Annotated in this window: 62 protein-coding genes and 1 other annotated feature (2 of these 63 running past the window's edge); of the genes, 37 read left to right on the top strand and 25 right to left on the bottom strand. The window is 42.9% G+C overall.

Annotation, left to right across the window (positions count from 1 at the left end; all coding sequences use genetic code 11):
* The 5 genes from BLR82_RS06455 to BLR82_RS06435 all read right to left on the bottom strand — a co-directional run.
* Window positions 1–77, bottom strand: the 5' portion of a protein-coding gene (locus BLR82_RS06455) for a spore germination protein GerPE (RefSeq protein WP_074598122.1). It extends 322 nt beyond the left edge of the window; only the first 77 of its 399 coding nucleotides appear in the window; it begins with the start codon at window positions 75–77; the stop codon falls past the left edge of the window.
* A 2-nt stretch (window positions 78–79) separates the two neighbouring features.
* The gene (locus BLR82_RS06450; RefSeq protein ID WP_074598121.1) at window positions 80–268 is read right to left on the bottom strand and encodes a spore gernimation protein GerPD; all 189 of its coding nucleotides are present in this window, start codon (window positions 266–268) and stop codon (window positions 80–82) included.
* Window positions 265–828: a spore germination protein GerPC gene (gene gerPC, locus BLR82_RS06445; RefSeq protein ID WP_074598120.1), complete on the bottom strand. Its 564-nt coding sequence runs from the start codon at window positions 826–828 to the stop codon at window positions 265–267. Before gerPC ends, BLR82_RS06450 begins: the two co-directional genes overlap by 4 nt.
* A gap of 66 nt (window positions 829–894) precedes the next feature.
* Window positions 895–1,101, bottom strand: coding sequence for a spore germination protein GerPB (locus tag BLR82_RS06440; RefSeq protein ID WP_074598119.1), 207 nt, complete (start codon window positions 1,099–1,101; stop codon window positions 895–897).
* Window positions 1,102–1,113: 12 nt separating this feature from the next.
* The gene (locus BLR82_RS06435; RefSeq protein ID WP_074598118.1) at window positions 1,114–1,332 is read right to left on the bottom strand and encodes a spore germination protein; all 219 of its coding nucleotides are present in this window, start codon (window positions 1,330–1,332) and stop codon (window positions 1,114–1,116) included.
* Between the two features lie 138 nt (window positions 1,333–1,470).
* On the opposite strand from BLR82_RS06435, the gene BLR82_RS06430 reads away from it, so the two are divergent.
* On the top strand, window positions 1,471–2,667 hold the full coding sequence (locus BLR82_RS06430) for a DUF418 domain-containing protein (RefSeq protein WP_074598117.1): 1,197 nt from the start codon (window positions 1,471–1,473) through the stop codon (window positions 2,665–2,667).
* A 278-nt stretch (window positions 2,668–2,945) separates the two neighbouring features.
* Here BLR82_RS06430 and BLR82_RS06425 read toward each other — a convergent pair whose 3' ends face one another.
* On the bottom strand, window positions 2,946–4,142 hold the full coding sequence (locus BLR82_RS06425) for an ornithine--oxo-acid transaminase (protein WP_074598116.1): 1,197 nt from the start codon (window positions 4,140–4,142) through the stop codon (window positions 2,946–2,948).
* 525 nt (window positions 4,143–4,667) lie between these two features.
* Here BLR82_RS06425 and BLR82_RS06420 point away from each other — a divergent pair.
* Together BLR82_RS06420 and asnB are read left to right on the top strand one after the other, a co-directional pair.
* Window positions 4,668–5,042, top strand: a complete 375-nt coding sequence (locus BLR82_RS06420) for a YisL family protein (protein WP_074598115.1) — start codon at window positions 4,668–4,670, stop codon at window positions 5,040–5,042.
* Between the two features lie 236 nt (window positions 5,043–5,278).
* Window positions 5,279–7,126, top strand: a complete 1,848-nt coding sequence (gene asnB / locus BLR82_RS06415; protein ID WP_074598114.1) for an asparagine synthase (glutamine-hydrolyzing) — start codon at window positions 5,279–5,281, stop codon at window positions 7,124–7,126.
* A 59-nt stretch (window positions 7,127–7,185) separates the two neighbouring features.
* Here asnB and BLR82_RS06410 read toward each other — a convergent pair whose 3' ends face one another.
* Window positions 7,186–8,535, bottom strand: coding sequence for an MATE family efflux transporter (locus BLR82_RS06410; protein WP_074598113.1), 1,350 nt, complete (start codon window positions 8,533–8,535; stop codon window positions 7,186–7,188).
* A gap of 235 nt (window positions 8,536–8,770) precedes the next feature.
* Between BLR82_RS06410 and BLR82_RS06405 the strand changes: the two genes are divergently transcribed.
* A complete protein-coding gene (locus BLR82_RS06405) occupies window positions 8,771–10,300 on the top strand; it encodes an alpha-amylase family glycosyl hydrolase (RefSeq protein ID WP_074598112.1) in 1,530 nt (509 codons plus the stop codon).
* Window positions 10,301–10,402: 102 nt separating this feature from the next.
* Here BLR82_RS06405 and BLR82_RS06400 read toward each other — a convergent pair whose 3' ends face one another.
* The gene (locus tag BLR82_RS06400; protein WP_074598111.1) at window positions 10,403–11,257 is read right to left on the bottom strand and encodes an SDR family oxidoreductase; all 855 of its coding nucleotides are present in this window, start codon (window positions 11,255–11,257) and stop codon (window positions 10,403–10,405) included.
* Between the two features lie 476 nt (window positions 11,258–11,733).
* Window positions 11,734–12,594 carry a DegV family protein gene (locus BLR82_RS06395; RefSeq protein WP_074598110.1) on the bottom strand — a complete coding sequence of 287 codons (861 nt, stop codon included), beginning with the start codon at window positions 12,592–12,594 and terminating at the stop codon, window positions 11,734–11,736.
* A 408-nt stretch (window positions 12,595–13,002) separates the two neighbouring features.
* Between BLR82_RS06395 and BLR82_RS06390 the strand changes: the two genes are divergently transcribed.
* Window positions 13,003–13,851 (top strand): YitT family protein, encoded by an 849-nt coding sequence (locus BLR82_RS06390; RefSeq protein ID WP_074598109.1) that lies wholly within the window; start codon window positions 13,003–13,005, stop codon window positions 13,849–13,851.
* A gap of 235 nt (window positions 13,852–14,086) precedes the next feature.
* On the opposite strand, the gene BLR82_RS06385 is transcribed toward BLR82_RS06390, so the two are convergent.
* The 4 genes from BLR82_RS06385 to BLR82_RS06375 all read right to left on the bottom strand — a co-directional run bounded on the left by BLR82_RS06385 (window position 14,087) and on the right by BLR82_RS06375 (window position 16,034).
* Window positions 14,087–14,350: a NifU N-terminal domain-containing protein gene (locus tag BLR82_RS06385; protein ID WP_074598108.1), complete on the bottom strand. Its 264-nt coding sequence runs from the start codon at window positions 14,348–14,350 to the stop codon at window positions 14,087–14,089.
* 298 nt (window positions 14,351–14,648) lie between these two features.
* Window positions 14,649–14,852, bottom strand: a complete 204-nt coding sequence (locus BLR82_RS06380; protein WP_074598107.1) for a DUF3813 family protein — start codon at window positions 14,850–14,852, stop codon at window positions 14,649–14,651.
* A gap of 2 nt (window positions 14,853–14,854) precedes the next feature.
* Window positions 14,855–15,004: a hypothetical protein gene (locus tag BLR82_RS20980; protein WP_175486758.1), complete on the bottom strand. Its 150-nt coding sequence runs from the start codon at window positions 15,002–15,004 to the stop codon at window positions 14,855–14,857.
* A 190-nt stretch (window positions 15,005–15,194) separates the two neighbouring features.
* Window positions 15,195–16,034: a Cof-type HAD-IIB family hydrolase gene (locus tag BLR82_RS06375; RefSeq protein ID WP_074598106.1), complete on the bottom strand. Its 840-nt coding sequence runs from the start codon at window positions 16,032–16,034 to the stop codon at window positions 15,195–15,197.
* Between the two features lie 150 nt (window positions 16,035–16,184).
* Here BLR82_RS06375 and BLR82_RS06370 point away from each other — a divergent pair, with 150 nt between their 5' ends.
* Together BLR82_RS06370 and BLR82_RS06365 are read left to right on the top strand one after the other, a co-directional pair.
* Complete coding sequence (locus BLR82_RS06370) at window positions 16,185–16,949, top strand: prolyl oligopeptidase family serine peptidase (RefSeq protein ID WP_074598105.1); 765 nt, start codon at window positions 16,185–16,187, stop codon at window positions 16,947–16,949.
* Between the two features lie 79 nt (window positions 16,950–17,028).
* The gene (locus tag BLR82_RS06365; RefSeq protein ID WP_074598104.1) at window positions 17,029–17,340 is read left to right on the top strand and encodes a metal-sulfur cluster assembly factor; all 312 of its coding nucleotides are present in this window, start codon (window positions 17,029–17,031) and stop codon (window positions 17,338–17,340) included.
* Window positions 17,341–17,602: 262 nt separating this feature from the next.
* On the opposite strand, the gene BLR82_RS06360 is transcribed toward BLR82_RS06365, so the two are convergent.
* A complete protein-coding gene (locus BLR82_RS06360) occupies window positions 17,603–18,424 on the bottom strand; it encodes an undecaprenyl-diphosphate phosphatase (protein WP_074598103.1) in 822 nt (273 codons plus the stop codon).
* Between the two features lie 126 nt (window positions 18,425–18,550).
* On the opposite strand from BLR82_RS06360, the gene BLR82_RS06355 reads away from it, so the two are divergent.
* Complete coding sequence (locus BLR82_RS06355) at window positions 18,551–18,895, top strand: hypothetical protein (RefSeq protein WP_074598102.1); 345 nt, start codon at window positions 18,551–18,553, stop codon at window positions 18,893–18,895.
* A gap of 75 nt (window positions 18,896–18,970) precedes the next feature.
* Here BLR82_RS06355 and BLR82_RS06350 read toward each other — a convergent pair whose 3' ends face one another.
* Window positions 18,971–19,144 (bottom strand): YjzD family protein, encoded by a 174-nt coding sequence (locus tag BLR82_RS06350; protein WP_074598101.1) that lies wholly within the window; start codon window positions 19,142–19,144, stop codon window positions 18,971–18,973.
* Between the two features lie 138 nt (window positions 19,145–19,282).
* Here BLR82_RS06350 and BLR82_RS06345 point away from each other — a divergent pair, with 138 nt between their 5' ends.
* On the top strand, window positions 19,283–19,924 hold the full coding sequence (locus tag BLR82_RS06345; RefSeq protein ID WP_074598100.1) for a hypothetical protein: 642 nt from the start codon (window positions 19,283–19,285) through the stop codon (window positions 19,922–19,924).
* A gap of 94 nt (window positions 19,925–20,018) precedes the next feature.
* Window positions 20,019–20,987 (top strand): BMP family ABC transporter substrate-binding protein, encoded by a 969-nt coding sequence (locus BLR82_RS06340; RefSeq protein ID WP_074598099.1) that lies wholly within the window; start codon window positions 20,019–20,021, stop codon window positions 20,985–20,987.
* A 130-nt stretch (window positions 20,988–21,117) separates the two neighbouring features.
* On the opposite strand, the gene BLR82_RS06335 is transcribed toward BLR82_RS06340, so the two are convergent.
* On the bottom strand, window positions 21,118–21,357 hold the full coding sequence (locus BLR82_RS06335; protein ID WP_074598098.1) for a hypothetical protein: 240 nt from the start codon (window positions 21,355–21,357) through the stop codon (window positions 21,118–21,120).
* A 172-nt stretch (window positions 21,358–21,529) separates the two neighbouring features.
* On the opposite strand from BLR82_RS06335, the gene BLR82_RS06330 reads away from it, so the two are divergent.
* The 4 genes from BLR82_RS06330 (at window position 21,530) to BLR82_RS06315 (ending at window position 25,132) form a co-directional block, all read left to right on the top strand.
* Window positions 21,530–22,465: a beta-ketoacyl-ACP synthase III gene (locus BLR82_RS06330; protein ID WP_074598097.1), complete on the top strand. Its 936-nt coding sequence runs from the start codon at window positions 21,530–21,532 to the stop codon at window positions 22,463–22,465.
* A 33-nt stretch (window positions 22,466–22,498) separates the two neighbouring features.
* Window positions 22,499–23,743, top strand: coding sequence for a beta-ketoacyl-ACP synthase II (fabF, locus tag BLR82_RS06325; protein ID WP_074598096.1), 1,245 nt, complete (start codon window positions 22,499–22,501; stop codon window positions 23,741–23,743).
* Between the two features lie 207 nt (window positions 23,744–23,950).
* On the top strand, window positions 23,951–24,151 hold the full coding sequence (locus BLR82_RS06320; protein ID WP_074598095.1) for a YuzI family membrane protein: 201 nt from the start codon (window positions 23,951–23,953) through the stop codon (window positions 24,149–24,151).
* 213 nt (window positions 24,152–24,364) lie between these two features.
* Window positions 24,365–25,132, top strand: coding sequence for a YjbA family protein (locus BLR82_RS06315; protein WP_074598094.1), 768 nt, complete (start codon window positions 24,365–24,367; stop codon window positions 25,130–25,132).
* A gap of 129 nt (window positions 25,133–25,261) precedes the next feature.
* On the opposite strand, the gene trpS is transcribed toward BLR82_RS06315, so the two are convergent.
* Window positions 25,262–26,263 carry a tryptophan--tRNA ligase gene (gene trpS, locus BLR82_RS06310; protein ID WP_074598302.1) on the bottom strand — a complete coding sequence of 334 codons (1,002 nt, stop codon included), beginning with the start codon at window positions 26,261–26,263 and terminating at the stop codon, window positions 25,262–25,264.
* An 88-nt stretch (window positions 26,264–26,351) separates the two neighbouring features.
* Window positions 26,352–26,532 (bottom strand) — a binding site (T-box leader).
* 270 nt (window positions 26,533–26,802) lie between these two features.
* Entirely contained in the window at window positions 26,803–27,168 is a 366-nt protein-coding gene (locus BLR82_RS06305; protein ID WP_074598093.1) for a DUF3899 domain-containing protein, read from the bottom strand.
* Between the two features lie 329 nt (window positions 27,169–27,497).
* Here BLR82_RS06305 and BLR82_RS06300 point away from each other — a divergent pair, with 329 nt between their 5' ends.
* The 11 genes from BLR82_RS06300 to pepF all read left to right on the top strand — a co-directional run bounded on the left by BLR82_RS06300 (window position 27,498) and on the right by pepF (window position 41,157).
* The gene (locus BLR82_RS06300) at window positions 27,498–29,210 is read left to right on the top strand and encodes a peptide ABC transporter substrate-binding protein (RefSeq protein WP_074598092.1); all 1,713 of its coding nucleotides are present in this window, start codon (window positions 27,498–27,500) and stop codon (window positions 29,208–29,210) included.
* 156 nt (window positions 29,211–29,366) lie between these two features.
* The gene (gene opp3b, locus BLR82_RS06295) at window positions 29,367–30,296 is read left to right on the top strand and encodes an oligopeptide ABC transporter permease (RefSeq protein ID WP_074598091.1); all 930 of its coding nucleotides are present in this window, start codon (window positions 29,367–29,369) and stop codon (window positions 30,294–30,296) included.
* Window positions 30,296–31,444, top strand: a complete 1,149-nt coding sequence (opp3C, locus tag BLR82_RS06290) for an oligopeptide ABC transporter permease (protein ID WP_074598090.1) — start codon at window positions 30,296–30,298, stop codon at window positions 31,442–31,444. Before opp3b ends, opp3C begins: the two co-directional genes overlap by 1 nt.
* Before the next feature lie 15 nt (window positions 31,445–31,459).
* Window positions 31,460–32,524, top strand: a complete 1,065-nt coding sequence (locus tag BLR82_RS06285) for an ABC transporter ATP-binding protein (RefSeq protein ID WP_074598089.1) — start codon at window positions 31,460–31,462, stop codon at window positions 32,522–32,524.
* Between the two features lie 2 nt (window positions 32,525–32,526).
* Entirely contained in the window at window positions 32,527–33,462 is a 936-nt protein-coding gene (locus BLR82_RS06280; protein WP_074598301.1) for an ABC transporter ATP-binding protein, read from the top strand.
* Between the two features lie 342 nt (window positions 33,463–33,804).
* Window positions 33,805–35,016: a putative glycoside hydrolase gene (locus BLR82_RS06275; protein ID WP_074598088.1), complete on the top strand. Its 1,212-nt coding sequence runs from the start codon at window positions 33,805–33,807 to the stop codon at window positions 35,014–35,016.
* A gap of 173 nt (window positions 35,017–35,189) precedes the next feature.
* The gene (locus BLR82_RS06270) at window positions 35,190–35,783 is read left to right on the top strand and encodes a GNAT family N-acetyltransferase (protein ID WP_074598087.1); all 594 of its coding nucleotides are present in this window, start codon (window positions 35,190–35,192) and stop codon (window positions 35,781–35,783) included.
* A 372-nt stretch (window positions 35,784–36,155) separates the two neighbouring features.
* Window positions 36,156–36,551, top strand: a complete 396-nt coding sequence (gene spxA, locus BLR82_RS06265; RefSeq protein WP_026571105.1) for a transcriptional regulator SpxA — start codon at window positions 36,156–36,158, stop codon at window positions 36,549–36,551.
* A 478-nt stretch (window positions 36,552–37,029) separates the two neighbouring features.
* On the top strand, window positions 37,030–37,728 hold the full coding sequence (gene mecA / locus BLR82_RS06260; protein WP_074598086.1) for an adaptor protein MecA: 699 nt from the start codon (window positions 37,030–37,032) through the stop codon (window positions 37,726–37,728).
* Between the two features lie 298 nt (window positions 37,729–38,026).
* Window positions 38,027–39,226, top strand: a complete 1,200-nt coding sequence (locus tag BLR82_RS06255) for a competence protein CoiA (RefSeq protein WP_074598085.1) — start codon at window positions 38,027–38,029, stop codon at window positions 39,224–39,226.
* 113 nt (window positions 39,227–39,339) lie between these two features.
* Window positions 39,340–41,157 carry an oligoendopeptidase F gene (gene pepF / locus BLR82_RS06250; protein ID WP_074598084.1) on the top strand — a complete coding sequence of 606 codons (1,818 nt, stop codon included), beginning with the start codon at window positions 39,340–39,342 and terminating at the stop codon, window positions 41,155–41,157.
* A gap of 42 nt (window positions 41,158–41,199) precedes the next feature.
* Here the strand turns inward: pepF and BLR82_RS06245 are convergent, their stop codons facing one another.
* The 4 genes from BLR82_RS06245 to BLR82_RS06230 form a co-directional block, all read right to left on the bottom strand.
* On the bottom strand, window positions 41,200–41,397 hold the full coding sequence (locus tag BLR82_RS06245) for a hypothetical protein (RefSeq protein ID WP_074598083.1): 198 nt from the start codon (window positions 41,395–41,397) through the stop codon (window positions 41,200–41,202).
* Window positions 41,398–41,911: 514 nt separating this feature from the next.
* The gene (locus BLR82_RS06240; protein WP_074598082.1) at window positions 41,912–42,808 is read right to left on the bottom strand and encodes a ClpXP adapter SpxH family protein; all 897 of its coding nucleotides are present in this window, start codon (window positions 42,806–42,808) and stop codon (window positions 41,912–41,914) included.
* Window positions 42,805–43,206 carry a globin domain-containing protein gene (locus BLR82_RS06235; protein ID WP_074598081.1) on the bottom strand — a complete coding sequence of 134 codons (402 nt, stop codon included), beginning with the start codon at window positions 43,204–43,206 and terminating at the stop codon, window positions 42,805–42,807. Before BLR82_RS06235 ends, BLR82_RS06240 begins: the two co-directional genes overlap by 4 nt.
* Before the next feature lie 138 nt (window positions 43,207–43,344).
* Complete coding sequence (locus tag BLR82_RS06230) at window positions 43,345–43,923, bottom strand: CYTH domain-containing protein (protein WP_074598080.1); 579 nt, start codon at window positions 43,921–43,923, stop codon at window positions 43,345–43,347.
* A gap of 197 nt (window positions 43,924–44,120) precedes the next feature.
* On the opposite strand from BLR82_RS06230, the gene yjbM reads away from it, so the two are divergent.
* The 3 genes from yjbM to BLR82_RS06215 are packed head-to-tail and all read left to right on the top strand — an operon-like array spanning window position 44,121 to window position 46,464.
* Entirely contained in the window at window positions 44,121–44,741 is a 621-nt protein-coding gene (yjbM, locus tag BLR82_RS06225) for a GTP diphosphokinase (RefSeq protein WP_074598079.1), read from the top strand.
* Window positions 44,742–44,760: 19 nt separating this feature from the next.
* Window positions 44,761–45,561, top strand: coding sequence for an NAD kinase (locus BLR82_RS06220; protein ID WP_074598078.1), 801 nt, complete (start codon window positions 44,761–44,763; stop codon window positions 45,559–45,561).
* A gap of 24 nt (window positions 45,562–45,585) precedes the next feature.
* Window positions 45,586–46,464, top strand: coding sequence for an RluA family pseudouridine synthase (locus BLR82_RS06215; protein ID WP_245693656.1), 879 nt, complete (start codon window positions 45,586–45,588; stop codon window positions 46,462–46,464).
* Between the two features lie 333 nt (window positions 46,465–46,797).
* Here BLR82_RS06215 and prpE read toward each other — a convergent pair whose 3' ends face one another.
* On the bottom strand, window positions 46,798–47,538 hold the full coding sequence (gene prpE, locus BLR82_RS06210) for a bis(5'-nucleosyl)-tetraphosphatase PrpE (RefSeq protein ID WP_074598077.1): 741 nt from the start codon (window positions 47,536–47,538) through the stop codon (window positions 46,798–46,800).
* A gap of 78 nt (window positions 47,539–47,616) precedes the next feature.
* On the bottom strand, window positions 47,617–48,786 hold the full coding sequence (locus BLR82_RS06205; protein ID WP_074598076.1) for an FtsW/RodA/SpoVE family cell cycle protein: 1,170 nt from the start codon (window positions 48,784–48,786) through the stop codon (window positions 47,617–47,619).
* A gap of 408 nt (window positions 48,787–49,194) precedes the next feature.
* Here BLR82_RS06205 and mgtE point away from each other — a divergent pair, with 408 nt between their 5' ends.
* From mgtE to BLR82_RS06180, 5 genes are all read left to right on the top strand, one after another.
* A complete protein-coding gene (mgtE, locus tag BLR82_RS06200) occupies window positions 49,195–50,565 on the top strand; it encodes a magnesium transporter (protein WP_074598075.1) in 1,371 nt (456 codons plus the stop codon).
* 13 nt (window positions 50,566–50,578) lie between these two features.
* Window positions 50,579–52,435: a monovalent cation:proton antiporter family protein gene (locus tag BLR82_RS06195; RefSeq protein WP_074598074.1), complete on the top strand. Its 1,857-nt coding sequence runs from the start codon at window positions 50,579–50,581 to the stop codon at window positions 52,433–52,435.
* Window positions 52,436–52,528: 93 nt separating this feature from the next.
* On the top strand, window positions 52,529–52,927 hold the full coding sequence (locus BLR82_RS06190) for a VOC family protein (protein WP_074598073.1): 399 nt from the start codon (window positions 52,529–52,531) through the stop codon (window positions 52,925–52,927).
* A 119-nt stretch (window positions 52,928–53,046) separates the two neighbouring features.
* Complete coding sequence (gene fabI / locus BLR82_RS06185) at window positions 53,047–53,823, top strand: enoyl-ACP reductase FabI (protein ID WP_074598072.1); 777 nt, start codon at window positions 53,047–53,049, stop codon at window positions 53,821–53,823.
* 718 nt (window positions 53,824–54,541) lie between these two features.
* On the top strand, window positions 54,542–55,105 hold the full coding sequence (locus BLR82_RS06180; protein ID WP_074598299.1) for a CotO family spore coat protein: 564 nt from the start codon (window positions 54,542–54,544) through the stop codon (window positions 55,103–55,105).
* A gap of 62 nt (window positions 55,106–55,167) precedes the next feature.
* Here the strand turns inward: BLR82_RS06180 and BLR82_RS06175 are convergent, their stop codons facing one another.
* Window positions 55,168–55,623 (bottom strand): CotY/CotZ family spore coat protein, encoded by a 456-nt coding sequence (locus BLR82_RS06175; RefSeq protein WP_074598071.1) that lies wholly within the window; start codon window positions 55,621–55,623, stop codon window positions 55,168–55,170.
* A 362-nt stretch (window positions 55,624–55,985) separates the two neighbouring features.
* Here BLR82_RS06175 and BLR82_RS06170 point away from each other — a divergent pair, with 362 nt between their 5' ends.
* From BLR82_RS06170 to BLR82_RS06155, 4 genes are all read left to right on the top strand, one after another.
* Window positions 55,986–56,219, top strand: a complete 234-nt coding sequence (locus BLR82_RS06170; protein WP_074598070.1) for a hypothetical protein — start codon at window positions 55,986–55,988, stop codon at window positions 56,217–56,219.
* 79 nt (window positions 56,220–56,298) lie between these two features.
* Window positions 56,299–56,511, top strand: coding sequence for a hypothetical protein (locus tag BLR82_RS06165; protein WP_074598069.1), 213 nt, complete (start codon window positions 56,299–56,301; stop codon window positions 56,509–56,511).
* 69 nt (window positions 56,512–56,580) lie between these two features.
* Window positions 56,581–56,868: a hypothetical protein gene (locus tag BLR82_RS06160; protein WP_074598068.1), complete on the top strand. Its 288-nt coding sequence runs from the start codon at window positions 56,581–56,583 to the stop codon at window positions 56,866–56,868.
* 80 nt (window positions 56,869–56,948) lie between these two features.
* Window positions 56,949–57,671, top strand: partial view of an MBL fold metallo-hydrolase gene (locus BLR82_RS06155; RefSeq protein WP_074598067.1) — the 5' portion only. It continues 180 nt past the right edge of the window; the window shows 723 of its 903 coding nt (coding positions 1–723); the start codon lies at window positions 56,949–56,951; the stop codon falls past the right edge of the window.

Here is a 57,671-nt window from a genome sequence, read left to right as displayed (position 1 = left end):
TCTCCAATCTCAAACATGGAGCTCCGTGACATAGAATCGACGTAAATCGTATCCACGTAGGAAGATCGTTGCAACATTGCTATCTTTCCTCGATAGAGCGGCTCAACGGAACAAGTGAACCAACGATATAAGATTCTGGCGGTGTGTCAAAAAAGGAACTTAAATTTATTTTCTCATTGTCCCCGACCAGGAGTGTCGAGGAAGAAGAGACAGCGGTAACTTCGATATTACCAACGTGTAAATCCCAGTTGTGTACAGTGAAATTCATTCGGGAAAATCTCCTTTTTGAAAAAATTGATGAAGGGAGTGCTTAATTTCCTGCCAAACATTGTCTCGAATGGACGTAGCGTCAGGAGAATCTCCTTCCCTATTTTCTAAATAGTAAGCTGCCCGATTCGGCAGTTGTTGTTTTATATCCTGAATCAGTATGTCACGTTGTTTAGGTGAAAGCGGGCGTTGATATTGGTTGGATAGTTCTTCTAATAGTTTCGGCGCCTCGGATGTGACAAGACGATCAAGTCCTGCCACAATTTGTTGGCGTGGAGGACCTGAATAAGGTTGAAGACCGGTTGTCTGTTGCTGATTGACTGCAAAATCTTCAATGGAGTCCAAACCTTCAGGATTTATACCAATATTCAACGTTCCATCAAGGCGTTCAATTTTCAATTGATCAAAGTGGTAGTCGATTCTTTCGACATTTGGCTGGTTGTTTTTTTGGTTTTTCTCCAATTCGGCCACCCTTGCTTCCAGTTCTTGCAGTCGTTGATCCTGGTTTTGGATATATTGCTGCAGCTGGTTGATGTATGTTTGCCAGTAGTGTGGATGCATCGCTGGAAAACTCCTTTCTGGGTGAAGACCTAAAATTAAAGTATGCAAAAAAGTGAAAATAGTTCATTAACTTGTAGGTGCGAGCGGGACGAGTGGTTCCTGTTCAGAGAGTGCTTCTGCTTCTTCGGCAAGCTCGGTATACCCACCGGTATTGTATAGCTCTGAACTTGCTCTTATGATGCCCGCACTGCCGATTTGCAGAATCGATGAGTTGGAGACGCTGTTCACTCTCAAAGTATGGATGCAAATAGACTGATGAACGGTCAAATGCACAGTGATTCCCCCTTATGGGCCGACATTCGGCTGATCAAGTACGTCATCATCCTGAAAGTTTGTTACAGAATTTTGCAGTTGAATTTGGATGCCGTTTCCGGTGTTGAATGAGCCGCCGCCTGCAAATGTTTTAGAGGTCGAATACGGATTGATGGCGTAGACGTCCCCAATATTGAATATGCTCGATGAAGATACCGTGTTGACTTTTACCGCTCCAACTACCGCAGGCATAGCACGATTCCTCCTTTCTAATAATTTATGAAAACGGAAAAAAACTGTTCGACTGTCCGGGAATTTTGCATGGTATATTCCGAACGATTCAGATACAATGACACTAGTTAGAAAGCAATCAGACGAAGGGGGAAAACGATGGCGAAGGCAGGTTCTCCACTAAACGAAAATCAGCGGCTCATTTGGATAGATGCCGCGAGGGGGCTGGCCATTCTCGGCATATTCATGGTCAATGCGCCAGCCTTCAATGCTCCGTTTTTTCTATATGGGGGTGCAGGCGATTTCTGGAACAACAAACTGGATCATGCTGTACAGGCCGGAATCGATATTTTCTTTCAGGCCAGTTTTTATACGCTTTTTTCCTTTTTGTTCGGTTTCGGCATGCAGGTGATGTATGACAGGCTACAGGAAAAAAAACGGAATACCGTTCATGTATTGATCCGCAGACTTTTGGTTTTGATTTGCTTTGGTATCGTCCATGCCTTTTTGATTTGGCATGGAGATATCCTGTTGACCTACGGCATTATAGGGTTTTGGCTGTTTTGCTTTTACCGCAGGCAGAATGGAACATTACTAGGATGGAGTTTTGGCCTGCTCTTGATACCGGCCGGGCTTCTGACGATGTTATCCTATGCTGTTAGGAGCTTTATTCCGGATATAACGGCAGGGGACAGTCAGAGAATCTCAGAGGCAATGGCCAACTATGGGGAAGGGACCCTCTTGGACATTTGGCACCAGAATCTCGTAGACTGGTTATACGCCAATGGAGGGATTGCCTACGTGTTTTTGACATTCAGTCTGCTGCCGATGTTTTTGTTAGGGATGTACGCTTCCCGTAAGAAATGGCTGCATGACATTGATCGGTTTCGGCCTGTCCTAATCAGGGTTTGGGTTATCACAGGTATCTTATTTGTGCTGATGAAAGTTGGTCCTTATGCAATCGAAAATCCGTTTTGGTTAAATGAGGCGAAACGGGCAATCGGAGGCAGCGCTTCTGCATTATTTTATATGCTTTCCGTCACTTTGGCATTCCGCACAAAGCACGGGAAAAAGCTATTGGCCCCGCTCGCCTACGTGGGGCGGATGTCACTTTCTAATTACTTAGCACAGTCACTTATATGCTTTTTTCTGTTTTATAGTGCTGGTCTCGGATTATATGGCTCCGTGCGTCCAATCTATTCGGTCGTGCTCGTCCTGGTAATATTCAGTCTGCAAGTTTTCGTGAGCAGATGGTGGTTAAGCCATTTCCGTTTTGGACCTGCTGAATGGCTATGGAGGAGCTTAACCTATGGAGAAAAGCAACAGCTAAGGAAACGAGTTCGATCTATGGATTAGTGATTAGCGGAAAAAGAGAAATGTTGGAACATGATATACTCCAACCTCCTGTTAACCTTGAAGGATGAGAGGAGAGTTGAGTACTTCTTGATGTTTTTGACTGTTGACGGAAAAGGAAAGGACTTGCACATTAACCCGGCAATAGTAAACGGGGATTCTTGCGAGAATCGCACGAACCGCAAAAATAACCCGAGCGAATTCGAATGCTTGGCATTTCGAACATCGCTCGGGTTTTGCTTTGGCCACTACCCTTTTGTATCAGCCGCTACTTTATTAAATTATGATTCTAGTACTTGTTTAATTTGCTCGACCGCCCAGACTAAATCGGATTTCTCGACAGTCAGCGGTGGAGCGAAACGGATGACGTTTTCGTGTGTCTCTTTGCAAAGCAATCCTTTTGCTTTCAGTTGTTCACAATAAGGCCGGGCGGATTCCGTTAGTTCAACACCGATAAACAATCCTCTCCCACGAACCTCTTTGATTGCCGGATTTTTAATCTTTACTAGTTCCCCCATCATGTAATTTCCAAGTTCCAGCGAACGATCCGCCAGTTTTTCCTCTTCCAATACATCAAGGGCTGCGATTGAAACAGCACATGCAAGGGGGTTTCCACCAAACGTGGAACCGTGCGATCCAGGATTAAACACACCGAGAATTTCTTTATTTGCTACCACACAAGAGATTGGAAATACTCCTCCGCCAAGTGCCTTGCCAAGTATCAACACATCAGGGGATACTTGTTCCCAGTCACAGGCAAACATCTTACCGCTTCTGCCCAGGCCAGCCTGGATTTCATCAGCAATGAACAGGACATTGTTTTGTTTGCATATGTCATAAGCCTGTTTTAAATACCCTTCAGGCGGGATGACGATACCGGCTTCCCCTTGGATTGGTTCCATTAGGAAACCTGCCGTGTTTTCGTTAACAGCCTCTTTAAGCGCTTCGATATCACCGTATGGTATCAGTTTGATACCTGGTAGCATTGGACCGAATCCACGCTTGTATTCATCCTCCGAAGATAATGAAACCGCAGTCATTGTTCTGCCGTGGAAGTTACCGGTACAGGCGATGATCTCCGCCTGGCCGTCCTGAATTCCTTTCACCTCATAGCCCCAGCGCCGTACTGCCTTAATGGCGGTTTCTACCGCTTCAGCTCCAGTGTTCATTGGCAATGCCATTTCTTTGTTCGTCAGCTTGCACACTTTTTCGTACCATGGACCTAGTTGGTCGTTGTGAAACGCTCTTGATGTCAGGGTTACGCGATCTGCTTGCTGCTTCAAGGCATCGATAATCCGTGGATGACGGTGTCCCTGATTGACTGCTGAATAAGCACTAAGCATATCCATGTAGCGGTTTCCTTCGGGATCCTCTACCCAGACTCCTTCAGCCTTGGCAACCACAATCGGCAGCGGGTGGTAATTTTTAGCTCCATATTCTTGAGTTTGGTCAATGATTTCCTGACTCGATCGTACCATGGTATCCCTCCGTTTCAATGTTAAGCATACGCTTTCAATTATAACAGTTTTTTCATATATAGGAAGTTCAAAAATGCGGGAAAAATGACACGGTGAACTTCGTCGTTAGCTTGCTGGTCCGTTCCTCACGTATTAAAAGCATACGCTCCGGTACTCCCAACTACGCTGCCTAGAACTTCTTGGTCCTTTTTGTCCTCTTTTTGAACGTTATATAAAAAGAGGAAGTTCAAAAATGCGGGAAAAATAACACGGCGAACTTCGAAGTTAGCTTGCTGGTCCGTTCCTCAGGGAGAAAAGGGAAACCTTCTACTAAAAACGCCCACGTCATGTGGGAACGTAGAAGCCACCACCTCCTGTGGAAGTCCGCTCCGGTACTCCCAACTCTACGCTGCCTAGAATCTTTATGGCCCATTATTGAATGTGAGAAGGTGTTCATAGAAATGTGCGAAAGGATACATTTTTTCAAATGAAATGTTCACGGAAAAATGATATGATAGCATTGATTGAATAAAAAGGAGGTACGTCATGACGACGCATCTACATATCACTTCATGGGTACTAGCGTTTATTTTATTTGGACTTGCTTTAATGTTTTATAAGCAAGGTAAAAACAAACCAGCAAAAATTTTACAGATGATTTTAAGACTCGATTACCTGTTGATCTTGTATTCGGGCGGTGACTTGATTATGTATTACTTCCAGCAAAGTTTTATGCTCGGAGAAGTCATCGTCAAAGGATTGGCAGGAATTTGGGTGATTGCAGCGATGGAAATGATTGCTGGGAAATACAGTAAGGGCAAGCCTGTGATGGGCGTTTGGGTACAGTTTGCTATTGCAGTGCTCATTGTTCTGGTTCTAGGTTTCGGCAGACTTCCATTCGGCCTGCACTTTATGTCTTAAGTTTGTTCTACACCGTATCCGCGGAATATTCTGCGATACGGTGTTTTTTTGTAGGAGGAAGGTTGGAAGAGGAGAGTATGTTGATAAAATTACGTAATAAGGTTCATTTTTGTCATAGAAAACTGCTTTTTAGGAGGATGCTGTTCTTGTGACAAAACAGGCTTGACTTAGACACACCCTGGGCGTTTTTATCATAAGCATATAGAAGGGCTAAAAGAAAGGGTGTGTTTTCGTTTATGTGTGGGATCACAGGCTGGATAGATTTTAAACGCGACTTATCAGGGGAAGTAGCCACTGTTCGTAAAATGGCCGGGACCATCCAACACCGAGGACCAGATGAGTATAACGAGTGGCTTTCCGAGCATGCCGCGTTTGGTCATCAACGATTGATTGTTGTCGACCCCGCAGGTGGAAAGCAGCCAATGGAATGCCTGCGCGGTGAAGAAAAATATGTCATGATTTACAATGGAGAACTTTACAATACAGAGGATCTGCGGCAAGAACTCATACAAAAAGGCTGGGACTTTGCTTCCCATTCTGATACGGAAGTGTTATTGAAGAGTTTTATCCAATGGAGGGAAGCTTGTGTTGAAAAATTAAATGGAATATTTGCGTTTGCCATTTGGGATTCGGAAAAGCAGCAGTTGTTTATGGCGAGAGATCGGCTTGGCGTTAAACCGTTGTTTTTCAAACAGCATGGAGAGGGGCTCTTGTTTTCTTCTGAAATAAAAGCGCTGCTTGCTCATCCTGAAGTAGAACCTGTTTTGGACCGTGAAGGATTAAGTGAAGTGCTTGCGCTTGGTCCATCTCGTACTCCTGGTCATGGAGTTTTTAAGGGAATCCATGAACTTCCTGCTGCCCACATCGGAATTTTTAATCAAGATGGGTTTCAAACGCACCGCTATTGGAATGTAGTCAGCAAACAACATGAAGACGACGTGGAAACCACAGCCCGGACAATCAGGGAATTACTGACTGATGCTGTCGAACGACAGCTGGTTTCAGATGTTTCCCTTGGGACATTTTTATCAGGAGGGGTGGATTCAAGCGCCATAACCGCAATTGCGGCCAATTACTTGCAGGATAATGGGAAAGGCCCCTTGTCGACATTCTCGATAGATTATCAGGACAATGAAAAATATTTCAAGCAAAGCTCTTTTCAACCGAATAGCGACAATGACTTTATTGGAAAGATGAGCAATTTCAGCGGAACCAATCATCATACCTTCATCATGGATAATATGACGTTGGCGGAAATGTTGAAAGAAGCTGTTGAGATGCGTGACTTGCCCGGAATGGCAGATGTCGATTCATCGCTTCTTTGGTTTTGCCGCCAGACGAAACAGGAAGTGACCGTTGCTCTTTCCGGGGAATGTGCGGATGAAATTTTTGGCGGATATCCTTGGTTTTATCGTGAAGACGACTTAGCCCGGGAAGGTTTCCCGTGGATTCGTTCATCTGAAGTGAGACGCTCCTTATTAACAGAAGAATGGAAACAAAAACTAGATTTGCATGGTTACATGCTGAAACGATACCAGGAAACGATTGATGGAACGCCGGAATGCGACGGGGACAGTCCCCTGGAAAAGCAGCGCAGGCAAATGTTTTACCTAAACATGCACTGGTTCATGCCAACACTGCTGGATAGAAAAGACCGGATGAGTATGGGTGCCAGTTTTGAAGCAAGGGTGCCATTTAGCGACCACCGACTTGTTGAATACGTTTGGAATATACCATGGGAAATGAAGACATATAATGGTAGGGAAAAGGGAATTTTAAGAAAGGCATTGGAGGGGCTGCTCCCGAATGAAATTCTTTATCGGAAAAAGAGCCCATATCCCAAAACTCACAATCCTGTTTACACGGGTGCCGTTGTTTCATGGCTGGAAGAAATAAGCAGGGATCCGGATGCCAGGTTGTTTGAATTGTTTGATCGGAAAGAAATTGAAAAGTTGATTCAAACAGAAGGAAAGCAAATAGAGGCACCGTGGTTTGGTCAGCTAATGACAGGGCCACAGCTGTTAGCCCATCTTGGCCAAATTGATCACTGGCTTCGGACATATCAAATCAAGATAGAATATTGACCGGATAGTGTGAGAAAAAGCGTGTCACCATGGGCACGCTTTTTTCTAAACTATTGACTTCATGAATCTGCTTTAATGAAGTTTTCTTTGACCCAAGCCTTGGAACGCCACCTCCGCAGCATCAATAACCCCCGCAGCCATTCATCCGTTATAAAAGCAATCCATACGCCAATTAATCCCAAACCGAGGTATAAACCGAAGAACCAGGCGAAAGTGACGCTGACACCCCACATGGAGAGAATTCCGACAAAGACAGGAAATCTTACATCGCCAGCTGCACGCAGCGAACTGATGACTACAAGGTTAAATGCCCGGCCGGGCTCCAGGATAATGGTCACCAACAGCAAGGCGGCGCCTTTTTCCAATATAGTTGCATTATCGGTAAAGATACCCAAAAGAAAGTCACTGGCAAAATAAATGATAATGGCGGCGAAAGTGGAAATGACGATCGAGATTTGCAGGCTCTTGATGCCATGCTTATAGGCTGTATCTATTTCCCCCGCGCCTATCAGGTGGCCGATTAATATTTGCGTTCCTTGGCCGATAGCCAGAGCGAACAGGAAAATGAACATCATGATATTCTGGACATAAACCTTGGTGGTCAATGCCATGGTACCGAGCTGGGCGATAAAGTAAGTGATCACCATCTGGCTGGCATTATAAGAAAGCTGTTCTCCGGCTGAAGGAATTCCGATATTTAATAAATCGCGGATATCCTGTTTGTTATAAGAAAAGAAAGAAGCGAAAGGCAATGTTTTCTCACTGCGTCTTAATAAGAGAAACAGAAGGATGGTAAATCCTAAGAAGCGGCTGATGATAGTTGAATAAGCTACCCCTTCCACTCCTAATACAGGGAAACCGAATGGGCCGAAAATAACGGTATAGTTTCCGATTATATTAAGCACGTTCATGCCAATCGTTACGTACATTGTATCTTTCGTAAATCCATAGCTTCTTAAAACAGCTGCGACTGTCATGATCAATGCCTGAACAAAGATTAATCCTCCGACAATGTTTAAATAGACCCCTGCTTCGCCCATCAATTCAGCAGGCAAGTCCATTATCTTTAGAATTTGCTTACTAAACACAAACAAAGCGATGCTCAACAGCAGGGAAAACCATAAATTGAGGCTGAGGGAAGTAACAGCGATGGCACCAGCAGTTTTCTGCTTCCCTGCTCCAAGATTTTGTGCAACCAGTACTCCTGCACCGGCCGCAACGAAGCCAAACATGACGATAATGACAGAAATCACCTGATTGGAGACACCGACGGCTGCCACGGAGCTGTCGGAATATTGGCTGAGCATCAAGGTGTCTGCATTTCCCATTAGCATATGCAGGAGTATTTCAATGAAAATGGGCCAAGTCAGAGCAAAGAGGCTTTGCTTTTTTATATCTGTTTGATTCATTCGCTATCCTCACGATCAAAAAAATTAGAAAATCCAATTAAGTATATACCGTCTTTCTGGTTTTGTCAGTACATAATGCAACGAAGCGTCTAAATGGTAATTATGGCGCACTTGTGACACTTTTATGGAATATCGGGAAAATGATATGATCATGATTGACGGACAGGGCTGATAAAGCTACCCTTTATGAAGAAAGCTTTTATAATTCAAATATTGCCTGTAGGAGGAACGGAATGTGAAGAAGTTATTTGCAGCTGCGGCTGTATTGCCGTTTCTTCTTTTTTACTCACAACCAATTAGTGCTGTAGAACAAGAAGATACATTGGCAGACGAATCTATTTACTATGTTCTTTTAGACCGTTTTGTAAACGGAAACTTTGATAATGACAAGAAAATTGATATTGAGAACCCCAATGCTATGCATGGCGGTGATCTGCAAGGGGTCATTAGCAAGCTTGACGATTTGAAAGACATGGGCTTTACTGCTGTTAATATCAGTCCGATTATGGAAAATGAAAAAGATGGTTATCATGGTTTTTGGGTGACGGACTTTACTGCGATAGAACCTCACTCGGGGACGATGGAAACTGCTGCTGAATTGGTGGAAGAAGCACACAAACGTGACATGAAAGTGTTCATGGATTTTCCGGTCAATCATACGTCTGCATCACATCCATGGCTTACAGATCAGGACAAGCAGGGCTGGTACGCTAGTGAGCATGATGGGGAACAAGAACAAGCAGAGCTTGTGCAGACTCCATGGCTCGATGATTTGCCACAGTTGGATTTGCAAAACCAAGAGGTTGTAGCTGCATTGAGTGAGGCAGGGAAGTTTTGGCTGGAAGAAACCGGTTTGGATGGCTACCGGTTAGGAATCGAACCAGATACCCCGGTTTCGTTTGTTACCGACTTTTCTGAAGCGCTGCATGCTGAACGGCAGGAATTTTCCCTTTTGGCTGACTGGAAGCATGCGGATAAGGAAGGAATGGAACCATACCGGGAAGCGGCTATCGATTTAATTATTGATTATGGGCAAACTCAATTCCTTGATCAGGTATTTCAAGCACCAGGGAATGAATTATCTAACTTATCCGATAAGATTGAGACAGAAAATAATGGGGTGGCACTGGACAGCCAGATGACAACACGCTTCACAAAAAAGGCGATTGAACTCGGAGAAAATCCGGTGACAAGATGGAAGCTGGGATTGACTTATTTGTACTTGAGTCCTGGGACCCCTGTCATTTATCAGGGTTCAGAGGTAGCGATGGGTAATGAAGATGATGCACCAGATCACCGTACGGCACAGTTGAATAGTGGCAATGATGAGTTGAGCCAGTATCTGGAACGATTGTCTGCCATTCGCCAGCAGTTCGCTCCTTTTACGAAAGGCGATATGGAGCATGTAGAGAGCAATGGAGCAATGAGTTTATTCAAACGCAGCTACGAAGGGGAAACCGTTTATTTTGCCATCAATAATGCTACATCGACTAAGGCTGTGACAATCGACGATATTCAAGCCGGCAAACAGCTCCGCGGATTACTCAATGATGAGACGGTTCGGGCCGATGAAGAAGGGTATTACAAAATAGGACTGGACCGTGAAACGGCAGAAGTGTATGTCATCGAGGATGACAAAGGTATCAATTGGTTGTTTGTTTCCTTTATTATAGCGGTTCTTGGGGCATTTATTTTTGCCATTGTTTTTCTGAAGAAAAAAAACAAAACCCTAGTAAGTAGAACAAAAAATACAAAGCTAAGATAGGTGAAAAATGCCGTTCCGGTCAACCCGGAACGGCATTATTTACTCCATCTCGCTAACGCGCTACCAGGGTGGGGGACTGACCCCGCCCGGCATTTGAAGCTATTAGCCGTTTAGGACGACGCCGCCGTTGACATGGAGCATTTGGCCGGAGACGTAGCTGGAATCCTTGCTGGCCAGGTAAACGTAAGCTGGAGCGACTTCCTTTGGTTCACCGGGACGGCCCATTGGATAATTGCTGCCGAATTTAGCCACTTTATCTTCATTAAAGCTTGCGGGAATTAATGGCGTCCAAATCGGACCTGGTGCCACTCCATTGACACGGATACCTTTCCCGACCAATGATTCGGACAATGCCCGGGTAAAGGAAGTAATTGCCCCCTTCGTCGCAGTATAATCAATCAGGGAAGCATTGCCGACATAAGCATTAATGGAGGAAGTATTAATAATGGTACTACCTTCCTGCATATGTGGTACGGCAGCTTTCGCCATATAGAAAAAAGGGAAAAAGTTGGTCTGGAATGTTTTTTCCATTTGTTCGTTTGTAATATCCAGAAATTCGCTCTGTGGATATTGGACACCGGCATTGTTGACTAAGATATCCACGCCTCCGAAGATTTCAACCGTTTTTTGAACAGCAGAGGAGCAAAATTCAGCATTGGATACATCGCCAGGAAGCAGGAGGCATCGTTGTCCTTCCTGTTCGACTAATTCTTTTGTCTTCTGGGCGTCTTCTTCTTCATCCAAGTAAATGATTGCGACATCTGCGCCCTCTTTTGCATAATAAAGGCTTACAGAACGTCCAATCCCACTGTCTCCTCCAGTAATGATCGCTTTCTTCCCTTGCAATTTTCCGCTTCCTTTATAGTCAGGATCTACATAGTTGGGCAGTGGATCCATTTCATGTTCAAGCCCGGGTTGCCGGTCCTGATGCTGTTTTGGTTGTAGTTCGTCTGCCATGATTATCCCTCCATACTTGTTTTGTTTTAACCGATACCCGTCCTTAAATACCTTTAATCGCAGCGAGCAGACCGGCGGATTATTCCAAATTAAAAGAAGTTGACACATAACATAAATATACACGGAAAAAATCAATCGATAGCAGTATAGGAAGCTTTAAAAGAATTTCTTAGTGGGAACAGTCGGTTATGCGAGGAAAAAAAACAGTGGAGGAAGGTAAACTCCTTAGATAGTATCCGGAGAGGAAAGCGTGAGCTGAAGATCCACTTGGTAATGTAGTTATCTTTACCAAGTTAGCTAAAGCCGTACCCTCAGAAAGCGAGGTACCTTGCCGGGGGATGCCTGCACAATTTATTACTTAGTTAACTAAGCGAAAAAATCATAAAAGAAAAACCGATCGAGTTCGAAGTTTTGAATTCGAAACATCGTTCGGTTTTTCCTTTGGTTACTATGCTTTTGTCCCAGCCATGTGTATTCTACCGGTATTCATCGTTCAAGAAAAACAAAGCAAGTGTTCCAGGGCCGGAATGGGCTCCAATCGCTGAGCCGACCATTTCAATATGGATATCTTCGGTTTTAAATCGTTCTCTGATCATTTCGGCCAGCTGCCTTGCATTTTCTATATCATCTCCGTGGCTGATGCCGATTGGCTGGTTCTGAAAATCTTTCCCCCGTTCCTCCATTACATCTACCATTCGTTTCAACACCCGCTTGGAACCACGGATTTTTTCCAGTGGTATCAGCTTACCGTCCTCTACATGCAACAAAGGTTTGATTTTTAGCAACGAACCGACAAATGCTGCCGTTTTGCTCACTCGGCCACCACGGTACAAATATTCCAGATCATCTACTGTGAAGATGTGCTCCATGTGATTGGCATGGTATCGGGCAATTTCTTTAATTTGGGTCAGACTTTCTCCTTCACTTGCAAGCTGTGCGGCACGCAGAACTACCAATCCGTGTCCCAAGGAAGCGCAATGGGTATCGAGTACTTGGACTTCCCAGTCAGGATAATCCTCCTTGACTTCCTGCATCGCCATCCTGCCTGCGTTATACGTTCCTGAAAGTTCGGAAGAGAAAGCGATATAAAGACATGGCTGGTTTTGTTTAGCATAGTTTTCAAACGCTTCACGGAACTTCTGGGGACTGACCTGCGACGTTTTCGGTGCCTTTCCTGCGCGCATGGCATCATAGACCGCTTTTGCAGAAATCGTTTTTGCGTCTTCAAAGTTTTCATTGTCGAGTTCGACAGTCAGTGATACCATATCAATGTTGTATTTTTCATAATGGCCTTGCGAAAGGTCACACGCAGAATCGGTGATAATTTTCACATTCATGTTTTCCACCCTCAATTCGAATCATTTTTAATACGGTAAAAAAGTTTAAATGGGAGTTGCGTTCTTAAAAAGAACTAACATGGAATCCCGCTTAACAAACAGGTCCCGTTGATGATAAATAAATCAGTGCAGTTTATTTACAGTGTAAGCGTACCGCTATCGTTAGTCAAAACTTTTTCCTATTTAGTTAGATTGGAAGATGGTAAATGCGATACTGCAGATTATTGGGACGGTTAGCTGGGTATGGAAAAGAGAAGCTTATTTTTGCTACATATGGAAACGATAAGGACATGTAGAAAAAAATAGCCCGATTGGATGATGGAAAACAACAGCGACACAGGGAGCGGCCACACCTGCAGCAAGCCGTATAGGCGTGGCTTTTGACCGGGATAAACGAAGGAGGCAGTTATGTTTTTCATTGAAGCGAGACGAATTTTTATAGTGATGGTGGGGGCATTGTTCAATGCGATTGCGTTAAACTTTTTCCTGATTGCCGCGAATGTCTATGCCAGCGGCTTTACAGGTATTGCCCAGCTTTTATCAAGTATTTTTCAAGACTTCTTTAATATCGATGGAGTCAGCACGGGTATTATTTTATTCATTTTGAACATACCGGTTGCCATTTTGGGCTGGTACAAAGTCGGTAAGGGTTTTACGATATATAGCGTAATCTCGGTTATATTCACGACGATTTTCCTTGAAGTTTTGCCAGTACAGCCGTTGTCAGAGGATATTATTTTAAATGCTGTTTTCGGCGGTGTCATCGGCGGTATAGGTGTCGGAATGACTTTGAAATGGGGTGCTTCAACAGGCGGTCTTGATATCGTGGCGATGGTATTGTCGCGTATGAAAGACAAACCGATCGGTAATTTCTTTTTGATCATCAACAGTGGGATTATCATTGTGGCTGGTTTGCTCTATGAGGCAGAGAATGCTTTGTATACGTTGCTAACATTATATGTAACAACAAGGGTAATCGATGCGCTTCATACTCGTCATGAAAAAGTGACAGCTATGATTGTCACCCGTAAAGCGGAGGAGTTGCAGAAAGCGATTCACGACAAGATGATCCGCGGCATCACGATTTTACCTGCCCGCGGAGCGTACAGTCGTGAACACAAGGACATGATGGTACTTGTTATCACCAGGTACGAACTGTATGATTTGGAGCGGATTATTTCGGAAGTGGATCCGCAGGCGTTTACGAATGTTGTGCAGACGACCGGAATATTTGGTTTCTTCCGGCGCAACGACTAATATCCTTCTTTGAAGCATACGATAGCCAGCCTGAATCGATAAGGGAAAGGACCGCCATTTCCCATTCGGTACGGAATGCATTTTATGCTGTTTTAAGAGAATATAAAAAAAGCTGTTCGAAGAAGTGCAAATTCTTCTTGAACAGCTTTTTTTGATCCTAAACAAGGAGGCACTTACAGAAAACATGATTGCTCCCAGACTTAGACCTTCGTCGAATCGGTTTTATAGAAAGCTCTTAATATCCGTATTCATTTAAAACAGCTTCCACTTGCGGGGTTAGCGACTCCCACTCCACATCGAATTTTTTGTTTACTGTGATGAAGTTTTGGAAACCGAAAACATTGTCGACTCCGTCCAATTCCATCAGGTCATTCAGCACCTGGTGCTCGCTTGTTTGTCCAGCCATCACGGATACACTATTATTTCCTTCAAATATCATGGAATCAGTAGTAAATTTCATTGCATTTGGGTTCGGTGTCGCTTCCACTCGTACACTCATGCTTAGTCCTCCTATGTAACACAGATTTACGTCCATAATAGCAGATATTTGTCATTTACAAAAGCGATAGAGGACAAATAGAGCCATAAGGAAAAGAAGGGGAGTGATCCTTTGGTTCAATAAAGTTCTATAGGAATGTTGACTTATTTCCTGGGTAATAATCTTGTCGTTTTATGTACGTCTCATAAAAACACTTTCTGATTCATTTGGACAATCAGATCAGGAAGAATGAGACACAAAAACCAATCATTCAATACATGGAAAAGGAAGGCACCCGGATGGATGCCTCCCTGTCAATTTATTGCATTTGGTTATGGCGATTAAGCTGTTCTTCTAATTGTTGAAGCTGTTCTTGTTCTTCGGGGGAAGCGCTTGTATAAGCAGATTGGATTGCATTGCGAGCTGCTTGTTTCTCCTGTTCGCTGACATTCTGGCCACCGTTTGTCATGTTGGTTAAACGGTTCATCGCATTTCTTGCTTGCTGCATGAAATTGTTTGCCATTGTTAAAAACCTCCCAGAGTATGTTGGTCTGCCTGTTCCTCTTTGCGCTCGACATCGGTAAAGCGTTCCCGATAAGGAAAGCGCTCATCGTGTCTTTTTACCGAATCCGCACCCTGCTGCGTAATTCGTTTCGACTTGCTTTTTCTGCTCATTTCCATTCCCCCTAATAGAAATGTTCACGATCGATAGTCCCTGCTTGAAGCAGGCAACAGACTCTTTGTCGCAACACCGGCTGCCGAGAAAACCAGCGTACAAAAAAGCTTGAACGCTATTGCGTTCAAGCTTAGTATGGGCATCGTAAGGAAAAACAATGACTTGAAAAAGATGCCAGAATTAATCCTGTTATTTAGTGCTGGTGCTGTGGACTCCAAGATGCAAATACTCTTCCAAGAAGCCTCCAATACCATCCGATTCATTCGTTTCGGCGACATGGTTCGCCAAATTTTTCAATTCCTCAATCCCATTTCCCATCGCCACGCCGACACCAGCATATTCAATCATTTCTAAGTCGTTATCTTCGTCTCCGAAAGCAATAACGCGTGACTGTGGAATATCAAAGTAGCGGGCGATTTTTTCCAGTCCGACTGCTTTATTCAGCCCTTTACGCACAATTTCGATCACGTGCCATGGAGCTCCCCACTTGCGGTGTTCAATGACGGAAGCGTGTTTGTCATCCAGGTGGGAGCGGAGCTCTTGTATATGTTCTTCCTGAGGGTGTATCAACAGGGAAGTTGGATCATCCTGCAAATGATTTTTCAGGCTGCCGACAGTTACAGGATTAGCCTGATCGGTGTGGAAGATTTTCATTAATTCTTCATCATACCGATCAAGGTAGACGTCGTCCCCGACCTCGGCCATGATATTGTTGACCTCCAGATCATAACAAGACTGGACGATTGCTTTTGCTGTCCGGTTAGGTAGTGGTGAATGGACAGCGTCCCACTTTTTATCTAATGGATGATGAATCAACGCTCCGTTAAAATTCACCATCGGAGTGTCTAATTCCAACTCCTTGTAATAGTCAATGCTGGCACGATGTGGTCTGCCAGTGGCAATCACCACAATATGGCCGGCTTGTTTTGCCTGCATGACTACTTTCTTTGTTTTCTCGCTTATCACCTTGTTGTCTGTAAGCAGGGTTCCGTCGAGATCCAATGCTATCAAATGCTGGTTCATTTTCATTTATTTAATCACCTCTTATGTAAGTATAGTTTATCGGTGAACAGGTTATCTGTAAAGAATGGGTTAAATTTACTGTTTGTTTTGCATGTTTTTAGCGTAACGATTATCATGGAAGTATGACTACCACTATTGATGAGAGGATAAGAAGACATGATCACCGTAAGCAGAGAAAAATGGAATGAAATTCCCGTCCTTATTGTCGTCGATGCAGAAAAGAGCGGAGAGCCGCTGCCGGTCCTTACATATTTTCATGGCTATACAAGCGCTAAAGAACATAACCTTCCACTCGCTTATTTGCTCGCGGAAAAAGGTTTCCGGGTCATTCTCCCGGACAGTATCCTCCATGGGGATAGAGCAGAAGACTTATCAGCAAATGAAATGAATATCCGTTTTTTTGAAATTGTCAGCCAAAACATAAAGGATTTGCAGGTGATTAAGAACACCCTGGAAGAAAAAGGGCTGCTGCTTGATGAAAGGTTCGGTCTTGCTGGAACCAGTATGGGAGGGATCACTACAGCTGCTGCCTTGACGCAGTATCCATGGATTAAAGCGTCAGCAGTGCTGATGGGATCTCCGAAAATCACCGATTATGCGAAAGCGTTGGTCGATCAAATGAAGAAATCAAGTTCTGACTTTGAAATGTCGGACGAACAGATTCATACCATTTATCAACAGCTGGAGACCATTGATTTGTCGAAGCAGATGGACAAGTTATATGAACGTCCACTGTTTTTCTGGCATGGCGAAGCAGACCCGGTCGTACCTTTTGACCATGCATACAGTTTTTACAATGAAGTCGTTCCTTATTATAAAAATCCGGAAAGCATCCGCTTTTTACGCGAGGTCGGCCGCGGACACAAAGTCAGCAGGTTCGCTGTACTGGAGACAGTGAAGTGGTTTGATATGCAATTGTAGGAGCTTAGAGGATTATCATTTAAAAATTCATCGATATGTGTTTATAATAAGAAGAACCAATATCAAGGAGGTTTGTATCATGGAGGAAGCGTTGCAGGAAAACTTGATGGGTGCTCTTGAGAACGTAATTGACCCGGAACTCGGGATAGATATTGTCAACTTAGGCCTTGTCTACGGAGTTGACTTAGACGATAACGGTGTGGCCACCGTTACCATGACATTGACGGCGATGGGCTGCCCATTGGCTGGTCATATTGAACAAGATGTCAAATTTGTTCTGAGCGACATCCCGGAGGTAAAGGAAACAAACGTCAATATCGTTTGGAATCCGCCTTGGTCGAAAGACCGGATGTCCAGATATGCCAAGATCGCGCTAGGTATTCCAGATTAATGATTGCCGAACCTCTTGCAAACTGCAAGGGGTTTTTAGTTGCAGCAAAATTCTTGGATAAATTAACACGGAAACGAACGGAGACCGATGAAAACCCTCCATCCAGGGAATAAAGTTCGAATGGAGAGAAGCAAAAAATTTCTTATCACGGTGATGAAAATGTGAATAAAGAATGTTTATTGACCTTAACAGTTCACAAAATGAAACAGAATATTGGATAAGGAAAAAAGCTGTCCGCATCATACATGCTGGACAGCTTTTTTTATAAGAACAATATGGCGAGAATACCGACAATGAAGCAGTAGAATGAAAAGTATTTCAAGTTTCCTTTTGCCATGATATTCATAAACCACCGCAACGAATAATAGGTGGCAATAATGGCAGCCATAAACGCAAGCAAGTAAGGGATGAACAAGGTGCTGAATTGATCGTCGTTCACAATTTCTCCGATACTGAGGACAAGCGTGCCCAAACTTACGGGTATATAAAGTAAAAACGAATAGCGCAGCGCAGTTTCTTTATGCATGCCAAGCAGCATGGCTCCTACGATGGTAGCTCCGGAACGGCTGATTCCCGGTATTAATGCCACAGCCTGGGCCAATCCGACGATGAGCGCATCCTTGAATGTGATCTCGCCGTCATTTTTGTATCCTTTAATATTTCGGATAATCCATAAGGCAATTCCTGTGACAATCAACGTGAGACCGACCATTTTCGAAAAGCTGAAAACATGTTCAATCTGGTCTTCGAACAAAATGCCAATCACACCGGCCGGGATGGTTCCGACAATCAAATACAAAATAAAATTAAAATCGTCCCGTGTTTCTGGCTGTTTGGTGAACAGATAACGGAACCCGTTTTGGATTAATCGGAGAATATCCTTCCTATAAACAAGCAGTACGGCAATCAGTGAACCTGCATTTACCAAAATTTCAAAAGACAACCCATGAATGTTCAATTGAAACAAATTTCTAAGCAGGACGAGATGACCGCTGGAAGAAATCGGTATCGGCTCTGTAAACCCTTGAAAAAAACCTAAAAATACATATTTGACTAAAATCCAAAAATCGTTGGCGAAATCCATGTTTTTCCTCCCAATTTTCCAAAGCATGTTTTTAACTAGTATGGTTCTTTGACATTTGTATATCGTCATCCCTGTCACACACCCAGGCATCAATGAATAGGCTAAAGTGTGAAGGAGGTAGTCAACATGAACAGACCACACAGCCACCACCATATATATGAGCTTTGCAAGTCCCATATGAACTCCTATGTACTTGCTGAATTGAATGATGGGTCCAAAGTGGACGGTATCGTTGTCGACTTGGACGAAGACTTTGTGTATTTGGCGGTTCCCATCCAAACAACTGTCCCCGAGTATTATACAGGATATGGAGATGATCGGCAGTTTGGATACTACCCTGGTTATGGCTATCCAGGTTATGGTTACCCAGGATATGGTTATCCAGGATATGGATATGGACCGGGAAGGTTCCGCCGTCTTGTGTTGCCGTTGACAGCACTTGTAGCCTTAAGTGCGCTGCCCTGGTTTTAAATTTGTCCGTAATAATAAACCCTTGCCGACTCCTTGTGGGCAAGGGTTTTCATCCAAAGTGGCAGCGGATGCAGCCTATTCTGTTTCTTCTTTCAAAGCACCGCCTAAAAGAAAAATTGCTACAGAAAAAATTACTGTTAACACAAGCACCTGATCGAACGGCAGAGTTGCCCCGCCCATGCTTGATAATACATACGATATCAAAAAGCTAAGTAAAAATGACCAGATAACTGTCCAAAGATAACGCAATCATTTCACCTCATTTTTTACACATTCTATTTTTAGTTTAGCAGAAGCCTGTTAAAAAATAAATATAAAAAATAGTAATTCTCACAAATTCCTGTGTATAATATTGGCGGGAAATAGCGGAAAAGGAGGGCGTTTCCTATGTATTTGGTTTTACCTTGCTTTAACTGGATAGGCTTTCATCTCTGTGAAAAGCTACTGCAACACGGTGAACAAGTTATTGGAATAGGGGAAGCCACAACGACCAAGCAAGATAATTTTTGGGCTTTTATGGCACGGAACAGTTCCTTTCAATTATTTACAACGATAGAGGAGTATCAAAAAGGCAAAACAGATGCAAAATTAGAAGCAATCATCCAAATAGAAACGGAGCAAAAAACGGGCATGCTGGATACATGCGATACAACCAAAAAATTTTTCCTCAGCAGGTTGAAGGAGGAACAAATTCAAGAGGAATGGTGCCATGTGCAATTACCTCTATTATATGGCGAATGGATGCCCAGGTCAGAGGACAGCCTGACAAGACCGGATGGAGGGACAGTCCCCTTTGATTCGGAGTCTTTCCATACGGAAGCTGTATATATAGAAGATTTTTTTGAAGCTTTTCTTCCTCTTTTGGAAACAAAGCAGCAGAATAAGCGCATCATCTTTTGTCCTCCCGGAAGAGAGGAGGAAATGAGAGGTGGAGATGCAAAAGTGATACCCGTTCTTTCCTCTGAAGAGACTGAGCTGCGTCAAAGGAAATTGAATCAGCATTATGAAAAATTTAAGCCCTTTTATTAATGTAATCAGAATGTAATAATTCGAAGCGTTTACGGACTAGCAGTAAGACGGTAGAATAGTACTAGAGATTACTGACCGATTGGGAGTGCGCACGGTGAAAAATAGATACCGATTTGTTCCGCTTGTCTTCCTTGCCGGTTTCTGTTTCCTTTTGGCAGCCGGCTGCTCCACCTTGGGTGGGGGAGAAATCAACAGGGTCGGCATGCTTGTTGAGAATTCTATCCATGATCAGACTTGGGGAAATAAAGGCTATCAGGGACTTTTGAAAATCAAAGAAGAATATGATGTAGACGTTTATTTTAAAGAAGGTATACAAACTCAGCAGGATGTCAATCGTGCAGTCGAGGAATTCTCTAACCAGGGGATTAATTTAATCTTTGGTCACAGTAGTAACTACGGAAAAATGTTCGATGAAATCAATGAGGCATATCCGGATATTCATTTCGTTTACTTCAATGGGGGATATACAGGTGATAATTTGACCTCCGTCAATTTTAATTCTCATGCCATGGGATTTTTCAGTGGGATGGTGGCCGGAAAAATGACCTCTACCAACAATGTCGGATTGATCGGTGCTTTTGAATGGCAGCCGGAAATTGAGGGCTTTTACGAGGGAGTCAATTACCAAAACCCCGAGGCAGATGTACATATGAACTTTGTGAATAGCTGGGATGACAGTGGCAGGGCGCTAGACTTGCTGGATCAAATGAGCACCCAAGACGTCGATGTTTTCTATCCGACAGGAGATCAGTTCAGTGTCCAGGTGATCAACAAAGTAAAAGAAAAAGGATTATATGCAATCGGTTATGTCACAGACCAGGCCAGTTTGGGCAAAAACACAGTGTTGACCAGTACTGTCCAGCATGTGGATGATATTTATTTGCAAACAGCGGAAGCTTTCAATGAAGGAAACCTGACAGGAGATGTAAAGACATACGATTTTCAGGATGGAGGAATCACGATGGGGGAATTCAGTCCTGAAGTACCGGAAAGCTTTGTTGAAGAAATTCAGGATGCGATTGACCGGTATAAAGATACTGGCCTGCTGCCAAATGAACAGTAATATTTCAATGGATAAGGCTGCCTTATTGCTGGACAAGCAGGCAGTCTTTTTGTTCGGACAGCGAGTAATAGAGTTGCTTCCCAAAATCAAGCGCCCGTAAAGCACGGACGCAGCTTGGCAGCAATGGCCGTTATTTCCGGAACTGCTTGATTAATCCCGAGATTTCTTTCACATAGGGCGAAAGTTGCTGATAGGTTTCCATCACAGTCTGGGCAGTGCCAAACAAATCAAATGACTCCGTTTCTTCAGACTGGCCCGATGCAGCGACAGACTCTTTTCTATCCTGTGAATCCCTTTTCCGAGGCCCGAACATCATTTCATCGAAGCGGCTGTATCCTGGTTCGCTGCTATTTTGATTTCTTTCGGCCATTTTATCACCTCCCATATTAGTTTATTGAACGGATGGCCACAAAGCGAAGGCGGACATCACAGTTATGGCGAATAGTCTCTGAAAAACTTGAATATAATACAGGAATCGATTAAAATTAGTACCAAGTCTTAATAATTGATAGTAAACTCTGTATGATGAGGAGAGGTAATAGATGAGGGCAGGTATAACAGGGACCGGTCACTATGTACCGGAAAAAGTGCTCACCAATTTTGATTTGGAAAAAATAGTTGATACTACGGATGAATGGATTCGCACCAGAACCGGGATTGAAGAGAGAAGAATTGCAGAAGATGATATGGATACATCGGAAATGGCATACCGAGCCGCAGTGAACGCGATGGAAGAAGCGGGGATTACGGCAAAAGACTTGGATATGATCATGGTAGCCACCGTGACACCAGATACACCATTTCCATCTGTTTCATGCATGCTGCAGGATCGATTGGGAGCCGATAAGGTTGCGGCGATGGATTTAAGCGCAGCTTGTTCCGGCTTTATGTACGGCGTAGTAACAGCCAAACAGTTCATTGATACCGGAGTTTATAAAAACATTCTTGTCGTAGGTGTGGAAAAACTGTCCAAGATTACGGACTGGACGGATCGCAATACTTGCGTCCTGTTCGGTGACGGTGCAGGAGCGGCAGTTATCGGCGAAGTCAGCGACGAACGCGGCATTTTATCTTTTGAGCTGGGAGCTGACGGATCAGGTGGTAAATATCTGTATCAAGATAAGGACTACTTGAGTATGAATGGCCGCGAGGTGTTCAAATTTGCAGTGCGGCAGATGCCGGAGTCTTCGGTGAATGTTGTAGAAAAAGCTGGGTTCAGACGTGAGGACGTCGATTATTTAATTCCTCACCAAGCAAATATCCGAATCATGGAAGCAGCGCGCGAGAAACTTGGTATTCCAGAAGAGAAAATGGCAACTTCCGTAAAAAGATATGGAAATACCTCGGCGGCTTCTATTCCGATCGCTTTGTCAGAAGGAGTAAAAAACGGTAAAATAAATGAAGATGACTTAGTGGTTCTCGTCGGTTTTGGCGGGGGACTTACATGGGGTGCGGTTGCATTCAAATATGGTAGATAAGAAATGACATGGGATAGAGAAGGAGGAGTAAAAATGGAAAATAGACGTGTGGTTATCACAGGACTGGGAGCTGTCAGTCCTGTCGGTAATGATGTAGACACGATGTGGGGGAATATTATAGAAGGAACATCTGGAATCGATTTTGTAACAAAAGTCGACAAAGATGATTTTCCTGCGAAAGTTGCCGGTGAGGTGAAAGACTGGGATCCGGTAAACTATATGGAGAAAAAAGAAGCCAAGCGGATGGACTTGTTCACCCAATATGCCGTCGGAGCGGCAAAAATGGCGGTAAAGGATGCGGACTTGGATATCACAGAAGAACTAGCCCCGCGGGTTGGTGTTTGGGTTGGTTCCGGAATCGGCGGCATGAAGACATACGAGGAGCAGTTTGAAAAATTCCAGGAGAAAGGCTATCGCCGTGTCAGTCCGTTCTTTGTACCTATGCTTATACCGGACATGGCAGCTGGTCAAATATCCATTCAATTGGGAGCAAAAGGAATCAACTCTTGTACGGTGACCGCTTGTGCCTCGGGAACCAATTCTATTGGGGATGCCTTTAAAGTCATTCAGCGTGGAGATGCAGATGTTATGATTACTGGGGGCGCGGAAGCACCGCTTACGAAAATGGCTTTCGCCGGTTTTTCAACAGCAAAAGCGTTAACCTTCAACGATAACCCGAAAACAGCGAGTCGTCCATTTGATCAAAATCGTGACGGATTCGTGATGGGCGAAGGTGCGGGAATACTGGTTATTGAATCGTTGGAATCCGCAAAGCAACGCGGAGCAAAAATTTACGGTGAGATAGTCGGTTACGGATCTGCAGGAGATGCTTATCATATTACTTCTCCAGCTCCTGAAGGGGAAGGCGCAGTACGTGCCATGAACCAGGCAATAAGCGATGCGGGGATTGACGCTTCTCAAATTGCTTATATTAATGCCCATGGAACAAGTACGGAATTAAACGATCCATTTGAAACAAAAGCAATCAAACAAGTTTTCGGCGGACATGCTGAAAAATTAGCGATATCTTCTACCAAATCGATGACCGGCCACTTGCTTGGAGCAGCAGGGGCAATTGAAGCAATTATTTCGGTAAAATCTATTAATGAGGGCATTTTGCCACCAACGATTAATTTGGAAACTCCAGATCCAGAATGTGATCTCGATTACGTACCTAATCAATCGAGACAGCAGGAATACGAATATGCTTTGAGTAACTCGCTCGGATTTGGCGGTCACAATGCGACCCTTATTTTTAAAAAATATCAGGATGCTTAAACCTTTTGAACCCCATTCCTTTAAAGGAATGGGGTTTTTGCTTGTCAACCGAATGATGAATACTAATTGACGTCCGCTTTTTCATAAGAAGGGTATCAAAAAAAGAAGAACGAAGTAATTTTTTGATCAAACATACAGGAATTAGAACAGCCTGTCCATCATACATATAAGTAAATGATCAAGGGTGGACAGGCAGGGGGAAAAATCGTGGGCTATGTCTTATTGTTTCTTGTGGGATTCGGTTTAGCAGTTTCTGGGGGAGTTACGTTCATTCTTTATTTAAACTTTATTCCGGCCGGCGTTTCCTGGATTGATTACTTCTTATTTATCCAGGGCAGATTGGAATGCTACTTTCTCCCGCTAGGACTGCTGCTGATCATTATCGCCATTTATAAGTACCCAGGGTAATACCTGTTAATTATTAGGTTGGTTAGAATAAATATTCCTTTTTTGGCCATAATGTATCGTAAATAAAAGTTAAATTTTGTACGGTTCTCAGTTTCCGGCCAGGCCGACTGGCAGCAGGCAGGACAAGATGAGGGAAACAGCATGAAGGAATGCCGGCAAGCTTGAAGGGGCCGCAATTTTCTAACGATCCAATTAATAAAGCGGGGGTTCGACATGTTGTATTTACACGACGTATGGGTGAATTGGTTTGAAGGCGAAGAAAACGGCTATAATGTTTGTGCATTTCATGAATGGAGAAAAGAAGACGGCATTGAACTGCTGGACCAGGTGCCGGTTCTTTACATTGATGAAATGTTGTATCATTATATAGAAAATGACTTGCAGGATTTGCCCAAAAGCTTGCTGGAGGCAATCCACCAACGGGCATACTTAAGGAAAAACCAAGAACGGATATCATTGGACTATGCATGTGTAATCACCGATGGCCAATCGATTTTGGCAATCGACACGATGGGCTACCATCTGCCGGTTCGAAAAAGCAGGTTGATACCGAGACAGGAACGGCTTGTATATGACCTAATTGATGGCACAAGCAGGCTGGAGTTTTCTTTTTCACCGGAACAGAGGGAAAAAGAATATCATATTTTATCCCTTTCACCTGATTCGATGCTCGGATTAACGAGGAAAGAAAGGCAGCTGAAGCAATTATTAATGATGGCTTTGGATCAGCTGGAGGGTACGAAAAACTTACAGGAAGTCCGATACTGGCTGACAGAGTGGAACCCAGATCAATATTCGAGAATCCGGGAAATGGACTTCGACGCTGCATGGCAAGCTCTGTATGAAGGCGTAAGCCCGGGATGGAGCAGAGCTCATGAAGAACTTTGTGCCAAACTGGTCAAGGGACAGCCATTTTTTGAAAAGATGTATGAGCTGGAACAGAATCAGGATCAGCAAAATACTTATAAACGGATGCTTTAATAAAGAGAGACCGGATGATCGCCGGTCTCTTTTGACTGGAGGTAGGAAAAGGAAAAACCCACAAAAAAAGGATGATGATTTTGCGGGTTTTTCTTTTGAAAAGGCATCTTATCATATTTGCTGCAAGTATTACTTTTTCGGTTTCTTTTTGACTCTTCCAAGCCCCATCGCTTTTTTTGCTTTGGCGAGCATTTTGTTTGCTGCCTGCTCCGCTTTATCCGCACCGTTATCCAGAATATCATCAAGCTCTTGCGAGTCGATCAACTCATAGTATCGCGCTTGAAGAGGCTTGAGTACGGAAATAACTGCCTCAGCGGTATCCTGTTTGAATTGGCCATAGCCTTTGTCCCGATACTTGCTTTCCAACTCTGCGATGGAGGAGCCGGTACAACTGGCGTAAATGGCAAGCAGGTTAGAAACACCCGGCTTATTTTCCTTATCAAACTTAACAATACCTTCTGAATCAGTGACAGCGCTCTTGATTTTCTTTTCGATTTTTTTCTCGTCATCCAACATGAAGATGGATGCTTTTTGATTCGAATCTGATTTGCTCATCTTTTTGGTAGGATCTTGTAGCGACATAATTCTGGCACCAGTCTTAGGGATGCTTACTTCCGGCACGGTAAAGATGTCGTTAAACTTATTGTTGAATCTTTGTGCTAAATTACGGGTTAGTTCTAAATGTTGCTTTTGATCATCCCCTACCGGCACTAAATCCGTTTTATAAAGCAAAATATCCGCAGCCATTAGTGGAGGATAGGTAAGCAGGGATGAAGAAACTGCATCTTTTCCTGCCGACTTGTCTTTGAATTGTGTCATTCGCTCTAATTCACCGATATAACTGATGGATTGCAACATCCAACCCAGCTGTGTATGTGCTGCGACCTCGGATTGAATAAACAATGTCGATTTTTCTGGATCTATTCCTGATGCCAAATAGAGAGCTGCCAGCGAGCGGATATTTTCCCTCAGCTTCAAACGGTCTTGGGGAACGGTAATCGCATGCTCATCGACAATACAAAAATAGCAGTGGTTTTCCTCCTGTAAATCCACAAATTGTTTCATTGCTCCCAGATAGTTTCCGAGTGTCAATGTCCCGCTCGGCTGTATTCCCGAAAATATAGTTTTCAATATAATCACCTCTTCATAATCTGCAGCGTTGATAAGGGAAGTTGCGAGCATAAATTGAGCACAAAAAAAGCTCATTCTTTCCTTCTTTCGAAGGGACGAATGAACCGCGGTGCCACCCTTATTATCAAACTGTTTCCCAGTCCGATCACTTAAGAATTCAACTTAGCTCGAAAGTCCAATTCCAATTCACCTTGATGCTTGTTTCCACCAACCACAAGCTCTCTACAAATCAGCGGGTAATTGTACTACGCCTTTTTCATTGCTAAAGATATTGATTTTTTACCATTATATAAAGACTTTTGATGAAATGCAAGGGCGGACCTCAAAATGTATTTCTTGCTATGATAGCAAAGCAGGTATGGGGAATGGGAAAAGTGGCTTCACCAGTGAAAGGAAACTCAAAATGAAGCAGGGGAAGTACTATTTACTTCAAGTAACGCAGTAATAGACAGGGGAAAAATAAAGAAGCAGATGCACCATCCGCTTCTTTGAGGTAAGGAATCACTATTAACTATTTGTTAAATGACCATAGGACTAATCTAAGCCGCATAAAACCTAGTCAGCAGGATAAGCATCAATACCAGTAAACAGAAACCCTGGAAACAGGCTGCTTTGACAAAGGAAATGCTTACTTTTTCGGAAGGTACCGTGTCATTTTCTGAAAGATAATCATTCCGCTTAAAACTACGCTCGAACGATTTCCGGAAACCATATACGACGCCATCAAAGAAACCGCCATGGACGGTCCATAAAAATATTCCGACAAACAGCCAGCATGCTCCGAAATAAAAGAGAATATTGATCATATGTTTCAGTTGCAGCGCAGGAGCAGTAATAAGGAAAAAAGCAAGGCCGACTGCAAGATTTAAACTGAGCAGTGCCCATTTATTCTTAAGGAGTTTCATACATACACCAACTTTTCCATAGATATGAAGTATTATAGCATGATTGGACATACGGTAAAATAATTCGTGGCAAAGGAAATCAAAGACCGGAAATAGAGAATGAATAAATATCGCCTTGAAGTGGTTTCGTAAAAACAAGCAATGACTGACAATTAACTAGTCCGAAAGAACTATTTTATGTAACTAGAATGCAATGTTTACGGGAGTTGATAAATTTTTTGTAAAAAAAATGATGCAAAATTGTATGAAAACTTGTATAATTCAAATTGTGGATCAAACATCCGCGCAAATATTTAGAAAATTTAATCTAAGGGGAGGTCATTTACTTCATGAGAAAGGCAAATTGGCTATTGCTTGCAATGGCACTACTATTGAGTGTTTTCCTTGCAGCTTGTTCCGGCGGATCCAGTTCCGAAGGTGACAGCAGCGGTGAGGACACAGGTTCAACGGAAGAAGGTACCGATGAAGGTACTTCAGAAGAAGGCGGAGAGGCAAGCGGCGAACAGGTGCTTAACCTGCTTGACACTTCACAGATTCCGACAATGGATTCTTCGCTAGCAACTGATGCGGTTGCATTCCAATACTTAGGCTCTACTATGGAAGGTCTTTACCGTCTAGGTGAAAATGCTGAACCGGTACCAGGTATTGCTGAGGGAGAACCAGAAGTAAGTGAAGACGGCTTGACTTGGAACATAAAACTACGTGAAGATGCAGTTTGGTCCAATGGCGACCCGGTAACTGCCCACGATTTCGTGTTCGCTTGGAGACGTGCTATCGATCCGGATACTGGATCTGAATACGGCCCATTCATGATGAACGACGTACTTAAAAATGCAACTGCTATCAACAATGGTGAAAAAGACGTTGAAGAGCTTGGCGTTGAAGCAGTCAGCGACTATGAATTAAAAATCACTTTGGAAAAAGCTGTACCATATTTCCACAGCTTGCTCACATTCGGTACTTATCTGCCGCTAAACGAAGACTTTGTAACAGAACAAGGCGACGATTACGCACTAACTTCTGACAACTTGATTTATAACGGCCCATTCACACTCGAAGACTGGGATCCAAAAGCAAACGAATCATGGACAATGAAAAAGAATCCGGATTATTGGGATGCTGAAACTGTCCAGTTGGAAGAAATAAATGTAGATGTTGTTAAAGAAACAAGTACTGCGGTTAACTTATATGAAACAGGTGAAACAGACCGTGCTAGTTTGACGGCTGAATTTGTAGAACAATATGCAGGGACGGAAGATTACCGTACAATGCCTGAACCAACCTTGTTCTACTTGAAAATGAACCAGGCAAACGAATACCTTAAAAATCAAAACATCCGTAAGGCTATTGCCATGGCGATTAATAAGCAAGACATGGTAGACGTTATCCTTGCTAATGGATCAATCGTAGCTAACGGTGCCGTGCCAGTAGATTTCACTACACATCCTGAATCTGGAGAAGATTTCCGTGACATCAACGGAGACCTGCTTACAACAGATAAGGAAAAAGCGAAGGAATTGTGGCAAAAAGGCCTTGATGAGCTGGGTGTAGATTCTATCGAGCTAGGCTATCTTGGCGGTGACACCGAAACTGCCACAGAAATGGACGCTTACATTAAGAACCAGCTTGAAGATACACTTGAAGGTTTGACTGTCAATATCTCTTCCGTACCATTTGAAGAGCGTCTTGCAAGAGATGAAGCTTCTGATTATGACATTCAGAATTCCGGCTGGGGTCCTGACTATCTTGACCCAAGCACATGGTTGAACATGTGGACTTCTGACAGCCCATACATGACAATGAACTATAACAACGAAGAATATGATAAATTGATCAAAGAAGCAAATAACGAATTGTTAACAGATTTGCCTGCACGTTATGACAATTTCCTTGAAGCAGAAAAAGTGCTGATGGATGATGCGGCAATCGCTCCATTGTACCAGCGTTCCCGTGCATATCTGTGGAGACCATCTGTTAAAGGCGTTATATTCCAGCCAATGGGGGCAGACTTCTCATACAAGTGGGCTTATATCGAAGAATAAACTTGATAATTTTGAGATGACGTAACACCTCTTTGGAGAGGAGAGGAGAGTGTACTGCCAGCTGCTTGCCGGCGTATACTCTCTTTTTCAGTTTGACTAGATTTTTAGAATTATTAGAAGATTAAATATAATTTTGATAGATTAGGAGGGATAGGGATGGTTAGATATATACTTCAGCGGCTTGGCTATATGCTGCTCACCTTGTTTTTGATTGCGACGTTTTCTTTCTTTCTCATGAAAATGCTGCCAGGCTCACCGATGAAAGCGGAGCAAAAGCTTTCGGAGGCACAGTTGGAAATCCTTTATGAAAAATATAACTTAGATGACCCGGTACCTGTACAATATATCAATTATTTAGGCAACCTTGCTCAAGGAGATTTAGGTGTATCATTCCAAATGAATAACCAGCCGGTAACTGCTTTATTGGCTAGCAGAATCCCTGTTTCAGCCCATTTAGGTTTCCAGGCGATGATTCTCGGTACTATCCTTGGTATGCTGCTCGGATTGGTGGCCGCTGTTCGAAATAATAGCTGGATCGATTATACATCGAACGTCATATCGGTAATAGGAATATCGATACCTTCGTTTATTTTTGCCGGTTTACTCCAATATTTTGTCGGTGTTAAGTTAGGTCTTTTGCCAATCGCTTTCTGGGAAGGCTTTCAGCACACGATTATGCCGACAATAGCTTTGGCAATTTTTCCGCTTGCTATAGCGGCGCGTTTTCTGCGGACAGAGATGATCGAAGTACTTGGTTCGGATTACATTGTAACCGCACGGGCGAAAGGCGTTACAAAGGGTGGCATTATGTTTAAGCACGGTCTTCGTAATGCACTTATTCCTTTGGTAACTGTAATGGGACCGATGGCAGTCAGCCTTATGACAGGTACATTGGTTATCGAACAGATTTTTTCGATTCCTGGTATCGGAGAACAATTTGTCACTTCGGTAACAACAAATGACTTTCCGGTTATTATGGGCACAACCCTTTTCTTCGCCTTCTTCTTCATCCTGATTATACTTGTAATCGATATACTATACGGAATAATTGATCCGCGTATTCGATTAGCTGGAGGTAAAGACTGATGGACAAAGAAAAGTTAAATAAAGATCTGTTTGTACCTGCTAAGCCTGATGAAAATGAAAGTGAACAAATCCAGCGCCCTAACTTGACTTATTGGCAGGATGCCTGGAGACGTTTGAAAACGAACAAAGGTGCGATATTTGGACTGGTCGTGATTGTTTTGATTGGCATCATGTCCATAATCGGGCCCCACTTTAACGAAGATGGTGTAGATGACCAGGATTTAGGCTTGTCTAAGCTGCCGCCGCGTGTACAAGGATTAGAATCCATACAATGGCTGCGGCTCGATGGAACAAAAACGGAAACCTATGAAGCTGCCAGTGTCGAAGCAGCCAAAGAACGGATACGCCAGCGTTTCACTCAGACGGATGATGAATTCATCACTTATGATGTAAAACGAGAAGGCGATGGGAGTAAGGACTCTGCTAAAGTGGCTGGCTTCTATCATGTATATGAAGCAAAAGGGCTGCAGGATGAGTATTTTTGGTTTGGTACCGACACATTGGGGCGTGACCTATTTACTCGTACTTGGTACGGAACAAGGATTTCCTTGTTAATTGCGTTTGTTGCTGCGGCAATCGATATGCTGATTGGTGTAGCTTATGGTGGTATCTCCGGCTATTTTGGTGGCAGGACGGATAACGTGATGCAGCGTATCATCGAGATACTAGTCGGGATTCCGAACCTTGTGGTTGTTATTCTGATGATCATGATCCTCGACCCTGGGATTATCGCGATAATTATCGCGTTAACGATAACGGGCTGGACTGGAATGGCGAGAATTGTCAGGGGGCAAGTACTCAAGCTGAAAGGCCAGGAGTTTGTATTGGCTTCTCGTACATTGGGATCCTCGCATCCTAGAATACTGTCGAAGCATCTAATTCCTAATACATTGGGTATGATTATTGTAAACACAATGTTTACCATCCCTAACGCTATTTTCTTTGAAGCGTTCTTGAGCTTTATCGGTTTGGGACTGCAGCCGCCGGATGCGTCGCTTGGTACATTGATCAATGATGGATTCAAAGCGTTGCAAATCAACCCGCATATCATGATTTTCCCTGCGATTGTCATTTCATTGATTATGATCGGATTTAATATTTTGGCAGACGGACTGCGTGATGCGCTAGATCCGAAGATGCGTGAATAGGAGGCATGTGCTGACATGGATAAGATTCTAGAAGTAAATGACTTACACATCTCCTTTGATACGTACGGTGGAGAAGTTAAAGCGGTACGCGGTGTTACCTTTGACCTGAAAAAAGGAGAAACATTAGCGATTGTCGGGGAATCGGGTTCCGGTAAATCTGTAACCACGAGAGCATTAGCGAGATTGATTCCCTCACCGCCGGGCCGGATAAAACAAGGAGAAATATTGTTTGATGGCAAAGATTTAGCAAAACTGAAGGAAAAAGAGATGCAGCAAATCCGCGGAAAAGATATTTCAACCATTTTCCAGGATCCGATGACATCTTTGAACCCTACGATGAAAATTGGAAATCAAATCATGGAAGGACTTATCAAGCACCAAAAAATGAGTCGTGCACAGGCAAAAAGCCGTGCTATCGAACTGCTTGAGCTTGTAGGACTTCCAAATCCGACGGAGAGAATCAATCAGTATCCGCACCAATTTTCTGGTGGACAACGTCAGCGGGTTGTGATTGCGATTGCTTTGGCTTGTAATCCGAAAATTTTGATCGCCGACGAACCAACTACAGCATTGGATGTAACCATACAAGCCCAAATTTTAGAGTTGATGAAGGATATTCAAAAGAAAACGGAAAGCTCGATTATTTTTATAACCCATGATCTAGGAGTGGTGGCGAACGTCGCTGACCGTGTTGCTGTTATGTATGCCGGCAAAATCGTGGAAATCGGGACAGTTGATGAAATTTTCTATAATCCGAAACACCCATATACATGGGGATTGTTGGGATCGATGCCAACGCTTGATAATACCGAGGACAGCCTCATCGCTATTCCAGGTTCTCCTCCGGATATGCTGAAGCCGCCAAAAGGGGATGCTTTCGCCCCACGGAACGAATATGCATTGGAAATAGATAAGGAAATGGAACCGCCGATGTTCAAGGTATCTGATACCCACTATGCTGCGACTTGGCTCTTGCATGAATATGCACCTGATATAGAGCCACCAGAGGCAGTTAAACGCCGTATGAAGGGCTTTGCCAAGACCGGAGCCGGCAATTCGAAGGAAGGTGAACGGCCGTGACCGTGACTCAGGAAAAGTTATTGGAAGTAAGCAACTTAAAGCAATACTTTAAAACTGGCAGGCACAGTGTAGTAAAAGCAATAGACGGTATTTCTTTTGATATATACAAAGGAGAAACCTTTGGACTTGTTGGTGAATCGGGTTGTGGTAAATCAACAACCGGCCGTACGATCATCCGTCTGTATGATGCAACCGATGGAAATGTAAAGTTTAAAGGTGAAGATGTACATGGTAAGAAAAACAGCCAGGATTTAAAAAAATTCAACCAGAAAATGCAAATGATTTTCCAAGATCCATATGCTTCTTTAAATCCGCGTATGACTGTCATGGATATTATCGCAGAAGGACTGGATGTACACGGACTATCCAAGAGTCCGCAGGCACGTAAACAACGTGTGGAAGAATTACTGGAAAGAGTCGGACTGAATAAAGAACACGCCAACCGCTACCCGCATGAATTTAGCGGCGGCCAGCGACAACGCATTGGAATCGCCAGAGCCCTGGCAGTCGACCCTGAATTTATCATTGCTGACGAACCAATCTCTGCGCTTGATGTGTCCATTCAGGCGCAAGTCGTAAACCTTTTGAAAGAACTGCAAAAAGATCACGGATTGACCTATCTATTTATCGCGCACGATTTGTCCATGGTTAAGTATATCAGTGACCGCATTGGTGTTATGTATTTCGGTAAACTTGTGGAACTTACAGACAGTGATGAACTGTACAAAAATCCTTTGCATCCTTACACGAAATCACTGCTTTCGGCAATACCTTTGCCGGACCCAGATTACGAAAGAAACCGCCAGCGTGTTGAATATGATCCAAGCCAGCATGATACCAGTGAAGAACCGGAATTTCGGGAAATCACACCAGGCCATTGGGTATCATGTACTACCAAAGAGTTTGAAGCATACAAGCAAGAGTTAAATAAAAATTGAAAATAGCAGATTCGTGATAAAATAAATGAAGGGCTTGACTCATAATTGCCCCTTCTTCAAAAATCATCAGCATATTCTTGTTATGCTGATGATTTTTTGTTTTATGCATATCATCTTGCACTGTGATGATAGTCACTTTCATTTATTTGGCTGCCTATTCGGGCACAGCATTCGGATAAACGCTTATCAATGGAGTTTCACACAAAAGATGAATGGGTAAGGAAAATGAGATAGCAAAAATAGTAAAATTACGACAAAAACAACAATTCGGGTTCCAACCTCCCCTTTATTTCTTTTATAATAGAAGTACTACTTACTACATAAAATAGGAGACTGATAGCGATGGGGAAACGACAACTGAAGACAATGATTATTGCCATGCTCCTGCTGATGGTTGTATCCGTACAAAAGGTAAACGCTGCAGAGGAAACGAAAACCATGAAGACACACCATAGGAGTATGAGTAGTGTAGAAACATATAAAGTTCCCGAACGGATTTCACGATTCTCCTATAATTCGGGTTTGGATTTTGAGTATCCTGATCATGTCAGAGGAATTTATGTAACAGGTAATTCAGCAGGCGGCGAACGGTTTGACCAATTAATCAAGCTGATTAATGACACAGAGCTGAATAGTATGGTAATCGATGTGAAAGAGGATCACGGCAATGTAACCTTCAAATTTGCGGAAGATTCTCCTTATGCAGACGTGGGAACTAATTATATCGGAGACCCGCAAAAGATGCTCAAACGTTTGGAGGAAGAAGGGATTTATCCGATTGCCAGAATCGTAGTATTTAAGGATTCGGTGCTGGCAAAGGAACGTCCGGATTTATCTTTCACCCAAAATGGAGAGGTATGGAAAAATGGGAAGGGAGAAGCGTTTGTGAGTCCGTTTCAAAAAGAAGTATGGGACTATAACATTGAATTGGCAAAACAGGTAGCAGAGATGGGCTTTCAGGAAATTCAGTTTGATTATGTCCGCTTTCCCGAGGGTTTTGAGACTAGAGCCGAGGAATTAGAGTATGATCAGGGAGATTATGCTGATTTGGAAATGAATGGAGTCAAGAAACGGGTGAAAGCAGTTACGGATTTCGTGTCCCATGCCAGGGAAGAATTATCAGATTATGATGTCGATGTTTCAGTCGATATCTTTGGTTATTCTGCCACGATTGAAGAAGCACCTGGAATTGGACAAAACTTCTCTAAAATAGCGGACAATGTGGATGTGATTTCTTCGATGATTTATCCGAGCCATTGGACATCTTACTTCGGCATAGATAATCCGGATGAGGAACCATACAAATTAGTTACCGAATATGCCAAGGTGGAAAACGAGGTGTTGGGAAGCTTGGAAGACCCTCCGATTTCACGGCCGTGGATTCAGGATTTTGAGGCACCATGGTTATATAGCGGTAAGACGAAACAATATGGTAAAGAAGAAGTTGAAGCACAAATAAAAGCTCTAAATGAGAATGGCATCCAGGAATTTCTCATTTGGAATTCTGGAAACAGTTATACAGACAATGTTGATTATACACCATTAGATGAATAAACAAACACTGCCGGAAATTCCGGCAGTGTTTGTTTATACGGAGATTCCCTATTAAAAGTGCATGTGTAGAAAATTAAATTTCGGGAAAAACTAATTTGAGCCTGTGAGAAGATTTAACAATTGAAGGATATTCCGTTATAATAAAGAGGACTACAAATACAAGGAGTAGATCAATGAACTGGTACGAAAAGCTAAACAAGTATTTTCCCGTAGAAGAGATGAAGTCTCAAAAGCATATGGAAATGCTGTTAAAGGAAAAAGGCGACGTCTACTATAAAGACGAAGGACCACATCATGTGCTTATGTACGCAGAGTTCAAATCATTTATCTTTATCGATTATGTATATGTATCTGCAGCATCTCGAGGCCAGGGGCTGGGACATCAATTAATCGAAAAGCTGAAAGCCAAGAACAAACCGATTATCCTGGAAGTGGAACCGGTTGATTACGAAGACAGCGACACGGAAAAACGGTTGAAATTTTACCAGCGAGAGGGATTTGTTCACGCACAGTCGATCGGCTACAATCGGCGCAGCCTTGCGACAAATGAAAACACTCCGATGGAAATATTATATTGGAGTCCGGATAATCAGGATGAAGAAGAAATTTATAAACAAATGAAAAAGATGTATGAAGACATTCACACTTATAAAGACGAAGAAATTTACGGAAAGTCCTACCAACCTGTTGATGAAGTACTGACGTATGATGATGACCGAGAAGCTGATGATATTTTTGATGCCTTAAAACAATCTGAAGGCGTATGATAATTTTCCAAAGCTGCCCGTTATCTCGGGTAGCTTTCTTCTATTACATACTTATTTTATATCATCTAAAAAGGTGCATATGGATAAAACGAGGGGATAATATTCGAACCTACAAAAAATTTTAAAAAGTTTTTTAAAAAAGGTTTAACGAAAAGGAAGCCGGGGTACTTTAAATATAAGTTTACCTCATTTTGTGACAACTTTTAAGAAGATGGCAATTTAATTCAAGAAATTGCATAAAAACCTACCTTCATATTGACAAGTATAGTATACTATACATAGAAGAGTTATTTAAAGTAATTTTAATTTAATATCTTCTTCAAAATCATAAAATGACGATAAATAATCTGCGCTATGAGGAGTGAAGTTTCCATGGTAACACTTTATACCTCACCAAGTTGTACATCTTGCCGTAAAGCAAAAGCATGGTTAGAAGAGCATGATATACCATTCAGTGAGCGAAATATCTTCTCGGAAACCTTGACACTTGATGAAATCAAGGAAATTTTGAGAATGACAGAAGATGGCACCGATGAAATAATTTCAACAAGGTCTAAAGTTTTTCAAAAACTAGATATGAATCTTGATCAACTTCCAATGAAAGACCTCTTTAACTTAATTCAAGAAAATCCTGGTCTTCTTCGCCGCCCAATCATTCTTGATGAGAAAAGATTGCAGGTAGGTTATAACGAAGATGAAATTCGCAGATTCTTACCTAGAACTGTCCGTACTTTCCAATTGCGAGAAGCGCAAAGAATGGTTAACTAATATAGCATAAGAGGCGCGGGTCTTTTTTACAGGACCTGCGCTTTTTCTATCCTTAAGAAAGTACGGAAATACCTAGGCGCGATTACAACCTCTCGTACTTCTAGGTATCAGTATCCGGTTATCCCCGTATTTACAAACAGATCAACCTTGTTGAAGGATAGCCTGCCAAATATTTTCAGTTTATTGACCAGGTATAAAGGGATGACATTTTGCCATAAATAAGCTAAAATAAATATTTATAGACTGGTAATCTAAGATGCCGGTTTGTATTTATTTAAAAAGAACAATCTTTGTTTTTTAGTAAATATAGGCTTTTATATTTTCAAAAACAATTTCTTTATCATAAAATAAAGATAAGAAGCTGTAGCTTATATTTGAGGGTTGATGGGAACTCGTAACGGGTATGGATTTATAGGATTACAAATAGGTGAAGTTTTTCTCTTCCACCTAATAATAAGTAGAAGGGAGAGAGAAGAAAGTGGAAATCGAACGGATCAATGAAAATACAGTCAAATTTTACATTTCTTATATGGATATTGAAGATAGAGGGTTCGACCGTGAAGAAATTTGGTATAACCGGGAACGGAGTGAACAGCTTTTTTGGCAAGTAATGGACGAAGTCAACTACAAGGAAGATGATTTCAATGTTGATGGTCCGCTATGGATTCAAGTCCAGGCACTTGATAAAGGATTGGAAATTGTTGTAACCAAAGCCCAATTATCCAAGGACGGTCAAAACCTTGAATTGCCAACGGAAAATGGTAAAACAATCGATATGCCGGTTGATGAGAAAATTGAATCAATGTTGGATGAAAAGTTTGGCAGCTCCGATGAGGCTGGACATGACACCAATCATCATTCCGAAGATGATGAGGAGGGTAATTTGTCGTTCGTGGTTAGCTTTAAAGATTTTGAAGATATCATTCAACTAAGCCATTATTTTACTGAAACAGAAGGATTGACGGATCGTCTGTACCATTTTGAGGATCAGTACTTGTTATATTTAGAATTTGAAGAAAACCATATGACGGACGATGAGCAAGAAGACATTTTAAGTCAGTTGCTTGAATTCGGTAACGAATCTCCGATTACCATCCATCGATTGGAAGAGTATGGCAAACCAATATTTGCTGAACACGCTCTTTCACAAATTAAGCAATATTTTCCTGCTAAATAAGCTAAGCATTCGACAAAAGTCGGATGCTTTATTTTTTTTTGAGGCAAATATTTTTCTCAACCCATTCAGACAGGAATTCTTTCTTAAGCAACGAATCCATATATATAAAGGCTGTTTCTAAATGATTGTTACATGTAAGCGTTTGGACTGTATAGACCAAACGCTTCCTCCACACTTCTTCATTTTTCCCCGAGCGCAGCTTCAGTCGGATAGTCGCAGTTTTCTCTAACAGGGAAAAGTTTGAAGGAGTAAGAAATTCCGAGAAAAAAGCCTTTATAAAAAGGAGGGATAGATAATTATGCTGCAAGCCCGTAATCAGGATGGCGTGCCGGTCATCTTGGCTAATTTTAAGCGTTCGGTTGTAGAGAGGATGCGAGCACAACAGAGGTTTTACTGTCCGGTATGTGGCGAGAGGGTAATCGTCAAAGCAGGCAGGACAATGATCGCGCACTTTTCTCATTCCCCAAATAGTTCTTGCGCTGATCATAAAGGAGAAGGAGAATACCATGAACGAGGCAAGTTGCATTTATTTCAGTGGCTTAGAAATCAAGGGCTGGATGCTACGCTTGAAAAGTATTTGCCGGAGATCGGCAGAAGGCCGGATGTTTTGCTTCGCCTCGGTAAGAAAGTGATCGCTTTGGAATTTCAATGTGCAGCATTGGACAGAGAGGAATTGTACAAACGAACGGAGGATTACCGCAAACTTGCTATCGAACCTTTATGGATACTAGGTGGAAATCGCTTAAAGCGAACTGGCGCCAGAAAAATCCGGCTAACCTCGATGGATCGCTCCTTTTTAACCCGTTATAATCATAGTAGTTCTCTTCTAATGAACTTTTATTGTCCAAACACTGGTCAATTCTGTCTATTTCGACAGATACAATCTGCAGGAAACGGCAATTTTTATGGAGACTTGCATTTTCTTCCACTGAGGCACACCCAATTTCGCCTTTTATTACAAGATATGAAACAGTTTCAACCGTTTTTATTAGAGAGTTGGCTGCAAGAGAAGCAGAAATTTCGAACAAAACCACCATCAAAATGGACAGGCCGCCTTCATCAGTCATGGCGCCAATGGCTGTACCAGAAAGGTTACCATCAGAGTCTGTTGCCGAGCTATATTTATCTACCAGTTATCGGTCAGTATCGAATGAAAACCCCACCGTGGGATTGGCAAAGCAGGCTGTTCCTCGAGTATTTAATGAATTTACCATTCCAACGCACCGTCTCCTTAGCCCCCTGTTATCGTCTATTAAAGGCGGAAATTAATCCCTCATCTGAATTTCCGCTTATAAATAGTCCGCACGATCCCATCCGTGAGTATTTAACCCTGTTGGAATCCCTGCACATGATAACCCTCGTGAGTGACCGTCAATTGAAAAAACAAACCCCGATTACTTTTCCGGAAAATGTGGAACAAGCCCTAAGTGATGACAGAAGGATTATCCAGGCCCTGCAAAAGCAAAAGTCATTCTCAAGCATCAACTCGCATGATTGAGCAGCAAACACGATATAATAGAAAAGAGCTCTCCTTTAACAGGAAAGAATATGCGGGATCTACCGAGAATTGGGAAATGGATAGCTGAAAAAATTATCAAGGAGGAATAGGCGTTGGCACAAGCGAACAAAGAATTACAAAGCCGTGAACAAGTACCGTTAGAACGAACTTGGAGACTGGAAGATATCTTTGTAATAGATGAAGAGTGGGAAAAGGAATTCGAAGCATTAAAAAACAAGTTGCCGGAATTCAAACAATACCAAGGGAAGATAAGTGAGTCGGCAGATACCCTTTATAACCTTTTAAAACTTCAAGACAATGTATCCGAGCGTTTGGGGAAACTTTATACATACGCTCATATGAGATATGACCAGGACACAACCAATTCACTATACCAGGCGTTGAACGCCAAAGCGGAAAATATTCTTACGCAGGCTTCGAGCGCGATGAGTTTCATTGTACCGGAGATTTTGTCGTTAGATGAGGAGAAGCTGAAGTCATTTATTGAAGAAAATCAAAAATTAAAACAGTATGAGCATACTTTGAATGAAATAAACAGACAGCGTCCGCATGTTTTATCCGAAAAGGAAGAGGAGCTGCTTGCGGAGGTTTCCGAGGTTACCGATAATCCGTCTCAGACCTTTGGGATGTTAAATAACGCCGATTTAACTTTTCCATCGATTAGAGACGAGAAAGGTAATGAAGTCGACCTGACACATGGACGTTATATCAACTTTTTGGAGTCCGACGATCCACGTGTACGGAAAGACGCTTTCAAGGCGATGTATGAAACATTCGGCAGCTTTAAAAATACCTTTGCTTCTACTTTGAGCGGAGCTGTCAAAAAGAATAATTTTTACGCAAAAATACGTAAATACGATTCTGCCCGCCAGGCAGCGTTGGATAACAATAATATACCGGAAGAGGTATATGATAATCTGGTCAGTGCCGTCAATGAAAGGCTCCCGCTTCTGCATCGATATGTAGAGCTGCGCAAGCGAGTTCTCAAGCTTGATGAACTGCATATGTATGATCTTTATACACCGCTTGTTAAAGATATCTCGATGAAAATACCATATGAAGAAGCCCAAGAAACAGTGCTGAAAGGATTGGCGCCACTCGGGGAGGAGTATGTTAATACTATTCGGGAAGGGTATAAAGATCGTTGGATAGATGTAGATGAAAACAAAGGAAAGCGCAGCGGGGCTTACTCTTCAGGAGCTTACGGGACCAATCCATACATTTTGTTGAATTGGCAGGATAACTTGAACAATCTGTTTACGCTTGCTCATGAGCTTGGTCATTCTATGCACAGTTACTATTCCAGGAACAATCAACCGTTCCGTTACGGAAATTATTCCATCTTTGTTGCGGAAGTGGCATCTACATGTAATGAAGCGCTCATGAATGAATACCTGATCGAGAACACCGAGGATGAAAAAGAAAAACTATTCTTGCTGAACCACTTCCTTGAAGGGTTCCGCGGTACAGTATTCCGTCAGACAATGTTTGCTGAGTTCGAGCATGATATTCATACCCACATGCAAAATGGGGAGGCTTTAACCGCGGATAAGTTGACAGAAATGTATTATGAGTTGAACAAGAAGTATTTTGGTGATGAACTGGTGATTGATGAGGAAATCGGCCTTGAATGGGCAAGGATTCCACATTTCTATTATAATTACTATGTGTATCAGTATGCGACCGGCTATTCTGCGGCGACTTCGCTAGCTTCACAAATTTTAAAGGAAGAACAGCCTGCTGTCGACAGGTATTTGGAATTCCTGAAGGCAGGAAGCAGTGATTACCCAATTGAAGTGCTGAAAAAAGCGGGTGTCGACATGACGTCGAAGAAACCGATCTTAGACGCGCTGCGGGTATTTGAAGATAAGCTTTCGGAAATGGAATCTTTATTGGATAAGGTAGAATAAAACAGAGCAGACACCTGATTTTAACAAGGTGTCTGCTCTGTTTTACCATCTGCGGCTTCTCATCCTGGAAAAACCTTTGAAAGCATGTCTGTACACGAAAGAGAAGATTGTGAGATAAATGGTGATGAACAAAAGAGGCAGCGTGAAGTACAAAGGCAAAAGACGCATAAAACCGAGAAGGTTGAGGAAGAATGCAGCAACAGTTGCCAGTAAAAAGATAAAAGGCAGTAAGCCTTGCATGCCCTTGCCTCCTTTACATGTTGTTAAGAAAATTGTATGCATTCTGTTATCTCAATAGAAGTATGACAGTTTTGTGAATACATGAGCAAAACTGTTGCCTCCTTTTTTTATTCTTGATATATTTAACTTGTGAGATAATTAACAAACAATACCCCTTTGTTTGACTTAACTTTCTCCCATCCCCCCTTTGTCTATAGAATATAGACTACAGGAAGGGTATACAAATGTATATCCTTCCTTTTTATTTTCGCAAAATCCGCATTAACTATAATGGGATGTGCTATTGCCTATTCAAAAAGCATATTAACCACCGCTTCGGTAAGCATACTTCGCTTTCCGCGGGCACGGCTTCAGCTAACTAGGTAAAGAAAACTGCTTTACCAAGTGGATGTGCAGGAAGTTAGGAAGAGGCTTTCAAACAATATCGTAGTTTCTATCAATTGCTATTTAATAAAAAAACACCCAGGTAAATTGCCTGAGTGTCAAAAATACCCTTGTATGAACAAGAGGAGAATCAGCCTTTAACATGCCGGTAAAAGGTTCCATATTTCACTGGAACTTTTTCCACCATTTGTTTCAACTGAAGTTTTTTCATTTCTTTTTCTGTTTTTTCCTTAGACCAATCATAGACAACGGAAATTTCCTTGTTGCCGACAAAGCCGTAATATGAAATGAACTCTTCTAACTCCGGTTTCTTGGCTGGGGGCGGATCCATTTGCAACATTTGTTTTAATACTTTTACGTAAATGTCATAAGGATATAGCCCTGAGACTTTCAAGCCGCCTTCTTCCTCGGATTCATTAAAGAATACCATGGTAGGAATGTATTCGACTTCCATCTCTTGCGTTAACTTTAAATCACATTGCAGTGCTTTTTTGGCGGAATTAGAATACAGATCCTGGGTGAACTCTTGTACATCAAGGTTCACTTCTCCGGCACACTCAATCAAGGTTGTTTCATCAGATATATCCCGTTTGTTCAAGAACAAATTTTCTTGTACTTTACGCAAGAAGTTTCTGCCGGCTTTTTTCCCTTGCAACTCTGCCGCCTTGATTGCAAGGGATGCTAGCCAGGGCAGATTGACGGGGTTCTCCAGCCATAAATCACCGTCACAGCTCATTCCGGTACGAGAGGCCGTCCGTTCCCATATTTCTTTTAATTTTTTCGGTTTATCAAATTTATCTTTATTCAACACGGTAAGCTGCCCGCTCAGAATCGGACGAATGGTGAAAAACCTGCCATATTCAATGGACAGCTTTTTCAAGCTCGGTTCCAAAGACCAGCATTCCGGACATAAAGGATCTATGAAGACATAGATTTCAACCGGTTTTTTCAGCAAATCGAAAAAGCCATACTGCGCCGAGTTTCTTGTGTCTGCATTACTAGTTGGCCCAGTCGGTTTCCAGCTCACAACGATTCTCCTTTCTCATCCTCAGGTGTATTCATCATATGCGATGCTGTCATTGTCAATCGTTCAAAAATGGCACTTCGATAGGGCTCTTCCACTTCGGCTTCTGCTAAGGCTTGTTCCATGCATTCGAGCCAGGCGTCACGTCTGGTCGGGGTGATCGGAAACGGCAAATGTCGTCTCCGGAGCATTGGATGCCCGTGTTCTTCTGTATATAAAGCTGGGCCACCGAACAGCTGCGTCAGAAACTGTTGCTGTTTTCTGGCGGTTTCTGTTAAATCATCTGGAAATATCGGTTTTAATGCCGGATGTTTCGCCACCCGTTTATAAAAGGCTTGAACGAGTTGTTCTATTTTTTCCCTGCCGCCTATGGCTTCATACAGGGTAACGGAATCAGTCATGTTTCATTTCCTCTCCAACTTTGCAAGAAAGTTACTCTTAAGCTTTTCCCAACCGTATCTTTTCAATTTCCGGCTGTACAAAAACAAGCTTAACAAGATTTTTCCTTATTGTAACAATTGCCGGTTATATTGGGCAACTTATCTGTTTTCCATGGAGTCGTAGAATCTTTTAATTTTGTTCGGTGTCCGTTTTTTGCTAATTTCCAGGCGATCAAGAAGTTCACTAAATACTTGCTGGCCATGCTGCCGTTCTTGTGCCTCTACTTCCAATTCATAATCGTTATACCCGTTATAAGTGCTATGGTCCAATACCACTATGGTTTCTTTGAATTCTGTTTCGATTCTCTGGGTCGTCAAAGCACCGCCATAAGCAAGTTCCGCAAAATCAATTCCGAGCCGGTTAAGCTGGGCAGCAACCTGTGGCTTCGGTATGATGTCTCCGTTTATCCACGAAGCTGCTTCATTTTCTGTAAGTGTATCGTGAGTTTCCAGTAACCCCTCTGGGTGAGGTTCCTTCAACGTCAATTGCCATTGTCCGTTTTTTTCGCGTATGCGTAGTGCAGCTCCGTGCTGCTTCAATGCAAATTCAGGAGTTTCAAAATAATGATTTGTATGACTTAGTGCCCCCGCCTCTTCTACTTCTAAAAACTCACAAAGACGATCATATTCTATTTTAGTCAGCAGGTTTTTAAATTCGATTTCAATTTCCTGTGCCATTCTCATTCCTCCTGTTTCATCATTCCTGTTACCTCATTATGGTGGAAACAAACCGCCAATTGCAAAAGAAGTCTCTTTGGAAATTTCCGTTAAGCCGTATGTCTAATTGGTAACCCAGCAGAAAATTTATGATACAATTAAGATTGACGAAACCAAGAGTATCAGCAAGCAAGATGATCGAAGGTGGTGCGTGACAAGTGAATTGGGAAGCTTTTCTTGCTCCGTATGTGCAAGTTGTAGAGGAATTAAAGGTAAAACTAAAGGGGATGCGAGCCCAATTTGAATTTGAATCCCGGCATTCGCCGATTGAATTCATTACTGGAAGGGTAAAACCTGTACCAAGCATCTTGGAGAAACTTCATCGAAAAGAAACGGATTTGCCTCGTGTAGAAGACGAAATACAGGACATCGCCGGTGTCCGGGTGGTATGTCAATTTGTAGATGATATATATACCATTATCGATATGCTTCGAAGCAGGAATGATTTTTCGATCATTGAGGAGAAGGACTATATATCCTCCAAAAAAGATAGTGGTTACCGTTCTTACCATATGATCATTCGGTATCCGGTGGAGACAATACACGGAGAAAAAATGGTAATGGCTGAGATCCAAATTCGTACACTGGCTATGAATTTTTGGGCGACAAATGAGCATTCATTAAATTACAAATATGACGGGCAAATACCTGCTGAGATTAAGGCGCGCCTTCAAGGCGCTGCTGAAGCAGCATTCAAACTGGACGAGGAAATGGCCAAGATAAAAGACGAGGTCCAGGAAGCACAGCGAATTTTCCATAAAAACAAAAGCAGTCGCTAAAAGGAGGGCGAGAGCCGCTATGAAATTTGCAATTACGTCAAAAGGGGATACTAAATCTGAAGAATTAAAGGCGATGATCAAGCAATATTTGGTTGACTTTGAACTGGTCTACGATGAGGAGGAACCAGATCTTGTAGTTTCTGTCGGCGGTGATGGGACGTTTTTAGAAGCATTTCATACATACATCAATCGCTTGGACAAAACGGCATTTATTGGAATTCACACTGGGCATCTGGGCTTTTATGCTGATTGGGTTCCGGATGAAGTAGAAAAATTGATCATTGAAATCGCCAAAAATCCATTCCAAGTGGTGGAATACCCATTATTGGAAGTTACGATTTGCCCCAAAGAAGGAGGAGAAACCGACCGCTTCTTGGCGTTGAATGAATGCTCAATTAAAACAGCTGAAGGATCCGTTGTATTGGACGTGGAAATAAAAGGGGAACACTTTGAAACATTCCGTGGGGATGGCCTTTGTATTTCTACCCCGTCCGGGAGTACGGCATACAATAAAGCATTGGGCGGTGGCATAATCCATCCATCATTGGAGTCGATTCAAATAACTGAGATGGCATCAATCAATAACCGGGTGTTCCGGACGATCGGCTCGCCACTGATCCTCCCAAAACATCATGCCTGCGATTTCCGGCCGATTTATGATAAAAGTTTTTTGATTACAATCGATCACATTACCAAAACGTATGCAAATGTCGACCGGATCATTTGCAAAGTGGCGGATAAGAAAATAAGATTTGCCCGATTCCGTTCGTTCCCGTTTTGGAAGAGAGTGCATGATTCATTTGTTGCAGACGAAAGATAAATTAATGGTGAAAAGGTGAGATGCTTGAATTGGAAAATTACAGCTGAGCATGAGGGCATGCTCATTAAAGAATACCTACAACAAATTCAAGGCTTTTCACGGCGGATATTGCGGTCCGTAAAGTTCGGCGGAGGATCGATTTTAAAAAACGGACAGCCTGTAACTGTCCGGCAGACGCTGGCTGCAGGTGATGAACTGGCGGTTGTATTTCCACCGGAAAAGCGTGGCAGCCATTTGATAGGGGAGGACATCCCGCTTGATATCGTTTACGAGGACGAAGATATCCTTGTCTTGAACAAGCCGGCAGGGATTGTCACGATTCCATCCATGCTGCATCCGACCGGGACAATTGCCAACGCGCTGATCGGTTACTATGAACGGCTGGGCCTTACCTACACGGTTCATGTTGTCACACGGCTGGACAGGGATACATCGGGATTGCTGTTGGTGGCGAAACATCGGTTCAGCCACTCTTTGCTGTTTGAAAAACAAAAATCTGGGAGCGTGAATCGCAGTTATTATGCGCTGGTAGAGGGTGAACTTAAGACGGAGAGTGCAACGATTGATGCTCCGATTGCCAAAAAAGAGACTTCGATGATCGAACGGGAAGTAATCGCTGATGGGAAGCATGCAGTTACTCATTACCAGGTGATCCGGCATACGGCCGGAGGCAGTCTAGTTGATGTTCGACTGGAGACGGGACGGACTCATCAAATCCGTGTGCATTTTTCCCATATCGGCCACCCCTTGATGGGGGATGACTTGTATGGTGGCCATAAAGATAAAATCGATAGGCAGGCTCTCCATTGTAAGACACTTACATTCCAGCACCCGGCTACAGGAGAACGCCTCGAGTTTTCTGCACCCATGCCAGATGATATGAAAGAACTTTTAGACGAATAATATAAAGCACAGTGGCCTAAACAAAAACCAGACGGTGATTCGAAAATGCTCTGCATCCGAACTCGTTTGGTTTTTCTTAAATGCTGTTTCGCATTTTTGACGCCTGTTATTAGCGGATCTGATAAAAACTACGAACTAACTTGAATGAATCTTCCTGACATCCAATCTTTATTGGGTGGGAGAACTGCGCTGCGGAAATACCCCGCGCTTTCCTCGGACTAACATTCAACTTCATTAGACTGAGTAAGAGAATTTTCATTAATATGTAGTTTCTATTTTTTGTGTAAAAGCAATTATCCTTGTAGAAAATAGCCTTTAGGTCCCCGCTCTGTATCAATCAAATGATCGGAATTTTTCTTCCATAAAGGGCTGCTGTGAGGGGACGGACACGGTTTCTTCTTCAGGGAGCCGGAATGCGGTCAGCTTATTACCGAACACACATCCGGTATCAATGTTGATTGTACGGTTAACGATTCTTGGCTCTAGAACGGGTGTATGGCCATAAACAATCCAATCTTCCCCCTGGTATTGTTGAGCCCAATCGCGTCTGACTGGCCGTCCGTCTTCATGCGTTTCGCCCGTAATATCCCCATACAAGACAAAGGTCTTTACTTTTTTACCTGATTTACCAATTAAATCCTGGCTAATGCCGGCGTGAGCAACGACAGCGTGCGCTTCAGGCATCTGCAAATAAAGCGGGGCAGATTCATATAAATCCATGAAATGGTGCCGGATCATCTTTTGTTGTTTACTGTCCAGCGCTTTATATTCGGAAACGGTTGTTTCCAGTCCGTGTTGTTGTTTTACATTGTTGCCCAAAAAGTAGCGGTAAAGTTTGTTACAGTGGTTTCCAGGTACATATTTCGCGATTTTCTTATCGCGTACCATTTCGTAAACCAGCTTGACCACAGAAACAGAGTCTGGCCCGCGGTCGGTCAAATCTCCGATAAAGACTGGCACTCTTCCATCAGGATGCACAGGAGCACCTTCTTTTATATTGTAGCCGAGCTCTTTAAATAAGTGCTGCAACTCTTCATAGCAGCCGTGGATATCACCGATGATGTCCAATTTCACAATTGATCTCTCCTGTTCAAAATTTTTTCCACACATAAAGAAGGGTGAAAGCTATCTTCTAGCATTCCACCCTGATGGTTAATCAAACATATATTGTTTTGTCCGTGATCGAATATTCAATGCAAGCCCGATGGCAATCATATAGGTGAGCGTCGAGCTCCCCCCGTAACTCAGGAACGGAAGCGGCAGACCGGTAATTGGAAGGAGCTGTACCGACATTCCGATGTTTTGGAAGATTTGGAAAGCGAACATTCCGATTAAACCGGTGATAATAAAACTGCCAAATTCATCATTGCTTTGCAGGGCAATATATATCAGCCGATAAATCAGTAAAAACAACAAGGTTACAACGATACTGGCACCTATGAACCCGTATTGTTCCGCTATCGCGGTAAAAATCATATCGGTTTGCCTTTCCGGTACATCTACTTCAAAATCCCGCATTCCTTTTCCGGTTAGCTGTCCGGAACCAATTGCAAGCATTGCTTTTTTTAGCTGGTAACCTGATTCCGTGTATTTTTCCGGATCAAGCCAGCCATAGAAACGACTTTCCACGTGTTTGAAGACACTTTCTTCCAAGGTTGTTCCAACGGTATCCGGATACATGATCGACAGACCTATCGCCGCTCCGATGATTAAGAGTCCGAGCAATGTTACTGCCGAAAGGACGCGCCAGCGGATACCGGATACGAGTACCATACAGGCGACAATCGCAGCCAACACAAGAAAGCCGCCTAAGTCAGGTTGGACAGCAATCAAACCCATAGGAGGCAGACTGACTATCGCTATCTTCGCAATTAACCATAAGTCGCTTTTATTTGTACGGTTTTTAAATTTTTCATTATGGCTGACCATGACATGTGCTAACGCGATAACTAAAAACACTTTGAAAAATTCCGCCGGCTGGATGGTCCCTATTCCAGGAAAAATAAACCAACTGGTCGCATTATTGGCGGTATGGATGATCTGCGGCGGAAATTGGAAGAACAGCATTAACAGGGTGACCATCCCTGCGCCATATAAATACCAGGAAATATGGCGGAAGCGGTCGTAGTCGATCCACATAATCCCACCTACAACCAGACCGCCTGCAACGTACCAGGCTATCTGTTTTATGAAATAGTTATCCTGCGCTTCACTGCCCAAATAAGGTTGAACAGAATATAGCGTAAAACAGCTGACGATTCCAAGCAAAAGCACGATGAATATTAATGTATAATCAATTGAAGAATTGTTGTTAGAATTCATAAGGTTCCCTTTCTTTCCTGACTGTTAACGGAGTTAAACAGTCAGCCATTTTACATCCGGTTTAAAGATTTCGTTAAATATATTGAAACAACCAGGCCTATCTTGTACATTAAGATGAGGTTTTCAGCCTTATCAAGAAGAAAGGCAATCGCTTTATGCAAAAAAGTATCTGTTATGGATTTTTTTCGATAAAATATAGAATAAATTACTTTCTTGTTTATGGAAAGTAAAAAGAAGTCAAAGTCATACATAGTTCAGTTTACATCAAATTGTTAATAATTTTAAGCGTTGTTTTGTTTCTTCTAACAAAAAATATAAAAACTACATCATATGTTCACGTTTCTGTCGTTGACAAAAAGTCAGCCGGCACTTACGATAATACTTTCTAGAAGTAAGGGGGTTGTATGGATGGAGCATTTAGATGAACAGGAAAGAGAGCAATATTGGGAAAAAATCCAGGATGCCTTGTTCAATCGGCAAATCGACCAGTTTCGGGCAGAGTTTCTCGAGCTGCATCCTTACGATCAGGCGAAAATCTTCGAAACCCAATCAGAGCAGGTCCGCCAACAGATTTATTCCTATCTGGCATCCGAAGAAATAGCAGATGTAATGGAAAATATCGATATAGAAGATATTGAACCGTTTTTTACTGAAATGACAACCGCTTTTGCGGCGAATGTCCTTGCAGAAATGTCCACGGATGATGCGGTGGATATACTGAACCAACTCGATAAGAATAAGGTAGCAAGCTATTTGACGATCATGGAAAAGGATGCTGCCGAAGAAATTAAACAGTTGCTGCATTACGAAGAAAAGACGGCAGGAAGTATCATGACGACGGAGTTCGTTGTGCTGAATGCCAATCAGACCATCAACGAAGCAATGAAGCATTTGCGTAAAGAAGCGCCAGATGCAGAAACGATTTATTATACCTATGTAATTGATAATCAAAAACGACTTGTCGGTGTCCTCTCGCTTCGTGACTTAATCATTGCCGAAGGAGACTGGCTCATATCCGATGTCATGAGCGAAAGGGTTGTTTCTGTGCCTGTAGGTGAAGACCAGGAGGATATTGCGCAAATGATGCGGGATTATGACTTTCTGGCACTCCCTGTAGTCGATTTTCAGGATCACTTGCTTGGAATTATCACAGTTGATGATATTATGGATGTCATGCAAGAAGAGGCTAGCGATGACTACTCCAAGCTGGCCGGTATTTCGGACGTAGACAGTCCGGATGACAGTGCGATTGCGTCTGCAAAAAAACGTCTTCCTTGGTTGATCATCCTCTTATTCTTAGGAATGCTCACAGCAAGCTTAATCGGAAGATTTGAAGAAACTCTCGGTCAAAAACCGATCTTAGCTATATTTATTCCGTTGATTGGTGGCATGGCGGGGAATACGGGGACACAGGCGCTGGCAGTTGCGGTTAGAGGTATTGCCACTGGAGAATTTGAAAGACAGGGTAAATGGAAAATGATTATGCGCGAAGCGGGAACCGGTTTAGTTACAGGCTTCTGTTGCGGACTCCTTATTACTTTGGTTTTATACATTTGGTACGGAGATATTTACCTTGGCATGTTGGTTGGTTTTTCTATCATGGCCACGCTGATTGTGGCCACCATTGCCGGTTCTTTGATTCCGATCATGATGCACCGGCTCAATATTGATCCAGCAGTAGCTTCCGGGCCATTTATCACGACAATTAACGATATCATCTCGGTCTTGATATATTTTGGAATGGCTACCGCATTTATGAACTTACTAATACATGGATAGGAGGTTGTGACACATGGAGCATGGAGAATCAGTAACCTCCCTGGTGATTGTCATTTTAGCGGCATTTTTCACTCCTATATTAATGCATCGCCTGCGTTTGAAAGCCATTCCTGTAGTCGTAGCTGAAATCATCGTCGGGTTGATTATTGGACATAGCGGCTTTAATATCGTAGATGACAGCACCTGGCTGGAGACACTTTCCACCTTGGGATTCATTTTTCTCATGTTTTTGAGCGGTCTGGAAATAGACTTTACGATATTTGCTAAAAAAGGCAGAAACAAACGCAACAGCAACCAAACAATTAAACAGCCAAGTGCCGTATGGATTGCCATAATCGTGTTCCTGGCCATTTTAGCGTTGTCCCTGCTGTTGTCTTACTTATTCGTGTTGGGCGGCTTTATCGATAATATGTTCTTGATGACATTAATCATATCCACTATTTCACTCGGTGTTGTTGTACCAACTTTAAAAGAAGCACAGGCAATGAAAACCACTGTCGGTCAGACAATCCTGTTGATTGCCGTGATCGCAGACTTGGTGACAATGATTTTGTTGGCAGTATTTGTTTCGTTTTATGGAGAAGAATCAGGCAACATGTGGCTTCTGCTTATTCTATTCGGTGCCGGAGTATTGTTGTACTTCATCGGCAAACGATTCCGAAACCAGACTTTTTTGGAGACGATGTCGAAGGGAACTATCCAGATCGGTACGCGTGCCGTTTTTACACTGATTATTTTTCTGGTGGCCTTGTCGGAAACAGTGGGCGCCGAGAACATCCTTGGAGCATTTTTGGCCGGTGCGCTAGTTTCCTTATTATCTCCAAACCAGGATTTGGTACAAAAACTGGACAGCTTCGGTTATGGCTTTTTGATTCCGATATTTTTTGTCATGGTCGGTGTCGATATCGACATCTGGTCCTTATTTAGCAATCCGAAAGTCCTGGCATTAATACCGCTACTCTTTATTGCGCTATTGGTATCTAAATTGGTGCCAGCGCTGATCATGAGAAAGTGGTATGATTGGCGGACGGTTATCAGTTCCGGGATGATTCTCACTACGACTTTATCCTTGGTAATCGCTGCTGCCACAATCGGAGAAAGAATGGGCATCATCGACAACCAAATGGAAGGTGCCTTGATTTTAGTGGCCGTGTTGACATGCCTGGTTACTCCGCCGGTTTTCAAAAAGTTATATATTAACAATGTAGAACCTGAGCATAAGCAAGTCGTTTCCTTCATCGGGACCAACCAGGCAACATTGCCGGTTGTTCGGGAATTGGATAACAATATGTTTGAAATCTATATGTACCATACGAAAATGGAAAAACTCGATGAAAAAATCACCAGGTCGATTTTCGATATTACCCAGTTGGACAGTTATGATATAGGTTTAATGGAAAAACAGAATGTTTTCGATGTGGACATTTTGGTTGTATCTACCGGCAATGAAGAGAAGAATGCGGAAATTGCTTCTTACGCAAAAGAAAAGGGCATTGAGCGCGTCATTGCCCGTGTGGAAAAACCTGGACTCGACAAAGAATTGAAGGAACTGGGAATCGATGTTTTCTCTGTATTGCTTTCCAGTAAGGCGTTGCTTAAAGCGTTGATTGTAGCGCCGAGCGTCGTGGATATTTTGACCGAACAGGAGAGCGCCCTTTACGAAATCAATATGAATAACCCAGTGTATGACGAAACGCTGATTAGAGAGTTTCCGTTTACTGGTGATGTCATCATGGTGCGAATATTCCGGGGCAAGGATTCCATCGTACCTCATGGGGATACGGAGTTGCGGTTGGGAGACCACCTTATCGTCACAGGTTCTTCGGAATATGTCGAAGAATTACAATCATTATTAGAATACGGATTTTAAAAAATCCTGTCCGGCGTTAATGTCGGGCAGGATTATTGCATTTAGGGCGAGAATCATAAGATAGGTTGGAAATCTTGAAAGGAGTAGATGTTCATGCAGATGATTATTCCGCATATCACCGTTGAAAACTGCAAAGAGGCATTAACGTTTTATCAGCAGATATTCGGTGGAGAAATCAAAAATACACAGCTGGCTGACGAAATAGAAATGTTTAAGGGCCACGAAGGGAAATACATACACGCCGAGCTGCATGTCGATGACAGGAATGTTTTTTATTTTGTCGATGTATTCGGGGAAGCACCTGCCAAAGGAAGTCAAATCGAGTTAAGTTTAGCGCTTGAAAGTGAGGATGAAATCCAGCATGTTTATCAGGCTTTAGCAGATGAAGGTCAAGTTACCATGGAACTGCAGGATACATTCTGGAACGCTCGTTATGCCAAAGTTATAGACAAGTATGGTATACATTGGGAATTGAACGTGCCAAAAGCATAACAAGGGCTGAACGGTAAATCAGTTGTGTTAACCGGAAAGTTTCGATAAGATATTAATAGTATCAGGTACTAATAACTAGTAATAAAAAACGAGCAAGAAACCTCAAGGAGGAAAAAGGGATGAAGTTTTCACTGGAAGGCCGTACATATGTAGTAATGGGTGTGGCCAATAAAAGAAGTATTGCCTGGGGAATCGCAAGGTCCCTGCATGAAGCCGGGGCAAGACTGATTTTTACTTATGCCAATGAACGGTTTGAGAAGCCGGTAAAAGATCTAGTATCCACGTTAGAGGGGCAGGACGCACTGTTTTATGAGTGTGATGTCACCAATGATGAGGCAGTCGACGCCACATTTCAGCAAATTGGAGAAGATGTGGGGACGATTCACGGACTAGCTCACTGTATTGCCTTCGCTGATAAAGAGGATTTGAAGGGCGAATTTGTCGAAACCAGCAGGGACGGCTTTTTGTTATCGCAAAACATAAGTGCTTTTTCCCTCGTCGCTGTCACAAGAGCTGCAGAAAAGCTGATGACAGAGGGCGGAAGCATCGTGACCATGACGTATCTTGGCGGAGAACGTGTGGTGCAAAATTATAATGTCATGGGAGTTGCAAAAGCCAGTCTTGATGCGAGTATGAAGTATTTGGCCAATGACTTAGGAAAGCGAAACATTCGTGTAAATGCGATTTCCGCTGGCCCGATCCGCACCCTTTCTGCAAAAGGCATTGGTGAGTTCAACAGCGTCTTGAAGCAAATTGAAGAAAAGGCTCCATTGCGCAGGACAGTCACGCAGGAAGAAGTTGGCGATACGGCCTATTATCTGATGAGCGATCTTTCCAGGGGAGTGACTGGAGAAACCATTCACGTCGATTCTGGCTTTAACATTCTCGGTATTTAAGCAATAGAAACAATGTGATATACAAACCGCACGCCAATTGGTGTGCGTTTTTTTTGCCTTAGCACATAGTTCATATTTGCTGCCTTAATTGTTGGAATTGATAGAAAAACTGCGATTAATGAAAATTCTCTTTTTATAAGGCTCTCACTCGGTCTAATGAAGTTGAGTGTTAGTCCGACGCTGTGGAAAACGCTCCCTTTCCGGGGGAAGCACCTCAGCCTCCTCATGAGCAAAGTGTACTCCCTGCGAGGTCTTCCATCGAAGTTCCATAGCAGGCTGCCTTGCCCTATCGTTTTGCAGTGGATGACGGAAATCCATTTATAAGTGAAAATAGGCAGTACTTTCCGTTAGAAACAGGAGGCTGTTCCTAGCGAAGGCAAAACCCGAGGACCCCTCGAAAATACAAAAGATTTTCCTTTGGGCGATGCATCGCTGCCGCAGCCTTCTGTGGGACTGCGATTACTCGTACCATCGAAAATCCTTTTCCTGCGGGAGTAAAGGTCTCGGTGAGAACCCGCAGAGCGTTAGCTTATGAAAGCTCACCAGCCACCCGCGTTAAGCGCAAGGTATGTCCGTTGCGTCTTCTAGTCAAGACAGAAGAAAATCACGAGAAAAATAATTCCCTTTTCCGACCATAGCAAATAAAAATAGGCACATCCCCAGGGAACGCTCATATAATATGGGGAAGAGTTTTGAAGAAGGGGAGGAAGCCATTTTTATGAATGGAAATAAAAACACCGCCCGTGAACCAATGCTGTATATCACACAGCCCAAAATGGAAAAACCAACTGCTTCCATGCAAACCAACTACCGTACACCAAGAAAAAAGAAACGCAAACCGGATCGCGGAAGCTCAATAAAGGAGAAAGAACTAAGGAAGCGAAGTAGTGAAAAGGAATTGAAAGCAGAAGAAAATACCTTGCAAGAATCGGAGCATCCCCCTGCTGAAACGGAAGCCATAGAAAAAGAAAAATCAGAAGAAAAAGTTCAACCAGCAGAAGTTTCTGAGAATGAATCGGAAGCGAAAGAAACGGCAACAAGCCAAAGATCGAGCCGCAAACGGTTCAGGGATATGACAAACGAGGAGAAAATCGACTACTTTGTTGGGTTGCCGAGAACCGTGCCACGCATGAAATGCGAGGTAGTCACAGACAAAGAAACGCATCGTGGTATTATCTATGACTATCAGGAAGGAACTGTGTACATGAAGACGATCAAGCGTCCGTTCAAGGCACAAGTTGACAAGGAAACTATCAAAAGTATTAAACTATTGGGATTTTAAGCAAGAAAAAGTCCGGCCGTACCAGGCCGGACTTCTTGCTATAAGATGGAGTGCTGTAAAAATTACAAAGCGCTGATAGCTGGCAGACAAGTAACATGGCAGAAGCAGTTCAGATCTACAGTGATGCAAATTCCAGTTACTTCTAGATGGCTGGTGTCCTGGTCAACCGGAGATTTTGGATCATCGTCGTGATCGTTTGGCTCACGCAGCAATTCCAAAACCGCACAACAGTCGTCGTCTACAGTTTTTACCCGGAAATAGAAACTGCTGGTTGCGTCGCCCAAATCGTCGGACGGCACACCAAAGCCTTTGAAAGGTTTGCAATTCCCCTTACAGTAAAGAATAACCGGAACTGTGTCTAAACCGTTGTTGCTAGGGTCGTTACCGCCTAACAGGTCGCTGATGGATTGTTCACAGCTGGTGGTACAATCAGAAAGCACATCGGACTGTGCATCGGAGATTTCCTTCAGGATATCGCATACACAGCTGCCAGTTTTATGATCACTTCCACAACTCATTCTATCTAACCCCTTTCCAATGATGATTGACTTTTGTCCTTAATAGAATATGTTCGAAGGGGGTTAGTGTGTGGGCAAATACCATGTATATTGTCTTGCCTTTCAAGAAATTTTTTGTAGTTCCTGTTTAACAGGGCGGATGTCTATACCCGAAATTAGACATTCACATAGGATAATAGCGATCAATACTTTACTAATAAGGAGCGCTCATTGGAGAACGTACAGCTTTTTGTCCTTAGCGGCTGCGCCCCCGGGGCGGAAGTACGGCGAACCGGACAGGGCACGAGCTGGAAATGGGAGGAATCTGCAAAGAGTCTTTCCCTGATAAGTGAGCAGCATTAATTAAGGGAGTGAAGAGGAAAATGTCAGAGAAGAAAAAAGTCATTTATGTGAAGGACCTGGTAATCAAAGCGGATAATGTTACTTTTGAGCCGCCTCATCAACCACGCCGTCATGTTGATCCATTTTTCGGTCCTCGGAGAGTGGAAGCCGAAGAAGTAATGGAAAAAGAACAAGAAGAAGGAGAAGCGGTGGAGGAAGAACAGGAAGAGCATCATCATGAAGGGGATGGGAGAAAAGGTTTCTCCTGGATTTAGTATAAGAGGGACAGCTGATTTGCTGTCTCTTTTTGTGTAGCTCGATTGCCATTTTATTTCTTACACAAGAGGTGAGGGTATGGACGACAAGTCCGACATCTTTCCGATGAAAAAGAATTTGCAAATAGTTGAAAAGCACTTACACAAGAATGAAAAGTGGCTACGACTGCCGGAAAAGCATATCGTCGAATTAGAAAGCAAAGCCACTGCCTGGAATACGCAATTCCTGCAAGAAATGGAGCAACTGGAAGCCGTCATGAAGGAATTGCAAGATTTTATAGATAAGGAATAAGAATTAGAATACTTTGTTGGAGAAGTGGGTATAGATGAATAATCAAAGTAGGAAAAAGGGGTGAAATAAATGGGATATATGCTGCCAGTCCCGCTTTATCAATATCAGGATTATCAGGAGCGAGTAACTAGAAGTGCGCCAAGCCCATTTTATATCGAAGGTGTTTACAAAGCCAACTTTGACACCAAGCATAAACAAATAGAAAAAGAGGAAAACGGTAAAACGGAAGTTGACTCTAAACCTGCTGAGATGAAAAAGTCGCTCTATGCTCCAAGGAGCGTCCACAAGTCCTATTTAGCAGAAAAAGTTTACGCTGATGTGACAGGAAAAGGACTGCATTTTAGCGAAACCATATAATCAAACGCAGGGTCCGCTGTGAAGCTGGTGCATGACTGCTGGCAAGGCGGGCCGTTTAATTTGGAAAAGGAGCAGGTTATATGGAATTCCAATCATTAAAGGATGGGACATGTTTTTATTTTCAAGGACCGGTCAATATCGGCTATTTACAGAATGGCGAGGAAGGAATGCTGATTGACGCAGGGATTGACGCTTCCGCCATGAAAAAAGTGTTAAAGCGGTTGAGGCAAGAGGACTTACCACTCACGCATTTGTTCATTACCCATGCTCATTCAGACCACTATGGGGGAGCGAACTATTTGCAGAGGCAGCAGGAAGTGCATACAGCAGCACCGATTTTGGAAGCAGCAATTTTACAACATCCCATCCTCGAACCGCTGTATTTGTTTGGTGGAAATGACCCGCTTCCCGAGCTGCGAAACAAGTTTTTGGAAGGAGCTCCGATTAAGATAGACCAAATGATTGATGAAGGGTTTTGTCAAATCGGCAGTTTTGCTATCGAAGCGATCCTTTTACCTGGTCACAGCTATTATCAACTAGGGCTCCTTTACCAGGGGATTTTCTATGCTGGAGATAGCTATTTTGGTGAGAAGCAATTGGAAAAGCATGGTATACCTTATCTTACCGATACACAGGCAGCTATGGATAGCCTACATAAATTACAGAGGATTACCTGTCAGGGAGCAGTTCCCGGTCACGGGACTTTTGAAGAAAATTTCCAATCCACTGTTCAGGCAAATCTCGAATACCACAAGCAGCTGCTTGATTGGCTTGAAGAGGAAATCGGCAAAAAAACAGATGGT

This window comes from Sediminibacillus halophilus (assembly GCF_900103695.1).
Lineage (GTDB): Bacteria > Bacillota > Bacilli > Bacillales > Amphibacillaceae > Sediminibacillus > Sediminibacillus halophilus.
Note: the sequence above shows the minus strand (reverse complement) of the source record. Positions and strands in the feature narration are given on the sequence as shown.

Coding starts and splice junctions, on each gene's coding strand:
- BLR82_RS06435 (WP_074598118.1), bottom strand. CDS start 1,332: ATGCCTGCGGTAGTTGGAGCGGTAAAAGTCAACACGGTATCTTCATCG.
- BLR82_RS06175 (WP_074598071.1), bottom strand. CDS start 55,623: ATGAGTTGTGGAAGTGATCATAAAACTGGCAGCTGTGTATGCGATATC.
- BLR82_RS06450 (WP_074598121.1), bottom strand. CDS start 268: ATGAATTTCACTGTACACAACTGGGATTTACACGTTGGTAATATCGAA.
- BLR82_RS06395 (WP_074598110.1), bottom strand. CDS start 12,594: ATGAATGTGAAAATTATCACCGATTCTGCGTGTGACCTTTCGCAAGGC.
- BLR82_RS06410 (WP_074598113.1), bottom strand. CDS start 8,535: ATGAATCAAACAGATATAAAAAAGCAAAGCCTCTTTGCTCTGACTTGG.
- BLR82_RS06160 (WP_074598068.1), top strand. CDS start 56,581: ATGGGATATATGCTGCCAGTCCCGCTTTATCAATATCAGGATTATCAG.
- BLR82_RS06230 (WP_074598080.1), bottom strand. CDS start 43,923: ATGGCACAGGAAATTGAAATCGAATTTAAAAACCTGCTGACTAAAATA.
- BLR82_RS06420 (WP_074598115.1), top strand. CDS start 4,668: ATGACGACGCATCTACATATCACTTCATGGGTACTAGCGTTTATTTTA.
- BLR82_RS06430 (WP_074598117.1), top strand. CDS start 1,471: ATGGCGAAGGCAGGTTCTCCACTAAACGAAAATCAGCGGCTCATTTGG.
- BLR82_RS06235 (WP_074598081.1), bottom strand. CDS start 43,206: ATGACTGATTCCGTTACCCTGTATGAAGCCATAGGCGGCAGGGAAAAA.
- BLR82_RS06330 (WP_074598097.1), top strand. CDS start 21,530: ATGAGGGCAGGTATAACAGGGACCGGTCACTATGTACCGGAAAAAGTG.
- asnB (WP_074598114.1), top strand. CDS start 5,279: ATGTGTGGGATCACAGGCTGGATAGATTTTAAACGCGACTTATCAGGG.
- opp3C (WP_074598090.1), top strand. CDS start 30,296: ATGGACAAAGAAAAGTTAAATAAAGATCTGTTTGTACCTGCTAAGCCT.
- BLR82_RS06335 (WP_074598098.1), bottom strand. CDS start 21,357: ATGGCCGAAAGAAATCAAAATAGCAGCGAACCAGGATACAGCCGCTTC.
- BLR82_RS06385 (WP_074598108.1), bottom strand. CDS start 14,350: ATGAGTGTACGAGTGGAAGCGACACCGAACCCAAATGCAATGAAATTT.
- BLR82_RS06305 (WP_074598093.1), bottom strand. CDS start 27,168: ATGAAACTCCTTAAGAATAAATGGGCACTGCTCAGTTTAAATCTTGCA.
- BLR82_RS06390 (WP_074598109.1), top strand. CDS start 13,003: ATGTTTTTCATTGAAGCGAGACGAATTTTTATAGTGATGGTGGGGGCA.
- gerPC (WP_074598120.1), bottom strand. CDS start 828: ATGCATCCACACTACTGGCAAACATACATCAACCAGCTGCAGCAATAT.
- BLR82_RS06370 (WP_074598105.1), top strand. CDS start 16,185: ATGATCACCGTAAGCAGAGAAAAATGGAATGAAATTCCCGTCCTTATT.
- BLR82_RS06300 (WP_074598092.1), top strand. CDS start 27,498: ATGAGAAAGGCAAATTGGCTATTGCTTGCAATGGCACTACTATTGAGT.
- BLR82_RS06245 (WP_074598083.1), bottom strand. CDS start 41,397: ATGCAAGGCTTACTGCCTTTTATCTTTTTACTGGCAACTGTTGCTGCA.
- opp3b (WP_074598091.1), top strand. CDS start 29,367: ATGGTTAGATATATACTTCAGCGGCTTGGCTATATGCTGCTCACCTTG.
- BLR82_RS06190 (WP_074598073.1), top strand. CDS start 52,529: ATGCAGATGATTATTCCGCATATCACCGTTGAAAACTGCAAAGAGGCA.
- BLR82_RS06400 (WP_074598111.1), bottom strand. CDS start 11,257: ATGGCAGACGAACTACAACCAAAACAGCATCAGGACCGGCAACCCGGG.
- BLR82_RS20980 (WP_175486758.1), bottom strand. CDS start 15,004: ATGAGCAGAAAAAGCAAGTCGAAACGAATTACGCAGCAGGGTGCGGAT.
- spxA (WP_026571105.1), top strand. CDS start 36,156: ATGGTAACACTTTATACCTCACCAAGTTGTACATCTTGCCGTAAAGCA.
- fabI (WP_074598072.1), top strand. CDS start 53,047: ATGAAGTTTTCACTGGAAGGCCGTACATATGTAGTAATGGGTGTGGCC.
- BLR82_RS06345 (WP_074598100.1), top strand. CDS start 19,283: ATGTATTTGGTTTTACCTTGCTTTAACTGGATAGGCTTTCATCTCTGT.
- BLR82_RS06355 (WP_074598102.1), top strand. CDS start 18,551: ATGAACAGACCACACAGCCACCACCATATATATGAGCTTTGCAAGTCC.
- BLR82_RS06375 (WP_074598106.1), bottom strand. CDS start 16,034: ATGAAAATGAACCAGCATTTGATAGCATTGGATCTCGACGGAACCCTG.
- BLR82_RS06275 (WP_074598088.1), top strand. CDS start 33,805: ATGGGGAAACGACAACTGAAGACAATGATTATTGCCATGCTCCTGCTG.
- BLR82_RS06180 (WP_074598299.1), top strand. CDS start 54,542: ATGAATGGAAATAAAAACACCGCCCGTGAACCAATGCTGTATATCACA.
- BLR82_RS06315 (WP_074598094.1), top strand. CDS start 24,365: ATGTTGTATTTACACGACGTATGGGTGAATTGGTTTGAAGGCGAAGAA.
- BLR82_RS06170 (WP_074598070.1), top strand. CDS start 55,986: ATGTCAGAGAAGAAAAAAGTCATTTATGTGAAGGACCTGGTAATCAAA.
- BLR82_RS06270 (WP_074598087.1), top strand. CDS start 35,190: ATGAACTGGTACGAAAAGCTAAACAAGTATTTTCCCGTAGAAGAGATG.
- mgtE (WP_074598075.1), top strand. CDS start 49,195: ATGGAGCATTTAGATGAACAGGAAAGAGAGCAATATTGGGAAAAAATC.
- BLR82_RS06365 (WP_074598104.1), top strand. CDS start 17,029: ATGGAGGAAGCGTTGCAGGAAAACTTGATGGGTGCTCTTGAGAACGTA.
- BLR82_RS06255 (WP_074598085.1), top strand. CDS start 38,027: ATGCTGCAAGCCCGTAATCAGGATGGCGTGCCGGTCATCTTGGCTAAT.
- BLR82_RS06165 (WP_074598069.1), top strand. CDS start 56,299: ATGGACGACAAGTCCGACATCTTTCCGATGAAAAAGAATTTGCAAATA.
- BLR82_RS06380 (WP_074598107.1), bottom strand. CDS start 14,852: ATGGCAAACAATTTCATGCAGCAAGCAAGAAATGCGATGAACCGTTTA.
- BLR82_RS06195 (WP_074598074.1), top strand. CDS start 50,579: ATGGAGCATGGAGAATCAGTAACCTCCCTGGTGATTGTCATTTTAGCG.
- BLR82_RS06425 (WP_074598116.1), bottom strand. CDS start 4,142: ATGGTACGATCGAGTCAGGAAATCATTGACCAAACTCAAGAATATGGA.
- BLR82_RS06205 (WP_074598076.1), bottom strand. CDS start 48,786: ATGAATTCTAACAACAATTCTTCAATTGATTATACATTAATATTCATC.
- BLR82_RS06220 (WP_074598078.1), top strand. CDS start 44,761: ATGAAATTTGCAATTACGTCAAAAGGGGATACTAAATCTGAAGAATTA.
- BLR82_RS06360 (WP_074598103.1), bottom strand. CDS start 18,424: ATGGATTTCGCCAACGATTTTTGGATTTTAGTCAAATATGTATTTTTA.
- BLR82_RS06285 (WP_074598089.1), top strand. CDS start 31,460: ATGGATAAGATTCTAGAAGTAAATGACTTACACATCTCCTTTGATACG.
- fabF (WP_074598096.1), top strand. CDS start 22,499: ATGGAAAATAGACGTGTGGTTATCACAGGACTGGGAGCTGTCAGTCCT.